Genomic DNA, 57,502 nt, shown 5'->3' with positions numbered 1-57,502 from the left:
CTCGGGCCCGGCGATGGGCTCTGCCCGGGAGGTCCGGCCCGCCGCGAAGCGGCCGTCCGACGCGGCACCGCCGGGATTCGGCCGGGGGTCCGGGGGTTGTCCCCCGGGAATCGGGGCCGGCGACGGACTGACAGCTATGCGACGAGGCTTTCGAGCGATACGTGCGGGTTCGCCAGCGCCTCCGTGTCCACCTGGGTCTTCGAGCGGATCAGCTGCTGGATCGGCTCCGTGACGTCCCACACGTTCACGTTCATCCCGGCCAGTACGACGCCCTCCTTCACCCAGAAGGCGATGAACTCGCGCTTCGCCGCGTCCCCGCGGATCACCACCTGGTCGTACGACCCCGCGGGCGCCCAGCCGGAGTACTCCATGCCCAGGTCGTACTGGTCGGTGAAGAAGTAGGGCACGCGGTCGTGGGCGAGGCCCCGGCCGAGCATCGCGCGGGCGGCCGCCGGGCCGCCGTTGAGGGCGTTGGCCCAGTGCTCCACGCGCAGGCTGGTGTCGAAGAGGGCGTGGTGGAAGGAGGCCACGTCACCGGCCGCGTGGATGTCGGGGTCGGAGGTGCGCAGGTTCGCGTCGACGACGATGCCGCCGCCGTGGGCGCGGTCGGCGATCTCCAGGCCCGCGGCCTGCGCCAGCGCGGTGCGCGGGGCGGCGCCGACCGCGGCGAGCACGTCGTGCGCGGGGTGCTCCTCGCCGTCGTCGGTGCGGGCGGCGAGGACCATGCCGTCCTGGCCGATGATCTCGGTCAGCTTCACGCCGAAACGGAAGCGGACGCCGTGCGCCTCGTGCAGCTCGGCGAAGACGGAGCCCAGCTCGGGGCCGAGGACGCCGTGCAGCGGGGTCGGTCCCGGCTCGACGACGGTGACCTCCGCCCCGTACTCGCGGGCCGCCGCCGCGACCTCCAGGCCGATCCAGCCGGCGCCGGCGATCACGAGGTGGCCGTTGTCCCGGCCGAGGGAGGCGAGGACGCCCTTGAGGCGCTCGGCGTGGGCGAGGCGGCGCAGGTGGTGGACGCCGGCGAGGCCGGTGCCGGGGACGTCGAGGCGGCGGGGCTCGGCGCCGGTCGCGATGAGCAGCTTGTCGTACCCGGCGCGGGTGCCGTCGTCGCCGTAGTGGACGGTCCTGGCGGCGCGGTCGATCGCGACGACGGTCTGGCCGAGGTGCAGCTCGATGTCGTGCTGCGCGTACCAGGCGGGCTCGTGCACGAAGACGCTGTCGCGCTCCTCCTTGCCGAGGAGGTAGCCCTTGGACAGCGGCGGGCGCTCGTAGGGGTGGTCGCGCTCGTCGCAGATGAGGATCACCCGGCCGGTGAAACCCTCCGTGCGGAGTGTCTCGGCCGCCTTCGCGCCCGCCAGGCCGCCTCCGACGATGACGAATGTCTGATCCGCGTCGACCACTTGTTTGCCTCCTCGTCAGGGTGCCGCCACATGCGAGCGTCCCGCACGTGGCGTGGTGCGGGAAGAGGGAGTGACCCGATCAGGCCACGGAGGCCCGTGTCCCGGGGGCCTGAGTGCCTGTCGGGTCACACCTGTCCCGTCAGTCTCATGGATGCCCCGTCAGGCGGGCGTGAAGCGAGCGGGCCGAGGCATCGGTGAGGGAGGCGATCTGGTCGACGATCACCCGTTTGCGGGCGCGGTCGTCGGCGGCCCCGTCGAACAGGGCGCGGAACTGGGGGTCGAGGCCGTCGGGGGCGCGGGCGGTGAGCGCCTCGGCCAGTTCGGCGACGACGACGCGCTGGTCGGCGCGGAGCCGCTCCTGCTCGGTGCGCTGCATGACGTAGCGCACGGCGACCGCCTTGAGGACGGCGCACTCCATGCGGGTCTCCCGGGGGACCACCAGTTCCGCCGTGTACCGGGTGAGCCGGCCGCCTCCGTACGCGGCCCGGGTGGCGGTCTCGGCGGCGAGGCAGAAGCGGCCGATGAGCTGGCTGGTGGCGTCCTTCAGCCTGGCCTGGGCGACGGCCGAGCCGTCGTAGCCGTGCGGCCACCAGTCCTGGGCGAGGAGGCGGTCCAGGGCGGCGGCGAGTTCGGCGTGGTCGGTGCCGGCCGGGACGTAGCGGCCGACGGCTACCTCGAAGACCGCCTCGCGCTCGGGGTCGGCGAGCAGGCAGTTCGGGTCGATGTGACCGGCGTGCAGGCCGTCCTCGACGTCGTGCACGGAGTACGCCACGTCGTCGGCCCAGTCCATGACCTGGGCCTCGAAGCAGGTGCGGGCGCCGGGGGCGTCCTTGCGGAGCCACTCGAAGACGGGCCGGTCGTCGTCGTACACGCCGAACTTGGGCGAGGCGGGGTCGGTGGGGTGGGCGCCTCGCGGCCAGGGGTACTTGGTGGCGGCGTCGAGGGTGGCGCGGGTGAGGTTGAGGCCGACGGAGCCGTCCTCGGTGAAGCGCTTGGGCTCGATGCGGGTGAGGAGGCGGAGGGACTGGGCGTTGCCCTCGAAGCCGCCGCAGTCCTCGGCGAAGGCGTTGAGCGCCTGTTCGCCGTTGTGGCCGAAGGGCGGGTGGCCCAGGTCGTGGGAGAGGCAGGCGGCCTCGACGAGGTCCGGGTCGCAGCCGAGGGCGGCGCCGAGTTCGCGGCCGACCTGGGCGCATTCGAGGGAGTGCGTGAGGCGGGTGCGGGGGCTGGCGTCCCAGACGGGGCTGCGCTCGCCCGGCGTGACGACCTGGGTCTTGCCGGCGAGGCGGCGCAGGGCCGAGGAGTGCAGGATGCGGGCGCGGTCGCGTTGGAAGGCGGTGCGGCCGGGGCGTTTGTCCGGTTCGGGGGCGTAGCGGGCGACTGACGTCGGGTCGTAGGGGGGTGTGGTGCCATCCATGGTGCGGTGCGGTGCCTCGCCTTCCATGTTCGTGTCCAGGGATTGAGCACCGGGGCCGCCCGTCCCCTCCGGGGCTGCCTTGTCATCGCGCCGCGCGACGTCTCAGGTCTTGCCCTTCAATGAGGACGTCACGGGTGGCAGTGTGTTCGCGGTCGGTCGTCCACGGTGTCGCCCTCTCTTGCGCTCACTGTCTCACGTGCAGGGTTTCCGACGTCCTCTCGCGCCGCAGTGGCCACTTCCACATGATCCGCCGACCGGGGGAGCAAGCGGCATCTTCTCCGAATCTTCCGCCCCGGGCCACTGATGCGCGCTGGCCAGGGCAAGCCACCGTGCTCGCGCGGGAGCGGCCGGCGGCAGACTGTGTTGCCGGCCTCCCTGGCGCTCCTACTTCTTGCTGTTGATGGTCGGCAGCATGGTGGAGAGCAGCCATGCCGAGCCATTCGCCTGTTCGCCGTCTCCGTGTGCAGCCTCAACCAGAGCGAGGAGCGCCGAAGCGGAAGTGCCGTCCAGGCGGTACACCAGCACGGTTCGGTCCTGCCTTTTTGGGATATCGAATGGCACGTGTCCGAAGCCACCAGCTCGAAGACCCGCTGAAATCTGCTGCACCACGTTGCTCTTTGCACGCTGAGCGCCGAAGGCGTTCCTGAGCGTCTTGACGGAGACGGCCGCGTAGCCGTTCCCATCCTCTACGGCCTTGCTGACAGCGGTCAGGTCCATGAGCCCCCCAAGCTTGTAGGCGATGGCGAGACACTAGCGACGACTGGAGCCGGAGGGCGGAATTCCGACAGATCGACTGTGGGTACCGTGGCATCAGCGATTGCGCGCAACTCAGCAGTCTGTCCACTTGTCCGCAATTTCCAGCAATCACCGGGCAGTCGACAGCCATCCGGCGCATCCTGGTCATCCGACCACATGTGACCGGAGGGCGACATGACACTACGGTTCATTGGCACCACCAGCGACGATGGAGACTGCCCCACCCTGTACGAGATCCCGGAGACCGAGGAAATCCTCGTCCAGGGCGACCGCGAGACCGACCCCGAGCACCTCGCCCAGCTCCGCGACGTCAAGCCGTCAGAGACGTTCGTACGCGTCCCCCGAGCACTCCTCACCCGCTACGCCCCCAGAACCGACACGCCCCCGCTACAGCCGTTCTCCGCGATCTCCCACCTGTTCCGCGACTTCCGGCACACCGCGTTTCGACTGGAGACCCGCCGCGGCTACGCCTCCGACCGCAATAGCCCCAAGTGGCAACGCTGGCTCAACGGGGAGGTCATCGCCGCCGAGCCGCCCAACCCGTGGCGCGAGAACGTCGCCGCCCAGACCGCCCAGGGCAAGAGGTTCGAACGCGTCCGCCTCGTCGACACCCCGCCCACGGAGGGGCAACGCTTCCTGCTCGCCAGCGCACCGGGCAACCTCGCCGCGGGCGAGGACATCCGCAACCTGCCCCGCACCGACGCCGATCGGCTGCGCCTGCCCGAATACGATTTCTGGCTGTTCGACTCCAAGGTCCTCGCCCGGTTCGCATTCGACGAGGACGACACCACACTTGGCGTCCACGTCACCGAGGACCCCGCCGACGTGCTCGCCGCCTGCCAGGCCCGCGACGCGGCATGGCACCACGCCACGCCTACCAGCGACTACGCCGAGCAGGTACGTTCCAGCGCGTGACCAGCGACTTTCAGACGGCCCGGGAAGCCCTCGGCGCGCGGCTGCGTGAGCTGCGCACCGAGGCCGGCCTCGACGGCAAAGACCTCGCCGCCAAACTCGGCTGGCAGACGTCGAAGGTCTCCCGGTTGCAGAACGGCAAGCAGACACCCACCCGCGCCGATCTCGCGGCGTGGGCGCAGGCCTGCGAGCGGGCCGACGCGGAGGGCGAGTTGCAGGGGCTGCGCGCCGGGCTGGAGATGAAGCAGCGCCACCGGTCATGGCGTCGCCAACTGGCCGGAGGTCACCGGGGCCGACAGGAGATCGCGGTACGCCAGACCGAACACACCGCGATGATCCGGGGCCTGGAAGTCTCCCGCATACCCGGTCTGTTCCAGACCCCGGAGTACGCCCGCGTCATCTTCGACACCAACGCAGAGTTCCGCGGTATCGCGCCGACGACCGAGGCCGCCGTCGCCGCCCGCATACGCCGCCAAGAGGCCCTGTACGACCCGGAGAAGAGTTTCCGCTTCCTGCTGTGCGAGGCAGCCCTGTACCACCGCTCATGCCCGGCCGACATCATGGCCGAGCAGCTCGACCGCCTGTACAACCTCGTCGGGCAACGCCGCGTAGAGATCGGCATCCTCCCGTTCGGCACCCAACTACGCCGCACCGCGCCGCACGGCTTCTGGATCTACGACCGCCGGTTGGTCATCGTCGAGACGATCAGCGAGGAACTGTGGCTGACCGGTGATGACGACCTGGCCCTGTACGAACGGGCGTGGGAGTGGCTCGCCCAGGCCGCCGAGTACGGACCACCGGCACGCCGCCTGATCGGCCGCGCTCGCGCCTCCCTCGACCCTCTGTAGGCAATCCGCGGCAGCCGCTGCCCCCACATGCGCAATCACCCACAATCCGCGCACGGGCACGCAATCGCAGTCCCTACCGTCCCGGCATGACCACACGGACCCCCGCCCTGAGCATTCAGCACATCCCCTGGTCACCGGCCGAAGCGGCCGCGTACCGCACCCTCGTCGACCACACCGGCGGCGCCGAGGCCACGCCCCCGTGCTCCGGCTGCAACAGCCCCGAACGCGACTGCGAGACCGGCGCCCGTCTGCGCCGCGCGCTCCGGGACGCCACCACCGCGAGGCGCGCAGGATGACCGCGCCCGCACTGCCTGTGCCGTACATCGCCGCATGGTCCGGCGAACAGGCCGCCGAGCGGCGCCTCGTGTGCCGTGCCGACGGCATCGCCTACGCCGACGAGCAGCCCGACGACCGCGACCAATACGGGGTCCTGTGGAACGGCCGCGCCCGCGCCCGCGGAGTCGGCCGCCCACGGTTCGGGGAGGTCCACCCGGTCAGGCAGCGCGAGGCCATGGCGCACCTGCTGTGTCAGGTGTGCGGGGCGCCGGCCGACCGCGACGAACGCGGGACCCTGTGGCTGTTGGAGGACAACCGGGCCGACTGGACCGGATGGCCCGATGGACTGATGACCGCGCACCCTCCGGTCTGCCTAACGTGCGCGCGGCAGGCCGCCGACCTCTGCCCGCACCTGCGCGGCCGGTACATCGCCGTACGCGTCCGCGAAAGCGACGCATGCGCCGTACTCGGCCGCCGGTGGGCGCCGACTGCGCTGGGCCCGCCGCAGCGGCTCGACAGGCACGTGATCCCTTACGGCAACCCTGCGGCCCGATGGGTGACGGCCGGACAGCTCATCCGATCACTGCACGGCTGCACGTTCCTCGATCTCGACGACACCCGGCAGCCGACGAGCCCCCGCCGCCCGGTAGCTCCACGCGCGCCGGCGGTGGGACGGGCGTCCGCAGAAGGGCCCGGCGATAAATTGACCGCTGCTTGCCGGAGCCCGGCGGAAATGAGGCGCTCCGTCTCAGGCGCCACAACGACGTGACCTCGGTTGTGCGAGCGACGTAGAGGAGGTCGGAGGTGTCCCTCGATCGTGGATGCTGCGGCCGGGTGTCGATCTTGTCGACCACGTGCAGGCCCCCTGCCTCAACGGCGGCCAGCAGCTCGCTGCGCGTTCTGAGCCCGAGACGCTCGGCCAAGTCCGAGAGGATGAGCCATCCTTCACCTTCCGGTTCGAGATGGGCGGCGAGTCCGTCGAGGAAGCTCCGGAGCATGCTACTGCCCGAGTCGTAGACGCCTTGCTCCACTGCGGAGGTGGGCCGGGCGGGAATCCAGGGCGGATTGCAGACAACGAGGTCCGCCCGCCCGTCGGGAAAGAGGTCGGGGCCCATGATGTCAATGCGCCCGGTGTAGTGCAGTCGGCGGACGTTGTCCCGTGCGCAGGCCAGGGCACGCGGACTGATGTCGGTCGCCACGACGTGGTCGATCCCCCGGCGGGCCAGGACGGCCGCGAGCACTCCGGTCCCCGTCCCGAGGTCGAATGCGGTGCGGCGATCCGCGCGACGGCCCGTCGGCGTGGGAAGCGGTGCATGCGCGACGAGGTCGACGTATTCACCCCTGACCGGGGAGAACACGCCGTAGTGCGGATGAATGCGAGCGCCGAGGGCAGGTACCTGCACGCCGTTCGTACGCCACTGATGCGCGCCGACCACGCCCAGAAGTTCTGTGAGCGAGACCGCCATCGGCTCGGACGACGGGCCGTACGCCTCCGTGCACGCCTGGCGCACATCGGGGGCTCTGCGCAGGTTCAGGCGAAAGTCGTCTTCCAACAGAACGAGAAGCCTGCCCAGCACACGGGCGCGATGGCTGCGTGCGCGGCGGTGCAGGTGGAAGGAGTTTGCTGGGCTGTCACCTTGCCGGGGAGGCTTCCGGTCTATGCGGCGACGCATGGCTTGCAGCAGTTGACGTGCGTTGTGGAAGTCGCCCAGCCACAGCAAGGCGGTGCCTTCGCAGGCCAGACGGTAAGCCGTGTCGGCCTTCATACGGTCGTCCGCACAGATGACCCGACTGGGAGGCGGCGTCGCGTTCTCAGAATGCCAGGGGGCGGAACGGGTGGTGCTTGTCTCGGTCCAACGGATGGTGGGCACCGTGTACTCCTCGTGATCGAACGTGCGGGGGCACGAAGAGCACTTCGACGAGGAGCAGGGAAAACGGCCCGTGCTGCCGCACGGGCACCCACGTCAGGGCAGGTAGAGCTACCGCTCCCGCGTCGAAGCGCGAGAGGAGAAGTCGCCGAGAACCATGCCGAGCGTCACGATCAGCCCTTTCGGAGAGATGACGTAAGAGGCTCGCACAGACCTCCTGTCGTCGGCAAACCAGTCCTGGGCGAAGGGGCGGGCCGAAGGAAGGGCGCCGCACGGCAGTGATGCCGCCGGGCCACCACACTCGTCGAGCCGGATGCCAAACACCCCACAATGACCTCACCGGCCTCTGCGGTGGGAACCGGTGCTCACCTCCTCGCCCTGTCGGCGCGGGTACGGCAAGCGGTGCATACACCTCCGCCGCCTGGCCGGACCAGCGGGGCCTGGTCGTCCGGGGCTGCGCACACGCACGATGATGCGGACCGGCACCGCGCCTACCGCATCGCCGATCGGCGCATCTGCCCTGCCCTGCAGCGAACTCCACGCACCCGCGGCGGCAGGCCGAACGCGTACCAGGCTGTTACCGGGGCGCCGGCTCAGGCCGACGCCATCGACATCACGTTCGACCTCCCCCGCGGATCACCCTCCGCTGCGTCGTCGTAGCGGTGCAGAAGCAGGCGAGCCATCGCCGGGTGGGTGCCCAGTGGGGGCGACGCGATCCACGGGGCCGCTGCCGCGCACTCCGTCGCGAAGCGGCCCGGGGCCGTGAAGTACGAGGCGATGGCGACGTTCCGGTAGCCCCGGGCCAACAGCGCGCGTACCGCCTCCGGCACCGTCGGAGCCGCCGCCGACGCGTACGCCGGGACCACCGGGGCGCCGGTGCGGGCGGACAGGAGGGCGGCCGTGCGGGCCGTGTCGGTCCTGGAGTCCGGGTCGCGGGAGCCCGCGGACGCGAGGACGACCGCGTGGTCCGGACCCGCGTGAACGGGCCAGCCGCCCTGCACGAGGCGGTCGTGGAGGGCGTCCACGAGCAGCGGGTGCGGGCCGAGGGGGGCTGCCACGCGGGTGCGGGCCGGGGAGGCCGCGGCCATCTCGGGGATGTCCCGTTTGACGTGGTGGCCGCGGCTGAGGAGGAGGGGGACGAGGACGGCCGCCCCGTCTCCCAGGGCGGCGAGCGTGTCGGGGAGCAGGGGCTCGTTCAGTTCGATGTGCCCGAGGTGCACCGGCAGGCCGGGGCGCAGGGCGCGGACCCGGTCGAGGAGGGCGCGTACGGTGCTCAGCGCGCGTGGGTCGCGGCTGCCGTGGGCGACGACGACCAGGGCGGGGGTGCCGCCGGGTGCCGCCGTGCTCGTCGTCCTGCCCATCAGTGTCATCGCCGTCATGCATCGAGGGTGACCGCCGGACGTTGCCTCCCCGTTGCGCGGAGGTCACAGGGATTTTCCGGCGGTTCACACGGCGCCGGGCGTCCCCTGTGAGCGGCCGGTGAACCGGACGGCGTGCCCGGGCGTCCCTGGGGTTGGGATCTGCTGGGCTTTGACTGTGTGTGAGTGTGTTGTGGCGTGGATGAGTGAGTGCGGGGGGGGGTCGGGTCCGGGTGGGAACGGGAGTCCGTGTGTCGAATGCGTGACCTTGTGCGGTGGTGGTCGTTGGGTGGGGTGTACGGGTCGGTCATGACCGGGGTGGGGGGTGCGGGGTGGGTGGTCTGCGCAGGCTTGCGGCGCCGTTCGTCGCGCTCGGCCCCGCCGGAGTGGCGGTGCGTACCCGGCCGAAACGGCTCACGCCCGAGGATGAGCAGGTCCTGACACTGGTGGGTGCGCACCTCGGCTCGCTGGCGTCGAAGGACCTCAAAGCGCGCTGCGTGGACGGCCTGGAGCACTCCAGTGAGTCATGGGCGGCCCGTAAACGGGACCTGACGGCCGAGTCGTCGTCCAGGTGGGCTGGGTCGATCACGAAGGCGTCGCACGACCAGTGGGCGCTGGCCCGGCGTTGCCAGCTCGTTCACATCCAGGGTCTTGAGGCCGGTATCCGCACGATCCGGCATCGGCTGGCCCTCCCCGTCGGGGCGAAGGGCACCAAAGGGGCGCCGGGTGGCTACCAGTCGAGGCGGGAGTGGTTCGCCAAGACGCGGCGCCTGCACGTCCTGGAGGACCGGCTGGCCCGCGAGCAGGCCGACCGGCAGGCGGGTGTCGTGCACGTGGTGCGGGGCGGCAAGCGCCTCGCCCGCAACCGTCACCACCTTGACACGGCGCAGCTCACCGAGGCCGCATGGCGCGAGCGGTGGGAAACGGCGCGCTGGTTCCTCCAGGCCGACGGTGAATCCGGCAAGAGGTTCGGCAACGAAACCATCCGCGTCAGCCCCGACGGCAAGATCAGCATCAAGCTCCCCGCCCCACTCGCCGGCTTGGCCAACGCAGCGCACGGCCGGTACGTCCTGACCGGCCGGGTGGCCTTCGCGCACCGCGGGCAGGACTGGGCCGACCGCGTGGCGGCCAACCGCGCCGTCGCCTACCGCATCCACTACGACACGGAGCGCGGGCGCTGGTACCTGACCGCCTCCTGGCAGATCCCACCCACCCCGACCATCCCCCTGGCCGCAGCTCTCGCCGACGGCGTGATCGGCGTCGACACCAACGCCGACCACCTCGCCGCCTGGCGCCTCGACACCCACGGCAACCCGATGGGTGCGCCGCGCCGCTTCTTCTACGACCTGTCCGGCACCGCCCAGCACCGCGACGCCCAGGTTCGGCACGCCCTCACCCGGCTGCTGCACTGGGCCCGCTCCTGCGGCGTCAAAGCGATCGCGGTCGAAGACCTCGACTTCGCCACCGAGAAGACCCGCGAGAAGCACGGCCGCAAGCGCCGCTTCAGGCAGCTCATCTCCGGCATGCCCACCGGCAGACTCCGCGCCCGGCTGACCTCCATGGCCGACGCCACCGGCATCACGATCATCGCCGTCGACCCGGCCTACACCTCACGCTGGGGCGCCCAGCACTGGCAGAAGCCGATGGCCACCCACACCCGCACGACCACCCGTCACGATGCCGCGAGCATCGCGATCGGACGACGCGCCCAGGGTTACCCGATCCGGCGACGGACGACACCGCCCCGTGCACACCAGAGCGATGTGCACGGACATCGGACCGTCCAGGCCGGACCGGAGGCTCTCGGGCGTGAGGGACCCCGCCCCCGCATCCCCGGACCACGGACACGATCCGTGCCACCGGACGCGGCGCGAACGCGGGCGACCAGGACATCCACAACCGTTCGGGATGCCCGCAGTGACCAGGAATGGGTACAACACTCACTCCTGCTCACTGAATAGGAACGGTCAGGAGACGATCAGGGAGGGGACCGACACCGATGCGCCGCTGGAGACCTCGCAGACCGCGCCTGCCGCGCACCCGCACGGGGCAGCGGCGGCTGATCCGGGCGGTGGTGGCCGGGTGCGTGCTGGGCCTGCTGCCGGCCACGTGGCTGCACCTGGTGACCGGTGACCGGCTGCGCACCACGGCCGACGTGCCCCGCACCGAGGTCGCCGTCGTCTTCGGCGCCGGGCTGTGGGAGGGCGAGCCGTCGCCGTACCTCGCGCACCGGCTGGACGCGGCGGCCGAGCTGTACCGCGCGGGCCGGATCGAGGTGGTCCTCGTCACCGGTGACAACAGCCGCGAGGAGTACGACGAGCCGGACGCGATGCGCGCGTACCTGGTCCGGCACGGGGTCCCCGACGGGCGGATCGTCAGCGACTACGCCGGTTTCGACACCTGGGACTCCTGCGTCCGCGCGAAGAAGGTCTTCGGGGTCGACCGGGCCGTGCTGATCAGCCAGGGTTTCCACATCCGGCGCGCGGTGGCGCTGTGCCAGGAGGCGGGGGTGGCCTCGTACGGCGTCGGGGTCGACGACGTACACGATGTGACCTGGTACTACGGGGGCGCTCGGGAGATCCTCGCGGCGGGGAAGGCGGCGCTGGACGCGGTCTTCGAGCCGGATCCCACGTTCCTCGGGCCGAAGGAGCCGGGGGTGGCGCAGGCCCTGGACCTGGCCGGTGAGCGGTGACGCGCCCCTCACCGCGGCCGGCGGGCGCCGGGGAGGTCGCCGTCCCGGCGGCGTAACAAACCGCCGCCCGGTCGCGTAACACGGGCGTCGCACGCTGGACGGCATGCAGAACACCGGCATGCGGAACACCGCCACGCAGCACACCGCCACGCCCACGCACTGCCCGTACTGCGCCCTGCAGTGCGGGATGAACCTGACGCCCGCCGCCGACGGGACCGTCGAGGTGTCCGAGCGCGCCGACTTCCCGGTGAACCGGGGCGCGCTGTGCGGCAAGGGGCGTACGGCGCCGGCGGTGCTGTCGTCCCGGGTGCGGCTGACCTCCCCCTTGGTGCGGTCCGGCGACGGGGCGCTGGTGCCGGCCTCGTGGGAGGAGGCGCTGGGGCGGATCGCCGGGAACCTGGCGCGCACGCGGGCGGAGCACGGCGCGGACGCGCTCGGGGTGTTCGGCGGGGGCGGGCTGACCAACGAGAAGGCGTACACGCTGGGGAAGTTCGCCCGGGTGGTGCTGGGCACCTCGCAGATCGACTACAACGGGCGGTTCTGCATGTCGTCGGCGGCGGCGGCCGGTGTGAAGGCGTTCGGCCTCGACCGGGGGCTGCCGTTCCCGCTGGAGGACATTCCGAAGACCGGGTGCGTGGTCCTCGTCGGGTCGAACCCGGCGGAGACGATGCCGCCGTCCCTGCGGTACTTCACCGAGCTGCGCGAGAACGGCGGCACGCTGATCGTCGTCGACCCGCGCCGCACGAAGACCGCCGAGCAGGCCGACCTGCACCTGGCGCCGAGGCCGGGCACCGACCTGGCCCTCGCGCTGGGCATGCTGCACCTGGTCGTCGCCGAGGGGCGGGTCGACGAGGGTTACGTCGAGGAGCGCACGGCCGGCTGGGAGGACGCGCGGGCGGCGGCGATGGGGCACTGGCCGGAGTACGTGGAGCGGATCACGGGGGTGTCCGTTCCCGAACTGCGGGAGGCGGTGCGGCTGTTCTGCGAGCCGGAGGCGGCGATGGTGCTCACCGCGCGCGGGCCCGAGCAGCAGGCCAAGGGGACGGACACGGTGGGCGCGTGGATCAACCTGTGCCTGGCGACCGGGCGGGCCGGGCGCCCCCTGTCGGGGTACGGCTGTCTGACCGGGCAGGGCAACGGGCAGGGCGGGCGCGAACACGGGCAGAAGGCCGACCAGTTGCCCGGCTACCGCAAGCTGACCGACCCGGCGGCGCGGCGGCACGTCGCCGAGGTGTGGGGGGTGGATCCGGACTCGCTGCCGGGGCCGGGGCGCAGCGCCTACGAGCTGCTGGACGCGCTGGGCACGGACATCAGGTCGCTGCTGCTGATGGGCTCCAACCCGGTGGTGTCGGCGCCCCGCGCGGCCCATGTCGAGGAGCGGCTGCGGTCGCTGGACTTCCTGGCCGTGTGCGACGTGGTGCTCTCCGAGACGGCGGCGCTGGCGGACGTGGTGCTGCCGGTGACGCAGTGGGCGGAGGAGTCGGGGACCACGACCAGCCTGGAGGGGCGGGTGCTGCTGCGGCGGCGCGCGATCAGTGCGCCGGACGGGGTCCGCAGCGACCTGGAGGTTCTGCACGAACTGGCCGCTCGGCTCGGCGTGGAGAAGGGCTTCCCGACCGAGCCCGAGGAGGTCTTCGAGGAACTGCGGCGGGCGAGCGCGGGCGGTCCGGCGGACTACTCCGGGATCGACTACCGGCGGCTGGCGGAGGAGAACGGGGTGTTCTGGCCGTGCCCGGCGCCGAACGGGACGGACAGGACGGGCAGGACGGACGGTTCGGACAGGACGGACGGGACCACCGAGGCCGCCGTCCGGCATCCCGGCACCCCTCGGCTCTTCCTCGACCGCTTCGCCACCGACGACGGGCGGGCCAGGTTCGTGCCCGTCTCGCACCGTCCGAGCGCCGAGGAGCCGGACGACGAGTATCCGGTGCTGCTGACCACCGGGCGGGTCGTGGCGCAGTACCAGTCGGGCGCGCAGACCCGGCGGGTGGACGAGCTGAACGCCGCCGCGCCCGGCCCCTTCGTGGAGTTGCACCCTCGGCTGGCGGCGCGGCTGGGGGCGGCCGAGGGCGATCCGGTGGCCGTCGTGTCGCGGCGCGGGCGGGCGGTGGCGCCGGCCCGCATCACCACCGGCATCCGGCCCGACACCGTGTTCATGCCGTTCCACTGGGCGGGCGAGGGGCGTGCCAACACCCTGACCAACCCGGCGCTCGACCCGACCTCGCGGATGCCGGAGTTCAAGGTGTGCGCGGTTCGGGTGGAAGCGGTGACGGAGGCGGCGGCGCCGGCGGGCACGCCGTAACGGTCAGCGCACGGGCCAGGTGCCGCCCTCGATCGGCGTGCCCCGGGCCCGCAGCCGTGCGGCGACGGCCGGGGCGGCGACGTACACCCAGGCGCGGACGGGCGCCCCGTCGGTGTCCCGTACGACCGTTCTGGCCACGCGGTCGTACAGGTTGCGCGGGTCGCCCGGCACGTACTCCTCCAGCAGGTCCAGGGCGGTGAGCAGGTCGTCGTACGCCTCCGGCCGGGCGGTGACGAGTTCCCCGGCGACCACTGCCCCGGGTCCCGGCGACGCCTCCACGGCGTACGGGTAGCCGGGGCCGGCGTAGAGCACGGCGCCGTGCAGGCGGGCCGGTTCCTCCGCGCGGAAGCGTCCGCGCAGGAAGCGGTCGTGGTGGGGGCCGCCGGGGCGGAGCGTGCCGTAGACGAAGAACGGGAGTCGCGCGGTTTCCACAGAGGGTCATTCTCTCCCCCCATGCCTCTCGTGATCTTCACGGGAGGGCTATGGACATGACATGCCGGGCTCCTTGAATCTGGGTCGACATCAGCGCCGTCCCCCTGCGCTCCCCACGCGCCCCGAAGCGCTCCTCCCCCCAAGGAGTTCGATGAGCCGCCGAATACGGCACGCCCGAGGTCCCCGCCCCGCCACGGCCGGCATCGCCGTCGCCGGCGCGGTCCTCCTGACGGCCACTCTGGTCCCCGCCGCCCGGGCGGACGACCGGCCGTCCCCCGCCGCCGCCCTCGACAACGCGGCGGCGGCCCTCGTGGACCACGCCACGCGGCTGGGCCTGACCCCGCAGCAGGACGCGTTGGTCCGCGACGTCGTCGTCGACGAGGACGGCACCCAGCACGTCCGCTACGACCGCACCTACCGCGAGATCCCCGTCCTGGGCGGCGACTTCGTCGTCCACCTCGACCCCGACGGCGACTACCGGGGCGCGAACCGCGCGACGAGTGCCCCGGTCTCCCTCCCCACCGTCACCCCGAGGCTGTCGGCCCCCAAGGCCGCCGACCTGGCCGCGAACACGCTGCGCGCCGCCAACCCGGGCGAGCTGCTGAAGAAGCTCACCGCCAAGCCGGAGCTGGTGGTCGACGCCCTGCACGGCGCCCCGAAGCTGGCCTGGCGCACGGATACGGCGGCGCTGGACTCCGTCGGCAACCCGGTCGCCCGCACGGTGCTGACCGACGCGCGTACGGGCGCCCGGATCGACGCCTGGGACTCCATCGAGACGGCGACGGGCGACGGCGAGTCGCTGTACGGCGGCACGGTGCCGCTCGAGACGACGCGGTCGGCATCGTCGTACCAGCTCAAGGATCCGACGCGCGGCGGCACGTACACCGGTGACGCGGGGAACCGGACCGACCTGTGCCTCCTCAGCGTCTGCCTGGTCCGGGCGCCCTCGACGGTGTTCACCGACGCCGACAACCACTGGGGCACCGGGACGGCGGCCGACCGCGCCTCGGCCGCGGTGGACGCGCAGTACGGCACGGACGTCACCTGGGACTACTACGAGGACGTCCACGGGCGCAGTGGCATCGCGGGCGACGGCAAGGGCTCGTACAACCGCGTGCACTACGGGAACGGGTACAACAACGCCTTCTGGGACGACGGTTGCTTCTGCATGACGTACGGCGACGGTGACGGGACGACCTTCGGCCCGCTGGTCTCCCTGGACGTCGCCGGGCACGAGATGTCGCACGGCGTGACGTCGTCGACGGCGGCGCTGACGTACTCGGGCGAGTCCGGCGGCCTGAACGAGGCGACCTCCGACATCTTCGGCACGCTGGTGGAGTGGCACGCGGGCAACTCCACCGACGCCGGGGACTACCTGATCGGCGAGAAGGTCGTCCGGGACGGTTTCGGCCGCGACGCGCTGCGCTACATGGACCGGCCCAGCAGGGACGGCAGTTCGGCCGACTGCTGGAGCACCGCGGTGGGCGACCTCGACGTCCACTACTCGTCCGGGATCGCCAACCACTTCGCCTACCTGCTGGCCGAGGGCAGCGGCACGAAGACCGTGGGCGGCGTGGCCTACGACTCCCCCACCTGCGACGGCTCCACGGTCTCCGGGATCGGCCGGGACAAGCTGGGCGACATCTGGTACCGGGCGCTGACGGTCTACATGACCTCGTCCACGGACTACGCGGGCGCCCGCACGGCCACCCTGAGCGCGGCCGAGGACCTGTACGGCGCCGACAGCGCGGAGTACGCCGCGGTGGGCGCGGCGTGGAGCGCGGTGAACGTGGGCTGACCACCAGGGACCTGACCGCTCCCGGCGCCGGCCGGCATCCTCGCCGTGAGGGTGCCGGCCGGCGCCGGGTCAGGCGTCGTACGGCCGCTTCTCCTTCGCCTCCCGCAGGGCGCGCCCCCACCACACCAGCTGGTCCAGCATCGTCTTCGCCGCCGCGTCCGGTCCCGACGGGTCCCTGAGCCCGCCCTCGTCGTCGAACGAGGCGCCCGCGTTGTGGAAGGAGACGGTGTCGCGGACGGTGACGGCGTGCAGCTCGGCGAAGACCTGGCGCAGGTGCTCCGAGGCGCGCAGGCCGCCGGCCAGACCGCCGTAGGAGACGAGGCCGACGGGCTTGGCCCGCCACTCGTCGAAGTGCCAGTCGATGACGTTCTTCAGGCCCGCCGGGAACGAGTGGTTGTACTCGGGGGTGAGCACGACGAACGCGTCGGCGCCCGCCAGTTTCGGGGTGATCTCCGCCAGCGCGGCGGTGGCCTCCGGGGTCGGGGCGAAGGTCGTGGGCAGGTCGGTCGCGGCGACGTCCACCACCTCCGGGACCAGGTCGTCGTGGGCCCGGAGGTGGCCCAGGAGCCAGTCGGCGACGACGGGGCCGAAGCGGCCGTGGCGGTTGCTGCCGACGAGCAGGGTCACATGGAGCGGAGCGGTCGTTGTGTTCATGTGCGACAGCCTGATACCTCGACTTTGCTTGAGGTCAAGTCGTGGCGTCGGCGGGTCCGTCCTCAAGGCACCGGTCACCCGTTCACACCCGCGCCGCGCGCCCTTCGGGATCTTTTCCGGCGCGCCCCCGCCGCACGCCGGTGACCTGCCGAAACGGCGTCCTCGGTGGGCCCGCCGGGGCCGGGCCCGACACCCGTTCATCCCATTCCCGGCGCCTCCTCGGGGAGCGGGGCGCGTCCGGTGCGACTTTCCTCGGTAGGGCAGGGGCCACCGAAGAGCTCAAGGAGCACCGATGCGACGTACCGCCCGCCTGCTGACCGGTACCGCGCTCGCCGTCGCGGCCGTCGGCCTCGCCGCCCCGGCGCCCGCGTACGCCGGGGAGGCCGCAGCGACCGGTGGTCTGGAGGTGTACCCGTCCTCGGTCGTGCCGGGCGAGCCGGCCAGGGTGACCACGTCGGCGTGCGGCGAGGGCGGTTCGGCGGCGGGTGACGCCAGCGCGGTGGGCGCCGGCGCGTTCCCGCTGGCGCCGGGCCCGGACGAGGGCGAGTCGGTGGGCCGCTTCGAGGTGCCGCCGAGCGCCCAGCCGGGGACGTACGAGATCGTCGCGACCTGCGGTGGAAGCGGCCTGCGGGTGACGGGCGACCTGGTGGTCACGCTGACCTCGGCCCGTGAGCAGGTGTATCCCAAAGGAAGCGTGAAGACGGGGGTCGGCGGCGCTCTTGGCCCCGACCCCGTGCAGACCGCGGCCGGTGTGGCGGCTCTGGCCGTCGCCGCCGCGGGCGGTACCTGGCTCCTGCATCGCCGGGCGAGAGGCGACGGGATCTGACGGGCACCCTCCGCTGCCCGTCCGCCGGTACCGCACTTCCCCACCCCCTCCGGGTCCGACGCCCCTCGCGGCCCGGAGGGGGCAGGGGGCCTACAGAGGGACCCGAGGGAGAGGGGACGTCATGCGCAGGGTCGGCAACACCGCGATAGCGGCCGTCACCGCGGTCGCCCTGTGCGCCGGGGCATGGCTGCTCGTCGGCGGCGCCCAGGCCGAGGCCCCGCCCCAGCCGTCGGCCGCGCAGGCCCGCACCGGGCAGACCGGCGAGGCCGCCGCGGCGCCCGCGCTGCCGCCCTCGCCGCCGGACCGCGTCCGCATCCCGGCGATCGGCGTGGACGCCCCGATGACGGGCCTCGGCCTGACGCCGTCCGGCAGCCTCGACGTGCCGCCCGCCGAGGAGGAGAACCTGGCCGGCTGGTACGAGGCCGGCACCACCCCGGGCGAGACGGGCACCGCGATCGTCGCCGGGCACGTCGACAACGCCGAGGGCCCCGCCGTCTTCTACCGCCTCGGCGCCCTGGAGAAGGGCGCCACGATCGAGGTCGACCGGCGCGACGGCGGCGTCGCGGTGTTCACGGTCGACGCGGTGGAGGTGTACGCCGCGAAGGACTTCCCCGACCAGAAGGTGTACGGCGCGGCGAACCGGCCCGAGCTGCGCGTCATCACCTGCGGCGGCGACTACTCACGCAGTACCGGATACCAGGGCAACGTGGTCGTCTTCGCGCACCTCACCGGCAGCCGGTGACGCGTTCAGCACGTTCGCCTTCCCCCACGCGCCGAGCGGCGCCAGCGCCTCGTTGAGGGCGACGCCCCGGGCGGTCAGCGAGTACTCGACGCGCGGCGGCACCTCGCAGTACTCCTCGCGGTGCACGATGCCGTCGGCCTCCATCTCCCGCAGCTGCGCGGCGAGCACCTTCTCCGTCACGCCCGGCAGCGCGCGGCGCAGCGCGCCGAACCGGTGCACCCCTTCGCCGAGCGCCCACAGGATCAGCACCTTCCACTTGCCGCCGATCACGTCCATCGCCGCGTCGACCCCGCAGACGTACGCCCCCGGCCGCCGTACCGTACCCGTACCCGTACCCATACCCGTCACCCCGTCCCACCCGCTGCCGCTTGCTTCCCCCGGAGTAACCACCCACTTCGAAGTACGTACTTGAGGGGTCGTCACTTCCGGCGGAGTCTGATCTCCATGACTGACAAGACTTCCACCGCCCGTATTCCGCTCACCGTCCTCGGCGCCGGCGCCATGGGCACCGCCCTGGTCCGCGCCTGGCTCGCCGCCGGACACCCCGTGACCGTCTGGAACCGCACCCCGGCCCGCGCCGAGGCCCTCGCCGCCGACGGCGCCACGGTCGCCGCGAGCGCGGCCGGGGCGGTGGCCGCGAGCCGCCTGGTGATCGCCTGCCTGCTCGACGACGCCTCGGTCGGCGAGGCCCTGGACGGGGTCGACCTGACCGGGCGGGACCTGGTGAACCTCACCACCGGAACGCCCGCCGAGGGCCGCGCCCGCGCCGCCTGGGCGAAGGAGCGCGGGGCCCGCTTCCTGGACGGCGGGATCATGGCCGTACCGCCGATGATCGGGGACGCCGGTTCCGGCGCGTACGTCTTCTACAGCGGCTCCGCCGAGTTGTTCGAGGAGCACCGGGAGGCCCTCGCCGTCCCGGCCGGCACGCGTTACGTCGGCGAGGACGCGGGGTTCGCCGCGCTGCACGACGTGGCGCTGCTGAGCGCGATGAGCGGCATGTTCGCGGGCATCGCGCACGCCTTCGCGCTGATCGGCCCCGAGGACATCGCCCCCAAGGACTTCGCGCCGCTGCTGGTGTCGTGGCTCGGCGCGATGACCGGCTCCGCCCACCTGGCCGCCGACCAGCTGGAGAGCGGCGACTACGGCAAGGACGTCGTCTCCAACCTCGCCATGCAGGTGGCGGGCAACGCGACGCTGCTGCGCACGGCCGAGGAGCAGGGGGTGAGCGCGGAGCTGCTGACGCCGTACATGGCGCTCATGGAGCGGTGGCTCGCCGAGGGGCACGGGGAGGAGGACACGACCGGGATGGTGGAGCTGCTGGATCTGCGGCGAGGCCCGGCGAAGGCCTAGGCCCTTGTGTCTAGTCCTTTTGTCTAGACCTATTGCCCTGCCGTGCTCCGCGGGCTACCTTTCCCGCTGTTCGCAGTACTGCACATTTCCTTCAATTCCCTTGGTGGGCAAGGCTGGAAGGAGCATGTCCGCATGCAGGACCGGAGTCTGTCCAGACGAACCGTTCTCGCCTCCGCGACCGTGGTCGCCGCGAGCGCGACGGGCGTCGTGGGTGTGACGGCCACCCCCGCGGTCGCGCACAAGCGCGACCACCGCCTCAAGAGGATCATCTCCAGGATGAGCGTCGAGGCGAAGGTCGGCCAGCTGTTCGTACCGTACTTCTACGGTACGTCGGCGACTTCTCCCAGCCAGTTCGACCAGGACCGCAATCTCAGGGAGCTCGGCGTCCGCACCGTGGCCGAGCTCATCGCCAAGTACCACATCGGCGGTGTCATCTACTTCTCCGGCTGGGCCAACAACATCCAGGACCCCCGCCAGGTCGCGGACCTGACGAACGGTGTGCAGCGGGCCTCGCTCTCGCTGCCCACCCCCATCCCCTCCCTGATCTCCATCGACCAGGAGCACGGGGCCAACGTGCGCATCGGCAGCGGCGCCACCCAGCTGCCGGGCGCGATGGCGCTCGGCGCGGGCCGCTCGCTCTCCGACGCGCGCACCGCCGGACGGATATCGGGCACCGAACTCGCCGCCCTGGGCATCCATCAGAACTTCGCCCCGGTCGCCGACGTCAACGTCAATCCGGCCAACCCCATCATCAACGTCCGCTCCTTCGGCGCCGACGCCCGCGAGGTCGGTCGCATGGTGGCGGCACAGGTCACGGGCTACCAGCGGGCCGGCGTCGTGGCCTGCGCCAAGCACTTCCCGGGCCACGGGGACACCGCGCAGGACAGCCACACCGGACTGCCCGTGATCACCCACACCCGCGAGGAGTGGGACCGCATCGACGCCCCGCCCTTCAAGGCCGCGATCGCCGCCGGTGTCGACTCGATCATGACCGCGCACCTCCAGGTCCCCGCGCTCGACCCCAGCAACGAACCGGCCACCCTGTCGCCCACGATCCTCCAGGGCGTGCTGCGCGACGAACTCGGCTTCGACGGCGTGATCGTCACCGACGCCCTCAACATGCAGGGGGTGCGCACCAAGTACGGCGACGACCGCGTGCCCGTCCTCGCCCTCAAGGCCGGCGCCGACCAACTGCTGTTCCCGCCCGACATCGACGTCGCCTACAACGGCGTCCTGGCCGCCGTCCGCGGCGGAGAGATCACCGAGGACCGGCTCGACGAATCGGTCCTGCGCATCCTGCGGATCAAGGACAAGGCCGGACTGCTCGACGGCAGCCCCTACGTCTCCCGAAGGGTGGTCGACCGGGTCGTCGGCGCCCGCTGGCACCGGCTCGCCGCCGCCCGGATCGCCGAGCGCACCACCACCCTGCTGGTCAACGAGGACGAGGCGCTCCCGCTGCGCCGCGGGCAGCGGAAGCTGCTCGTGGTCGGCGCCGGCCCGGCCTTCCCGACCGACGACACCCGCACCACGGTGCCCGAGCTGGCCAAGGCGTTCGACGAACTGGGCTACCGGACCACCCACCTCGCCACCGGCCGGGCGCCCGACGCGGCGAAGATCGACGAGGCCGTGGCCGCCGCGCGGGGACGGGACGCGGTGGTGGTCACCACCGACAACGTCGGCGCCACCAGCGCCCAGCGCACCCTGGTGTCCCGGCTGCTCGCGACGGGCGTCCCCGTCGTCCATCTCGCGGTGCGCAACCCCTACGACATCGCCCACCTCGGCGGCGTCCCGGCCTCACTGGTCTCCTACTGCTGGACCGAGGTCGAACTGCGCGCCGCGGCCCGGGTGATCGCCGGCCGGGTCGAGCCGCGCGGCAAGCTGCCCGTGCCCATCCAGCGGGCCGACGACCCGGCCGAGATCCTCTTCCGCTCCGGGCACGGGCTGTCGTACGGCCACGACGCCTCCTAGGCCACCCACTGCTCGTAGGCCAGGTTCGCCACCAGCGCGAAGACCACCGTCAGCAGGACGACGCGGACGAAGCCACTGCCCTTCTTGAGGGCGGTGTGCGCGCCGAACATGCCGCCGGCGAGGTTGAAGACGGCCATCAGGCCGGCCAGCTGCCACAGCACGGCGCCCTGCCAGGCGAAGGTGGCGAGGGCGCCCGCGTTGGTGCAGCAGTTGACGATCTTCGCGGTGGCGGAGGCGGTCACCAGGTCCAGGTGGAGGAGTGCGGTGAGGGCCAGGACCAGGAAGGTCCCCGTGCCCGGGCCGACGAGACCGTCGTAGAAGCCGATGCCGAGACCCGCGAGGCCGATCGCGGCGAAGATCTGGCGGCGGGTGGCCGGGCCGGTGGCGGGGGCGGTGCCGAAGGCGGGGCGGAGGATCACGAAGGCCGCGACCGCGAGCAGCACCACCATGATCACCGGCTTGAGCACCTCGGTGCTCATCCCGGCCGCCAGGAAGGCCCCGCCCGACGAGCCGGCCAGCGCCGCGAGGCCGATGCGGACGGCCATGCGGACGTCCACGGGCGCCTTGCGGGCGTAGGTCACCGCCGCTCCGGTGGTGCCGACGATGGCGACCGCCTTGTTGGTGCCCAGCGCGTGCGCGGCCGGGGTGCCGGCGGGCAGCCCGAGCAGCAGCGCCGGCAGCAGCAGGAGGCCGCCACCGCCGACCACGGCGTCGATCCAGCCGGCCGCGAGGGCCGCGAGGCAGAGCAGGACGACCGTGGTCAGCGATATGTCGGGCATGATCGCGAGCTTATGGACGGTATGGATGTGCCGTCCATCGAGATGAGGGTCTTCTGAGGTTGCCCGCCGGGTGCGAGGGGCCGTGCGAGGGCCTGACCGCGTCCCTCACACCCGCCCCCCGTCCCCGCTGAGGGCAGCGTTCCCCGCGGGAAACAGACGCGATGCCACCGGGTAACACCCGCACCGCACGCTCGTTGCCATGACCTCGAATACGCGTGTGGTGGTGATCGGCGCCGGACTCGCGGGCGTGACGCTCGCCCGGCTCCTCGGTGAGCTGGGCACGCCCGCGCTGCTGGTCGGCGACGAGGAGCACCGCCCGTACAACCGGGTGCTGCTCGCCGAGGTGCTGGCCGGCCGGTACAGCCCCGAGGTGATCGCCCTGCCGGCGCCCGCCGGGCTGCTGCGCGGCCGGGTCACCGGCGTCGACCGGGCCGGACGGACGGTCCGGTGCGCCGACGGCTCGGTGATCGCGTACGACACGCTGGTCATGGCCACCGGCTCCAACGCCGTACTGCCACCCCTGCGCGGCCTGTTCACCCCGGACCGCCAACTGCCCGAGGGCGTGCACGCGTTCCGGACGATGGACGACTGCCTGGGGCTGTCCAAGGCGGTACGGCCGGGGGTGCGGGCGGTCGTCATCGGCGGCGGGCTGCTCGGCGTCTCCGCCGCCCGCGCGCTGGCCGTGCGCGGCGCGCAGGTCGTCCTCGCCCAGCAGTCCGAGCGGCTCATGGAGCGCCAGCTCGACCCGGCCGCCTCCGCGCTCGTGCGGCGGCATCTGGAGGACCTCGGCGTCGAGGTGCACACCGAGTGCCGGGTACGGGACGTGCGCTCGGTCGGCGGGGCGGTGCGGTCGGTGGAGATGGCCGACGGGTACGCGCTCGGCGCCGACCTGGTCGTCCTCGCCTGCGGGGTCCGGCCGCGCGTCGGCCTCGCGCAGGCGGCGGGGCTGGAGGTCGCCAAGGGCGTGGTCGTCGACGACGAGCTGCGCACCTCCGACCCGCACATCCGCGCCGTCGGCGACTGCGCCCAGCACGCGGGGCGCGTGTACGGGCTGGCCGCGCCCGCCCTCGAACAGGCCGGCGCGCTCGCCGAGCTGCTCGCCGGGGACGACACGGCCGCCCGCTACACCGGCACCCGGTCCCTGACCCGGCTCACCCTCACCGGGCCCGGCAATCCCTTCGGGCCCGACAGCCCCTTCGACCTCGCCGCGTTCGGCGAGACCGACCCCCGCCCCGGCGACGACGTCGTGCAGCTCGCCGACGCCACCCGGGGCACCTACCGCAAGGTCGTCGTCCGCGACGACCGGCTGGTCGGCGGGGTCCTGGTCGGCGAACTCGGCACCGTCGGCGCGCTCGCGCGCGCCTGGGAGGGAGCAGAGCCGCTCCCGTCCGACGGCGGCCCCCTGCTCCACCTGCTCACCAATGACGGAGGCTCCTGATGACCGCCACCCCGGGGCCCACCCCCACCATCGTGCTCGTCGGCCACGGCATGGTCGGCCAGCGCTTCCTCGAAGCACTCGCCGAGCGCGGCCTGACCGCCACGCACCGCGTGGTCGTGCTGTGCGAGGAGCCGCGCCCCGCCTACGACCGCGTCCAGCTCACCTCGTACTTCTCGGGCAAGACCCCCGACGACCTGTCGATGACCGACCTGGCCTTCATCGACGAGCACGGCATCGAGCTGCGCGTCGGCGACCCCGCGGTGACCGTCGACCGGGACGCGCGCAAGGTGACCGCCCGCTCCGGGCTGGTCGTCGACTACGACGTCCTCGTGCTCGCCACCGGCTCCTACCCCTTCGTCCCGCCGGTCCCCGGCAAGGACGCCGAGGGCTGCTTCGTCTACCGGACGATCGAGGACCTGCTCGCCATCGAGGAGTACGCGAAGACCGCGACGACCGGCGCGGTGGTCGGCGGCGGGCTCCTCGGCCTGGAGGCGGCCGGCGCGCTCAAGGGCCTCGGGCTCACCTCGCACATCGTGGAGTTCGCGCCCCGCCTGATGCCGGTCCAGGTCGACGAGGGCGGCGGCGCGGCGCTGCTGCGCACTATCGAGGGCATGGGCCTGTCCGTCCACACGGGCGTCGGCACGCAGGAGATCCTGGTCGACGACGCGTCGGGCACCGTCACCGGCATGAAGCTGTCCGACGGTTCCGAACTCGCCACCGACCTGGTGGTCTTCAGCGCCGGTGTCCGCCCCCGCGATCAGCTGGCCCGCGACTGCGGACTGGCGGTCGGCGAGCGCGGCGGCATCAGCGTGGACGAGCGGTGCCGCACGGTCACCGACGAGCGCGTGTTCGCGATCGGCGAGTGCGCGCTGGCGTCCGACGGGCGGGTGTACGGGCTGGTGGCGCCCGGTTACGAGCAGGCCGAGACGGCCGCCGCGACCATCGCCGCCCAGGAGGCGTCCTTCACCGGCGCCGACCTGTCCACCAAGCTGAAGCTGCTCGGCGTGGACGTGGCGTCCTTCGGCGACGCGCACGGCACCGCCGAGGACTGCCTGGACGTCGTCTACTCCGACTCCCGCGCGGGCCTCTACAAGAAGCTGGTCGTCGGCCGCGACGGCACGCTGCTCGGCGGCATCCTGGTCGGCGACGCGGAGGCGTACGGCACGCTGCGCGCCTTCACCGGCTCCGTCCCGCCGGTCTCCCCCGAGTCCCTCGTACTGCCCGCCGGCGCCGGGGCCCCGGCCCAGCTGGGCCCGTCCGCGCTCCCCGACGACGCGGTGATCTGCTCCTGCCACAACGTCACCAAGGGCACGATCCGCGGCGCGGTGACGGAGCACTCCTGCACGACCGTGCCCGAGGTGAAGAAGTGCACCAAGGCCGGCACCGGCTGCGGCTCCTGCGTGAAGGTGCTCGGGCAGCTGGTCACCGCCGAGCTGGAGGCGAGCGGCGTCGAGGTCGACAAGGGCCTGTGCGGCTGCTTCGCGCAGACCCGCGAGGAGCTGTACGAGATCGTCCGCGCCCTGCGGATCACCTCCTACCGCGAGCTGCTGGACCGGCACGGCCGGGAGGGCGCGCGGGGCGGTGACGGCTGCGAGGTCTGCAAGCCGGCGGTCGGCTCGATCATCGCCTCCCTCGCCCCGGCGATCGGCGCCAGCGGCTACGTCCTGGAGGGCGAGCAGGCGGCCCTCCAGGACACCAACGACCATTTCCTGGCCAACCTCCAGCGCAACGGCTCGTACTCCGTCGTCCCGCGCATCCCCGGCGGCGAGATCGCCCCCGAGAAGCTGATCGTCATCGGCGAGATCGCCCGGGACTTCGGGCTCTACACGAAGATCACCGGCGGCCAGCGCATCGACATGTTCGGCGCCCGCGTCGAGCAGCTGCCGGTGATCTGGGCCCGGCTGGTGGACGCCGGCTTCGAGTCCGGGCACGCGTACGGCAAGTCGCTGCGCACGGTGAAGTCCTGCGTCGGGCAGACCTGGTGCCGTTACGGCGTCCAGGACTCGGTGCGCATGGCGATCGACCTGGAGCTGCGCTACCGGGGCCTGCGCTCCCCGCACAAGCTGAAGTCGGCGGTCTCCGGGTGCGCCCGCGAGTGCGCCGAGGCCCAGTCCAAGGACTTCGGCGTGATCGCCACGTCCAACGGCTGGAACCTCTACGTCGGCGGCAACGGCGGCGCCACCCCGCGCCACGCGGACCTGCTCGCGCAGGACCTCTCCGACGCCGAACTGGTCCGCCTGATCGACCGGTTCCTGATGTTCTACATCCGCACCGCCGACAAGCTGGAGCGCACCTCCACCTGGCTGGAGCGCATCCCCGGCGGCCTGGACCACGTACGGGACGTCGTCGTGCACGACTCGCTCGGCATCTGCGACGAGCTGGAGTCCCTGATGCGGGCCCACGTCTCGCACTACCGCGACGAGTGGGCCGAGACCATCAACGACCCCGAGAAGCTGGCCCGGTTCGTGTCCTTCGTGAACGCGCCCGACACCCCCGACCCGGTCGTGGGCTTCGTGCCCGAGCGCGACCAGATGAAGCCCGACCTGCCGCTGCTGAGCATCGGCCTGCGGCGCACCGAGGAAGACCTCGAGAACGACCTCCTGGAAGGAAGCACCCGGCGATGACCCTGGCACCCGAGACGACGGCACCCGAGACGACCGACCTGAAGGTACGCCTGCGCCTGACGGACGACTGGTTCACGGCCTGCGACCTCGGCGCCCTGCTCCCGGGCCGGGGCGTCGCGGCCCTGCTGCCGGACGGCGGCCAGGTGGCCCTGTTCCGCGACCGGGGCGGCGAGTTGTACGCCATCGACAACCGGGACCCGTTCACCGGGGCCGCGGTCCTCTCCCGCGGCCTGACCGGCACCCACCAGGGCCGCCCCTTCGTCGCCTCCCCGCTGCTCAAGCAGCGCTTCGACCTGGCGACCGGGGAGTGCCTGGACGACGAGGCGGTGCGGGTGGAGACGTACGAGGTGAAGGCGGCCTGAGAGCAGCATTCTTGACTGATCGTTTCAGATAGGTCTAGGCTGCGACGCGTGGCCAGGACCAAGGAGTTCGATCCGGACGCCGCGCTGCGGGCAGCCCTGGAGCTGTTCTGGCGGCGCGGCTACGAGGCGACGTCGATGTCCGACCTCGTCGAGCATCTCGGCATCGGGCGCGCCAGCATCTACGCGACCTTCGGCAACAAGCACGAGCTGTACCTGAAGGCGCTGGAACGCTACGAGCGGGGACTGCTCCCGGAACTGCTGGAGGAACTCGCCCGGCCGGGCCCGGCCCTGCCGGGCGTACGGTCCCTGGTGCGCCGCTACGCCGTCGAGGCGGCCGCCGAGGAACTGCGGGAACGCGGCTGCTTCGTCACGAACACCGCGGCCGAGCTGGCCCCGCACGACCCGGTCGCCGCGCGGCGGGTCGAGCGCAACTGGGACCAGCTCGAAACCGTGCTGCACTCGACGCTGGTCCGGGCCCGCGCCCAGGGCGAACTGCCCGCCGACCGCGACCCGCTGACCCTCGCCCGCATGCTGCTGGTACTGCTCCAGGGGCTGCGGGTGGTCGGGAAGGCGTCGCCGGACCCGGCCCGGGTGCGGGACGCGGCGGAACAGGCGCTCGCGCTGCTCGACTGAGACACCGACCCCCTCTCCGGAGGGGTGTTTCGCTGGCCTCATAATGAAACGATCGGTCAAGAAAAAAGGGGAGATTCATGACCACCCAGCGCTTCACCGACAGGACCGCCCTCGTCACCGGGGCGGGCTCCGGCATCGGACGGGCCGTCGCCCTGGCCCTCGCCGCCGAGGGCGCGCACGTCGTCGTCACCGGGCGCGGACGGAAGCCGCTCGACGAGACGGTGGCCCTGATCGAGGCGGCGGGCGGCAAGGCACTTGCCGTCACCGCCGACGTCTCCCGTGCCGCCGACGTACGGGGCGTCGTGGACGCCGCCGTCGATCACTTCGGCTCCCTCGACGTGGCCGTCAACAACGCGGGCGTCTTCCGCGGCGGAGTCGCCGTGGCCGATCTGCCCGAGGAGGACTGGCACACGCAACTCGACATCAACGTCACCGGCGTCTTCCTCGCCCTCCAGGCGCAGGTCCGCCGGATGCGCACCCAGCCGGGCGGCGGCGCGATCGTGAACATCGCCTCCACCTTCGGTGCGCACAAGCGCAGCCCGGGCGCCACCGCCTACGCGGCCACCAAGGCGGCCGTCTCGGCGCTCACGCGGGGCGCCGCCCTGGACCACATCGGTGAGGGGGTCCGTATCAACGCCGTCAGCCCGGGCGCCACGGCGACCTCCATGTCCCTGCAGCCCGGCGAGACGGAGGCGGGGCGGGCGGAGCGGATGCGGAGCGAGACGCCGCTCGGCCGGGTCTCGGCGGTCGCGGAGGTCGCGGCGGCGGTGCTGTACCTGGCGTCGGACGACGCGGCGTCGGTGGTGGGCACCGACCTGGTGGTGGACGGCGGGCAGACGGCCTGACGTTCCCTCCGGCCTCTCCCGGGGCGGCTGTCGGTTTCCCGCCAAACCCGGCCGGCGCCTCGAAATCGCCTCGGCCGTCGGCTTTCATCGAGTCCCACGCCCTTCTCCTACGGAGGCCCGCCATGACTCGTAACGCCCCCCGGCCGTCCCGGCGCGCGGTGCTCGGCGGTGCCGCCGGCGCCGCGTTGGCGGTGGCCGCCGGCACCGGCTCGGCCGAGGCCGCCGCCACCAGGGCCACCTGGCCGACCCGGTTCCCGCTGCCCGACGGCTGGCTGCCCGAGGGCATCACCATCGGGCGCGGGCCGTACGCCTACATGGGTTCGCGCGCCGACGGCGCCGTCTACCGCACCGACCTGCGCACCGGCGAGGGCCGCGTCGTCCACGAGGGCGGCACGGGCCTCGCCGCCATCGGCCTGAAGCTGGACCGCGACGGCCTGCTGTACATCGCGGGTGGCGGCGGCGGAACCGCGCGGATCGTCGACGCCCGCACCGGCAGGCTGCTGCGCACCCACCAACTCACGGAAACGAGCGGCCACTTCGTCAACGACGCGGTCCTGCTCGGTGACCGCGCCTGGTTCACCGATTCGTACGGGCCCGTCCTCCACGGCGTCCCGCGCGGCCGGCGCGGCGGCGTGCGCGCCCTCCCGCTGACCGGCGACTGGGAGCAGACGCCGGACGTCATCAACGCCAACGGCGTCGTCTCCACCCCCGACGGGCGCGGACTGATCGTCGTCAGGATGGCGGCGGGCGAGTTGCACCGCGTCAGCCTCCGGACCGGCCGCGCCACCCGGATCAGGCTGGTCGGCGCGGACGACGTCGTCCACGGCGACGGCCTGGTCCGGGTCGGCCACACGCTGTACGTCGTCCAGAACCGGCTCAATCTGGTCAGCGTGTGGGACCTGGACGCGCGCGCCGGTACGGCCACCCTGCGCCGGACGATCACCGATCCCCGCTTCGACGTCCCCGCCACCGCCGCCCGTTTCGGCGACCGCCTCTACCTCGTCAACGCGCGCTTCACCAGCCCGCAGACGCCCGAGACGACGTTCACGGCGGTGGCCGTGGACCGCTGAGAGGGCGCGCCGCCCAGCCGTCACGGATTGTCCATGGACTGTCAACCGAGCTGCCCTAGGGTCCGTAGCCGCACGCTCCCGCCGCCGTCCGGCGGCGGGGCCGGTCATGACCCCCGGAGGCAGCAGTGGAACGTCGTACCCTCCTGCGCACGGCCATCGTCGGCGGCTCGGCCGTCCTCGGCGGAACCCTGTGGCGCGGTGCCGCGTACGCCGCGCCAGCCCAGCCCGGCAGCGGCCCGTACGGGGCGCTCGGCGCGCCCGACGCCAACGGCATCAGGCTGCCCGCCGGCTTCACGAGCAAGGTGATCGCCCGCTCCGGCCAGAAGGTCGCGGGCACCTCGTACACCTGGCACAACGCGCCGGACGGCGGCGCCTGCTACGCGGACGGAGCCGGCTGGATCTACGTCTCCAACTCGGAGATCAACCCGTCCGGCGGCGCGAGCGCGGTGCGGTTCTCGTCCACCGGGGCGGTCACGTCGGCGTACCGCGTCCTGTCCGGCACCCGGCAGAACTGCGCGGGCGGCCGGACCCCGTGGAACACCTGGCTGTCCTGCGAGGAGGTGGACCGGGGCTACGTCTACGAGACCGACCCGTGGGGCGTGAAGGCCGCGGTGCGGCGGGACGCCATGGGCCGCTTCAAGCACGAGGCGGCGGCGGCCGACCCGGTGCGCGAGGTCGTGTACCTGACGGAGGACGTCAGCGACGGCTGCTTCTACCGCTTCCGCCCGACGACCTGGGGCGACCTGTCCTCCGGCACGCTGGAGGTGCTGGTCGCGGGCTCGTCCACCAGCGGACCGGTGACCTGGGCGAGGGTGCCCGACCCGTCCGGCGCCACGGCCACCCGCCGCCAGGTCTCCGGCGCCAAGCGGTTCAACGGCGGCGAGGGCTGCTACTACGCGGACGACACCTGCTGGTTCACCACCAAGGGCGACAACCGCGTCTGGCAGTACAACGCGGCCGCCCAGACCGTCGAACTGACTTACGACGACTCCCTGGTGACGTCCGGCACGGCACCGCTGACCGGCGTGGACAACGTCACCGGCAGCTCCTCCGGCGACCTGTTCGTGGCGGAGGACGGCGGCAACATGGAGATCTGCGTGATCACGCCGAGCGACGTGATCGCCCCCTTCCTGCGCATCGACGGCCAGTCCGGCTCGGAGATCACGGGCCCGGCGTTCTCGCCCGACGGGACGCGCCTGTACTTCTCCAGCCAGCGGGGCACGACCGGAAGCTCCTCCGGCGGGATCACGTACGAGGTGCGCGGGCCGTTCCGGTCGTAGCCCGCCGCGCGCACCCGGTCGCCGTCGCGGCGGCCGGGTGCGCGCGCTCAGGCCCCCAGCGTGTGCGCGCTCAGGCCCCCAGCGCCTCGTAGGTGACGCCCGTAAGCCGCTCGGAGGCGGCCCACAGCCGCTCCCCCATCGCGTCGTCGGTGGTCCAGGGCGCCCGCCAGGACGGTGCGGGCGTCCCGCGCCACATCGCGAAGGAGGGGCCGGTGAAGGAGTCGGAGGGGACGCCGGGCGCGGTCGCCGCGTACAGGACGGGCAGCGCCCCCGCCTCGGCGGGCTGGGCGACGACCCGGGTGGCGAGCACCCTCAGCCGCTCGGCGAGCCGGCGCCCCTCGGCCCGGGGACCGGCGGTATGGAGGTTGGTCTCCGCGTATCCCGGGTGGGCGGCGATCGCACGCACGTCCGAAGCGCCGTCCCGTGCCGCGAGCCGCCGCGCCAGTTCGTGGGTGAAGAGCAGGTTGGCGGACTTGGAACGGGCGTAGGCGGTCCAGCGCCCGTACCGCCGTACGTTGTTGAGGTCGCGCGGATCGATGTTGGCCAGCGCGTGCAGGAAGCTGGAGACGGTCACGATCCGCGCACCCGGCGTGGCGAGCAGGGTCGGCAGCAGCAGCCCGGTGAGGGCGAAGTGGCCCAGGTGGTTGACGCCGAACTGGGTCTCGAAGCCGTCCGTCGTCGTCCCGTAGGGCAGCGCCATCACCCCGGCGTTGTTGACGAGGAGATCGACCCGGTCGTACGGCAGCCCGTACGCGAACTCCCGGACCGAGGCCAGGTCCCCGAGGTCCAGCCGCGCCAGTTCCACGGCGGCGTCCGGCACCTCGCCGACGAGGCGCTCCACGGCCTCGCTCCCCCGCTGCTCGCTGCGGCAGGCGAGGACCACGCTCGCCCCCTTGCGCGCCAGTTCCCGGGCCACGACGTAGCCGAGGCCGCTGTTGGCGCCGGTGACGACGGCGACGCGCCCGTCCAGGCCGGGCATGTCGCCCACGTTCCAGCCGGTCATCCACGGCTCCTTCCCTGGTCGGACCGGACTCACCGTACGCGCCCCGCGGCCCGGAGCGGAGAGCTACCGTCCGGTCACGTCACGTTCGCATCACGAGTCCTTCATATCGCCACCACATCTACTGCACCTCAATACGTTCGTCACCTCATATCCACCCATCCACACCATTCCCGGGACTCTGATGAACCTGCTCCGCAAGCCCGTCGCCGTGGCCGTCGCCGCGCTCGCCCTCGCCGCCCTGCCGACCGCCGCCCAGGCGCACGAAGGCACCCACCCCTTCGAGAACTGCACCGAGGCGTACGACGCCGGTTACTCCAACATCAAGGAGGGTGACGAGCACTACGGCGCGCACCTGGACCGCGACAAGGACGGCGTCGGCTGCGACCAGCCGCCCGCCGACTTCGTGCCCGCCGGCGACAAGGACACCGACGACGGGGCCGGCTCCGGGGACTCCGGGAAGGACGAGAACTCCGGGAACGGCGACGCCGGCGCGGAGGAGGCCGCCGGGCAGCAGGGCACCGACCTGGCCGAGACCGGCGGCGACGACACCACGCCGTACATCGCGGCGGGCGGCGCGGCCGTCGTCCTCGCCGGCGGCGGACTGCTGCTGGCCGCGCGGCGGCGCCGGAGCGACGGCGCCGGCTGACGGCGCCCACGGCCGCCGGTGGCCCGTCCGCCGGTGTCCCCGCCCGCTCAGCGGCGGGGCGCCGGCGGCTTCAGGCTGAACGCGGCACTGCTCAGCCAGCGCCGTGCGGCCCGCGCCACGGGGCGCTCGACGAACCGCTGCACGACGTACGACAGCGCGACCAGGCCGGCCACCGTGAGCCCGACCACGACCCAGGGGTCGGCGCGGTCGCCGAAGCGGTGCAGGACGTTCACGCCGATGGCGTCGTGCAGCAGGTACAGCGGGAAGGTCAGCGTGCCCGCGACGGTCAGCCCGCGCCAGCGGATCCGGCTGGTCCAGCCGAGGGCGACGGCGGCGACCAGCAGGAAGAAGAACGTGATCACCAGGACCAGCCAGCCGCGCCCCGGCGCCCAGGAGTCCCAGTTGAGGCGGCCCCCGTCGGGCGTCAGCAGGTAGTGCAGCGCCACCAGCCACGACATGGCGACGATGCCCCAGAGCAGCGGCGTCGGCCGGTAGCGGTACATGAGGTAGAAGGCCATGCCCGCGATGAAGTACGGGGCGGACGGCGGGTTGACCAGCAGCGTCAGCAGCCGGATGTCGGCGCTGGGGGCCAGCACCGCGGCGACCGTCCACAGCCCGCAGTAGATCACCACGCGCTGGTAGGTCAGGCCCTTCCACACCACGACCGCGAAGGTGAGGTAGAAGCACAGCTCGGGCCAGAGCGTCCAGTAGACGGAGTCGAGGTGCTCCACACCGAGCGGCGTCTGCAGCATCGTGAGGTTGGCGAACAGCACGCGCGGGTGCGGGTGCCCGAACGGGTTGTCCGCGAAGTAGATCACGCACGCGGTGATCGCGATGGCCGCCCAGTACATCGGGTACAGCCGGGTGACCCGGGAGATGAAGAAGTCGCGCGGGGTGCGCCCCCACGCGCTCATGCAGATGACGAAACCGCTGATCAGGAAGAACAGTTCGACGCCGAGCCGACCGAAGGCGAAGTAGCCGTGGGCCTCGGGGAACACGTCACCGACGGGGCGGCCCCAGATGGTCTGCATCGTGGAGGGCGCCTGGCCGACGAAGTGGAAGAAGACCACGGCCAGGGCCGCCAGGAACCGCAGTCCGTCGAGCGCCGCGAGCCGGTCCCTGCGGACGGGGGCCCCGGCCTCGGGCACCTTCGCCTCGGCGGCGGCCCGGGGACTCGGCACTCCGGATGCCTGCTCGCCGCCGCGCGTGGCGGTCGTACCGGCGGTCTCCCTGTGATCCGTCGAGGTCATCCAACCACCGTTCCGGTGTGAGCCGCTGTCCGCTGCCAGGGCGCTCAAACTTCGCTGACAGCTTGCTGCTGCTCATCACACAGGAATTCACACCATCGAACACGTCACAAAGGCACGGCACGCAGGCACGGCACGCAGGCACGGCACGTCACAAAGGGCGGCACCCCCGCACAGGGTGCCGCCCTTTCCCGTGAACCGGAGCCGCCGCCGATCGGTGAGGGTGGTCGGGTGACAGACGGCGGCTCCGGGGCTCTGGGCCCCTCTCAGGGGCCTACCGGTGGTCGCTGCCCTTCGACTGCGACGCCGCGCGGCCGGCCTCCAGCCGGGCCACCGGGATCCGGAACGGGGAGCAGGAGACGTAGTCCAGGCCGACCTCGTGGAAGAAGTGGACCGACTCCGGGTCGCCGCCGTGCTCGCCGCAGACGCCGAGCTTCAGGTCGGGGCGGGTGGCGCGGCCGGCCTTCGCGGCGGCGGCGACCAGGGAGCCCACGCCGTCCTTGTCGATCGTCTCGAACGGGGAGACGCCGAAGATGCCCTTCTCCAGGTAGGCCGTGAAGAAGCTGGCCTCGACGTCGTCGCGGCTGAAGCCCCAGACGGTCTGGGTCAGGTCGTTGGTGCCGAAGGAGAAGAACTCGGCCGCCTCGGCGATCTGACCGGCCGTCAGCGCGGCGCGCGGCAGCTCGATCATCGTGCCGATCGACAGCTTGAGCCTCGCCCCCGTGGCGGCCTCGACCTCGGCGATGACCTGGTCGGCCTCGTCGCGGACGATCTCCAGCTCCTGGACGGTGCCGACCAGCGGGATCATGATCTCGGCGCGCGGGTCGCCCTTGGCCGCCTTGCGTTCGGCCGCGGCCTCGGCGATCGCGCGGACCTGCATGGTGAACAGGCCGGGGATGACCAGGCCCAGGCGGACGCCGCGCAGGCCCAGCATCGGGTTCTGCTCGTGCAGGCGGTGCACGGCCTGGAGCAGGCGCAGCTCGTTCTCGTGCGGCTCCTGGCGGGACTCGGCGAGCGCGACGCGCACCGACAGCTCGGTGATGTCCGGCAGGAACTCGTGCAGCGGCGGGTCGAGGAGGCGGACGGTGACGGGGAGGCCGTCCATCGACTCGAAGAGCTGGACGAAGTCCTGCTTCTGAAGCGGCAGCAGCTCCTTCAGGGACTCCTCGCGCACGGCCTCCGTGTCGGCCAGGATCAGCCGCTCCACCAGCTCGCGCCGGTCGCCGAGGAACATGTGCTCGGTGCGGCACAGGCCGATGCCCTGGGCGCCGAAGCGGCGGGCGCGCAGCGCGTCCTCGGCGTTGTCGGCGTTGGCGCGCACCCGCAGCCGGCGCTTGCGGTCGGCGAAGGCCATGATGCGGTGCACGGCCTCGACCAGCTCGTCGGCGTCCTCGGCGCCCGCGTGCATGCGGCCCTCGAAGTACTCGACGACCGGCGACGGCACGACCGGGACCTCGCCGAGGTACACCTTGCCGGAGGAGCCGTCGATGGAGATGACGTCGCCCTCCTCGACGACGTGCCCGCCCGGCACGGTCATCCGGCGACGCTTGGTGTCGACCTCCAGCTCCTCCGCGCCGCAGACACAGGTCTTGCCCATGCCGCGCGCGACCACGGCCGCGTGGGAGGTCTTGCCGCCGCGCGAGGTCAGGATGCCCTCGGCGGCGATCATGCCGTCCAGGTCGTCGGGGTTGGTCTCGCGGCGCACCAGGATGACCTTCTCGCCCGAGCGCGACCACTTGACGGCGGTGTACGAGTCGAAGACCGCCTTGCCGACCGCCGCGCCCGGCGAGGCCGCGATGCCCCGGCCGACCTTCTCGACCTTGGCGTCCTCGTCGAAGCGGGGGAACATCAGCTGCGCGAGCTGGGCGCCGTTGACCCGCTGGAGGGCCTCCGCCTCGTCGATCAGGCCCTGGTCGACGAGCTGGGTGGCGATGCGGAAGGCCGCGCCCGCCGTGCGCTTGCCGACGCGGGTCTGGAGCATCCACAGCTGGCCGCGCTCGATGGTGAACTCGATGTCGCAGAGGTCCAGGTAGTGGTTCTCCAGCGTCTCCATGATCTGCATCAGCTGGTCGTACGACTTCTTGTCGATCGACTCCAGCTCGGCGAGGGCGACGGTGTTGCGGATGCCCGCGACGACGTCCTCGCCCTGGGCGTTCTGGAGGTAGTCGCCGTAGACGCCCTGGTGGCCCGAGGCGGGGTCGCGGGTGAAGGCGACGCCGGTGCCGGAGTCGGGGCCCAGGTTGCCGAAGACCATGGAGCAGACGTTGACGGCGGTGCCGAGGTCGTGCGGGATGCGCTCCTGGCGGCGGTAGAGCTTGGCGCGCTCGCCGTTCCAGGAGTCGAAGACGGCCTTGATGGCGAGGTCCATCTGCTCGCGCGGGTCCTGCGGGAAGTCCCGGCCGGCCTCGGTCTTGACGATCTTCTTGAACTTGGTGACGAGCTTCTTGAGGTCGGCCGCCTCCAGCTCGGTGTCGACCGTGACCTTCTTGGCCGCCTTCGCCGCCTCCAGCGCCTCCTCGAAGAGGTCGCCGTCGACACCGAGGACGGTCTTGCCGAACATCTGGATCAGGCGCCGGTAGGAGTCCCAGGCGAAGCGGTCGTCGCCGGCCTGCTTGGCCAGGCCCTGCACCGACTTGTCGGAGAGGCCGATGTTGAGGACCGTGTCCATCATGCCGGGCATGGAGAACTTGGCTCCGGAGCGGACCGACACGAGGAGGGGGTTGTCGGCCTGGCCGAGCTTCTTGCCCATCTTCGCTTCGAGGGCGTCGAGGTGCGCGCTCACCTCGTCACGCAGTGCCGCCGGCTCCTCACCGCTGTCGAGGTAGGTCTTGCAGGCCTCGGTGGTGATGGTGAAGCCGGGAGGGACCGGAAGACCCAGGTTGGTCATCTCGGCGAGGTTGGCACCCTTGCCGCCGAGGAGGTCCTTGAGGTCCTTGTTGCCCTCGGTGAAGTCGTAAACGAACTTCGTCGCGTTCGCTACCTGGTGTTCTTTGTTTTCCGACACGGGTCTCGACTCCTCGAGGACGCGGTGGCTGCCCTGACGGCGAGGAATGTACCCAGATCAAAGGCACCTGGGTACGTCCACTTGCGCGTCATGCGCCTGTAACCACTCGTCCGCCAGCGGATCGAAAGTCAAGGCTTGGCAAGCGACCGACCAGTTGTGTTTTCACTTCTTGAACGAATGAACTCCCGGAAGTGCGGCTGAGCGCTCATCCGAGCGCTGTTCTCTACGTTTGAGTTCGATCGATGAACGATCAAGCCGTGGCACTCAGTGCCACACCTTGGAGAAGTGGAATCGCTCAAGATCCGCTCATCTGAGCGCTACCCCTATCAGAGGTGGCGAGAATCACGCTGCCACAGGCCGTCGGATTTCACCATGCGGACGTGATCGGGCCCGGGGTGAACACACCGCTCCCGGCGAACGTACGACAGGACGGCGGGCCCGGCCCCCTCGCCGGGCCCGTCGTCCACCGGGTTACGTACGGAAGGACCTTCGGGTGCCTGTCACCACGCATTTCCGCCGGCCACCGCAGACCGCCGACGACCCCGACACACCCGAACCCACCGCGCTCCCGCCCCTCAAGGCCCGCCTGGCCAACCTGGCCCGCTTGACCCGCCTGGCCCGCCCGGCCCGCTGGCGCGCCTGGCGCACCCGGTACCCGCGCGCCGCCCTCGCCGCCCGCCGGACCACGACCGTCCTCGCCGCCGTTCTCGTGCTCGGGGCACTGCTCCTGCCGAACACCCTCGTCGCCCTGGAGCCCAACCGGTTCGCCCGGATCCCGGCGGAGGCGGTCATCGGGGCGGTGCTGCTGCTCTGCCTGCCGCGGGTGCCGCGCCTGGTGCTGGCGGCGCTGTTCGGCGTCGGCCTCGGTGCGCTGACCGTGCTGAAGCTGCTCGACATGGGCTTCACCGAGTACCTGGGGCGGGGCTTCAACGTCGTCCTGGACTGGGGCCTGCTCGACGACGCCCGGTCGTACGTGGCGGACTCGATGGGCGGGGCGGCGGCGACCGGGGCCGCGGTGGGCGCGGTCGTGGGGGTCCTGGTCCTGCTGGTGCTCATGGCGCTGGCGGCGGTCCGGCTCGGCGAGCTGCTCGCCGCGCACCGGGAGCGGGCGGCCCGGGGCGCGCTGCTGGCGGCCACCGTGTGGATGACGTGCGTGGCGCTGGGCGTGCAGACCTTCGGCGTGCCGGTGGCCACCAGGAGCGCCTCCGGGGCGCTGGAGGCGCAGGCGCACCGGGTGGTGGACACGCTGCGGGACGAGGCGGCGTTCGCGAAGGAGGCGAAGGCCGACCGCTTCGGCGCCACGCCCGGCGCGCAACTGGTGCCGGACCTGCGCGGCAAGGACGTGATCTTCACGTTCATCGAGAGCTACGGCCGCAGCGCCATCGAGGACCCGGTCATGGCACCGGGTGTCGGCCGGACGCTGGACACCGGCACGAAGGCGCTGGCCGAGGCGGGCTACCGGGCGCGGAGCGGCTGGCTGACGTCGGCGACGTACGGGGGCAGCAGCTGGCTCGGCCACTCCACCTTCATGTCGGGCCTGTGGGTCGACAACCAGCAGCGCTACCGCACCGTCACCGCCGGCGACCACCTCACCCTCACCAAGGTGTTCGAGAAGACCGGCGAGTGGGACACGGTCGGCGTCATGCCGGGTGTGCAGAAGGCCTGGCCGGAGGCGGAGTGGTACGGGCTCGACAAGGTCTACGACGCGTTCGACGTCGGCTACGAGGGGCCGAAGTTCAGCTGGTCGACCATGCCGGACCAGTACGCGCTGGAGGCATTCCAGCGCCTGGAGCACGGCAGGGAGCGCGACCGGCCGCTGATGGCGGAGATCATCCTGACCTCCAGCCACCAGCCCTGGGCGCCGATCCCGGAGCTGGTCGGCTGGGACGAGATCGGCGACGGGTCGGTCTTCGACGGCATCGAGGAGTCGGGCGAGGAGGCGGCGGACGTCATCGCCGACTCCGCGCGGTCCAAGGAGGAGTACGGCAAGTCGGTCGAGTACTCGGTCACCAGCCTCACCCAGTGGCTGGAGCGCTACGGCACCGACGACACGGTCCTGGTCTTCCTCGGCGACCACGAGCCGATCACGCGCGTGACCGGCGACAAAACGAGCCGGGACGTCCCCGTCTCGATCGTCGCCAAGGACCCGAAGGTGCTCGACGCGATCGCCGACTGGAACTGGACGGAGGGCCTCAAGCCCGCCCAGGACGCCCCGGTGTGGAAGATGAGCTCCTTCCGCGACCGCTTCCTGACGGCCTACGGCTCCACCCCGCACCCGATCAAGAGCTGATCAGCCGCCGGAGGTGTCCAGCTCCGCCTCGTCGCCGACGCCCGCGCAGTCGTACGGGTCCTTGAGCCAGCCGTCCGGCAGGACCACCCGGTTGTTGCCGGACGTGCGGCCGCGGGGGCCGTCGGCGCCGGTGGGCCAGGGCTGGTCCAGGTCGAGTTCGTCGAGGCCGGCGCGCAGCGCCTCCAGGGAGGAGGTGATCGCGAGCCGCTTGCGCATCTCGGAGCCGACCGCGAAGCCCTTGAGGTACCAGGCGACGTGCTTGCGGAAGTCGATGACGCCGCGCGCCTCGTCGCCGATCCACTCGCCGAGCAGGGTGGCGTGCCGGACCATCACGTCGGCGACCTCGCGCAGGCTGGGCCGGGCGAAGGCGTCGGTACGCCCCTCGAAGGCGGCCACCAGGTCGGCGAAGAGCCACGGCCGCCCCAGGCATCCGCGTCCCACGACCACGCCGTCGCAGCCGGTCTCGCGGACCATCCGCAGCGCGTCCTCGGCCGACCAGATGTCGCCGTTCCCCAGGACCGGGATCTCCGGGACGTGCTCCTTCAGGCGGGCGATGGCGTCCCAGTCGGCGGTGCCGCCGTAGTGCTGGGCGGTGGTGCGGCCGTGCAGGGCGATGGAGGTGACACCCTCCTCCACGGCGATGCGGCCGGCGTCGAGATAGGTGAGATGGTCGTCGTCGATGCCCTTGCGCATCTTCATGGTGACGGGCAGGTCACCGGCGCCGCTCACGGCCTCGCGGACGATGGCCCGCAGCAGGTTCCGCTTGTACGGGAGGGCCGAGCCGCCGCCCTTGCGGGTCACCTTGGGTACGGGGCAGCCGAAGTTGAGGTCGATGTGGTCGGCGAGGCCCTCTTCCGCGATCATGCGGACGGCCTTGCCGACGGTCGCCGGGTCGACGCCGTACAGCTGGATCGAGCGCGGCGTCTCGGTCGCGTCGAAGTGGATCAGCTGCATGGTCTTCTCGTTGCGCTCGACCAGCGCCCGGGTGGTGATCATCTCGCTCACGAAGAGCCCCTTGCCACCACTGAACTCCCTGCACAGCGTGCGGAAGGGCGCGTTGGTGATCCCGGCCATCGGCGCCAGCACGACGGGCGGCGCGACGGTGTGCGGGCCGACCTGCAACGGCCGGACGGTGGTGCTGGGGGCGGGCGTGGTGGGCGTGGACATTCCTCCATTGTCACGTACGCGGGGCAGTGCTCGCCGTACCCCGGGGCCGAAGATCATGTATCGGTCATTAGTTAACCGCACTATCGAAACGGGCGTACGATGGCGGCCATGCCCGAGCTCACCCACCGCCGACGCCTGCTCGTGCTCGCCATCTGCTGCATGAGTCTGCTGATCGTGAGCATCGACAACACGATCCTCAACGTCGCCCTGCCCGCCATGCAGCGCGACTTCGACGCGAGCACGTCGGGCCTCCAGTGGGCGATCGACGCGTACACGCTGGTGCTGGCCGCGCTGCTGATGCTCGCCGGGTCCACGGCCGACCGGATCGGCCGCAAGCGGGTCTTCGTGACGGGCCTGGTCGTCTTCACCCTCGGCTCGCTGCTGTGCTCGCTGGCACCGGACCTGTCCTGGCTGGTCGTGTTCCGGATGATGCAGGCGGTGGGCGGTTCCATGCTCAACCCGGTCGCCATGTCGATCATCACCAACACCTTCACCGACCCCCGCGAGCGCGCCCGCGCGATCGGCGTGTGGGGCGCGGTCGTCGGCATATCGATGGCCGCCGGCCCGCTGGTCGGCGGCCTGCTCGTGGAGTCGGTCGGCTGGCGCTCGATCTTCTGGGTCAACCTGCCGGTGGGCCTCGTGGCGCTGGCGCTCACCCTGCGCTTCGTCCCCGAGTCCCGCGCACCGAAGGCCCGCCGCCCCGACCCGCTGGGCCAGCTGATGGTGATCGTGCTGTTCGGCTCCCTGACATACGCGATCATCGAGGCGCCGCACGCCGGGCCCGCGACGGTGCTGCCGTTCGCCGCGCTGGCCCTCGCCGCGCTGCTCGGCCTCCTCCGGTACGAACCCCGCCGCGCCGAACCCCTCATCGACCTGCGCTTCTTCCGCTCGGCACCGTTCAGCGGAGCCACCGTGATCGCGGTCAGCGCCTTCGCCGCGCTGGGCGGCTTCCTGTTCCTGTCCACGCTGTACCTGCAGAACGTGCGCGGGCTGAGCGCCCTGCACGCGGGTTTGTGGATGCTGCCGATGGCCGTGCCGACCTTCCTGTGCGCCCCGCTGTCCGGGCGGCTGGTCGGCACCCGGGGGCCGCGGCCGCCGCTGCTGATCGCGGGCGGCGCGCTGACCCTGAGCGGGGTCCTGTTCGCCGCCTTCGAGGCCGAGACGTCCGACGCCACCCTCTTCATCGGCTACGTCCTCTTCGGCGTCGGTTTCGGTTTCGTCAACGCGCCCATCACCAACACCGCCGTCTCGGGCATGCCCCGCGCCCAGGCCGGGGTCGCCGCGGCCGTCGCCTCCACCAGCCGCCAGCTGGGCCAGACCCTGGGCGTGGCGGTGGTCGGCGCGGTGCTGGCGGCGGGCGTGGGCGCGTCGTCGTACCGCGACACCTTCGTCTCCGCCGCCCGCCCCGGCTGGTGGATCCTGGCCGCCTGCGGCCTCGCGGTCCTGGTCCTCGGCGCCGTCACCAACGGCCGCTGGGCCCACCGCACGGCCGAGCGGACGGCCGAGCGCCTGGAGTCACCGGAGGCACGGGAGGCGGCCCGATCGGGCACGTGACGCCAAGCCCGTACGCACGGGCCGCGCCTGCTCTGCGACTCGCCGCACCTCCATACGCCGCCCCGCCGCACGCCCCCAGGAGCGCACCTCACCCATACACCGCCCCGCCGCACGCCCCAGGGGCGCGGGGAACTGCGCGACCGGCCCCACCCACCCGCAGCCGACACACGGCCCCGGCCCCGGCCCCCAGGGCCCGCGCTCACGCCATGACGCTCCGCGCGACCGCCGGCAGCCGCTCCGCCACCTTCGGCCAGTACTTCACCACCGCCTCCTCCACCTGCGGCAGCGCCCGCTGCCCCGCCAGCGCCAGGGCGATCGCCGCCGCCACGCCCGCCCAGGCGACCGGGCCCAGCGGCGTGCAGCCGAAGAGCTGGCTGGCGCCCGGGGTCTGGACCAGGACGACCAGCGCGGCCGCGGAACCGAGGGACGTGACCTGGACCAGGCGGCTGCCCCGGCGGTCGGCCAGGGTCTGGGCGAGCTGCGTGCCCACCACCGCGCACAGGGCCATCGTCGTCGAGCGGCGCCCCGTGCCCGGCGTGAAGCGGCCGAACAGCCAGGCCGCGGTGGCGCCGAGTGCCGTCGTCATCGCCCGGTGCCGGATCTGGCGGATCAGGGGCTCGCCCAGTACCGCCGTACCGAGCGGCGCGCCCGCGTCGGCGTCCTCCTGCTCGGGGTCCCCCGTCTCCGTCACCGCCACCGCCATCGCGGGGAACAGGTCGGTGAACAGGTTGACCAGCAGCATCTGACGGGTGGACAGCGGAGCGGAGCCGCCGAGGACGGTGCCGAGGATGCCGAAGCCGACCTCGCCCGCGTTGCCGCCGATCAGGATGGCGATGGCGTCGGCGACGCTGTGCCACAGCGCCCGTCCCTCCCGCACCGCCTCCACCAGGACCAGCAGGTCGTCGCCCGTGACGACCAGGTCCGCGGCGTTGCGGGCGGCGGCCGAGCCGCGGGCGCTGATGCCGACGCCGATGTCGGCGGCGCGGATGGCGGCGGCGTCGTTGGCGCCGTCGCCGACCATGCCGACGACCCGCCCGGCGTCCCGCATCGACTCGACGACCTGGAGCTTCTGCTCGGGCGCCACCCGGGCGACGACGTCCGCGTCACGCAGCATCCGGGAGCGTGCCGTGCGGTCCGCGGCGGCGATCTCGTCACCGGTGACCACGACCGCGTCCTCGGGCCAGCCCAGGTCGACGGCGATGGCGTGGGCGGTCTGCGGATGGTCGCCGGTCAGCACCACGGGCCGTACGCCCGCCTCGCGCAGCCCGCGCACCAGCGCCGGGGACGTCTCGCGGGCCACGTCGGCCAGCCCGAGCATCCCGGTGAACTCCAGCTTCTCCGGCGCCTGTTCGAGGACGTCGGCCGCCTTCTCCCCCTTGCGCAGGGGCCGGCTGGCCACCGCGATGATGCGCAGTCCGTCGCGGGCCAGGCCGTGCGCCACCTCGGTGGCGTGCGAGGGCAGGTCGGCGCAGGCCGGCAGCACGGTCTCCGGGGCGCCCTTGACCACCAGCACCGGCGCTCCGTCCCCGTCCCGTCCGACGGCGGCGGCGTAGCCGCGCGAGGTCTCGAAGGGCAGGCCCTCCTCCTGCTCCCACTCCGGGTCGTCCCCGGCGGCGTCCAGGACGGCCTCGTCGGTGGCGTGGGTGGGCCGGGCGCCGTCGCCGTTCAGGCGGGGGCAGGCGCGCGCGGCGACCCGTACGGCGTCGGCGGCGTCCGGGTCGGCCGCCTTGCGGACCGTGCCGTCGGCGCCCGCCACCCGCGACACCCGCAGCTTGTTCTCGGTGAGCGTGCCGGTCTTGTCGAAGCAGATGGTGTCCATGCGGCCCAGCGCCTCCAGCGTGCGCGGGGTGCGCACGAGGACGCCGCGGCGGCTGAGCCGGCGGGCCGCCGCCAGCTGGGCCACCGTCGCCACCAGCGGCAGCCCCTCGGGCACGGCGGCCACCGCCACCGACACACCACCGGCGACGGCCTGCCGGATCGGCGTGCCGCGCAGCAGCGAGAGGCCGGTCACCGCGGCCCCGCCCGCCAGCGTCAGCGGCAGCGCCTTGCGGGTCAGCTCCTGGAGCCTGGCCTGCACTCCGGCCGCCGAGGGCGTACGGGCGGCCAGTGACACCGCCCGCGCGGCCTCGGTGTGCTCCCCCGTGTCCACGACGACCGCCTGGGCGCGGCCGGCCACCACCGTCGTGCCCTCGAAGACCATGCAGTGCCGTTCGGCCACGGGGGCGTTCACCACCGGGTCCACGCACTTGTCCACCGGCAGCGACTCGCCGGTGAGCGCGGACTCGTCGACCTCCAGGCCGTCCTCCCACAGCAGCCGGGCGTCGGCGGGCACGACGTCGTCCGCCTTGAGGTCGACGATGTGGCCCGGATGCAGCTTGGCGGCGTCCATGACGAGCGGCTCGGCCGACGGGTCGTGGGTCTCCTCCTCGGCGACCCGCGCCTTCTGCTTCTGCTGGGCGAGCAGCCCGGACAGCGCCCGCTCGGCCCGCAGCCGCTGGAAGCCGCCGACCAGCGCGTTCAGGTCGAGCGCGCCGACGACCAGGAGCGCGTCCATGACGGAGCCGAGGATCGCCTCGGCCGCCGAGCCGACCGCCAGCACCGGGGTGAGCGGATCGTCCAGCTCGCCCCGCACGGCCTGTCCCAGTTGCCAGGTCCACTTCACCGGGACGAGAACGGGGACGCGGCCCGCCCGGTCGGCCACCGCGCGCGTCCTGGCCGCCAGTTGCTCGGCGAGGGACGGCTCCGGCTCCTTCTCCCGCTCCAGGCGCTCCCGTACGCCCGTGGGGTCCAGCGTGTGCCACGCCACCCGCGCCCGGGGGTGCGGGGCGCGGGCCATCGCCACGCCGAACGCGGCACGCGTGCCGGACAGCAGGGCCGCCGCCGCGCTGACGTCGACGGGCGCGTGCCGCAGCCCGGGCAGCGCCGAATAGCCGCCCTTGCCACCGTTCTTGCCCTTGCCGCGCGCCTCGCCGACCGCCACCAGCAGCCCGGACAGCGCGGCCCCGGACCGGGCCAGCGTCTGCGACCGGCGCCCGATCGCGCGGGCCGCCGGCACCGACCGCAGCAGCCGCCACACGTCGGCGAGTCCTTGCGGGGCGAGCACGTCCGCGCCCCACGCCACCGGGGCGTCCGCGTCGGCCAGCGCGACGGCCACGTCCCCGCCGAGCAGCCCGGCCCGCACCGTCTCGTCGTCGCCCGGCCGGGGCCGTACGACGGTGATCACGCCGCCCTCGGCGCGCAGTTCGTCCACGACGTCCCTGAGCGGGCGCTCGGCGCTGACGACCTGGTCGGCGAGACCGGTGAAGTCGGCCAGCGCCGGGTCCTCCACCATCACCACGCGCAGCCCCGCGCGCCGCGCCGCGTCCAGTACGTCCTCGGTCCACGGGTCCGCGCCCGCCTCCGGCGCCCGCAAGGCGCTCGGATGCAGGACGACGGTGGCCGCCATCTCCAGCTGCCGCAGCCGTTCGGGGTCGCGCACGAGCACACCGGTGCGCGACAGCGCGGCGCTCAGTACGGCGTGGAAGGCGGCGGGCCCGTAGCGCGCGGCCTTGGGCGAGCCGGCCAGTACCGCCTCGGCGGCCTCGGCCACGTCGTGCTTGACCAGCAGGGTCGCCACCGCGCCCGCCACACTGCCGGTGGAGGCGTGGGCGGCGTAGTCCTGCGCCGGGGTGCTCTGCAGCGGCGGACGCAGGGCGGGGTCGGCGGGCAGGCTGACCCGGTCCGGGGCGCACAGCTGGTCGTGCACGACCTCGAAGGTCGCCGTCCGGGCCACCGCCTCCGTCAGCTGGCAGACGCGCAGCGCCCCGTCGAGCACCAGGGAGGTGTAGCTCTGGCCGGCGCCGTGCACGGCCGCGTTGGCGGCGGCCATCGCCACGTCCATGCCGTGGGCGCCGAGGCGTTCGCGCAGCCAGGCGCGGAAGGTCGGGTTCTCGCGCAGCAGCGTCGCCACGGCCGTCACCAGGCGGGGCGAGGGCGGCAACCGCAGGCGCGCGCCGGTCACGGCGGCGGCGATGCCCAGCATGTCGGCCCCGAGGGCCGTGGCGGCGACCCGCACGGAGGCCGGATCGCCGGGGTGGGCCAGTTCCTCCACCGGATCGCCCGGGCCCCGCTGGTCCACCCGGGTCAGTCCGTGCTGTTCGGCCAGTTCGGTGGCCCGGTCCACCACCCGGTCGGTGAGTGCTTCCTCGGTCGCGGTCACCACCAACCGGGCGAGACCGGTGTCCCAGTAGGCGAGCACCACGTCCGGGTGCTCGGCGAGTGCCGCCGCCACCCGTCGCGCCACGCGTTCCGTGCCGCCCGCCCGGCGCACCTTCTCCGTCGCGGCCGACCGGAGTTCGAGGTGTGCCCGGTTCCCGGCCCGCCAGTCCCGGGTGCCGCCCGGCAGCGCGGCGCGGGCGACCCGTGCCGCGCGCGCCGCGAAGTCGGCGCCGCGCACACCGGCCCGTGCGGTGCCCGCCACGGCGCCGGCCGCGGCACCCACCGCGGGCGCGGTGCCGCGCGCGAGGAGCCGGGGCCCGGCCAGCACAATTCCGGTGACGGCGCCCTGGGAACGCGTCAGAAGTCCACCGACCATCGTTGTCTCTCAGCCCGCCTTTCGGGTGGATGCGGCCGTCTTCTTGCCCCGGCCGCGGGAGGACGCACCGCGCGAAGGACCGGACGTGGCCTTCTTCGCGGTGCTCTTCTTCGCGGTGCTCTTCTTAGCGGTGCTGGCGGGACTCTTCTTGGCCGCGCTCTTCTTCGCGGTGCTCGTCGCCGCTGTGCTCTTCTCTGCGGTGCTCTTGGCGGCGGCCTTCTTGGCGGTGCTCTTCGCCGCGCTGCTCGTAGCCGCTGTGCTCTTCGCCGCGGTCTTCTTGGCGGTGCCCGTCTTCGCGGTGCCCTTCGCCGCCGGGCTCTTCCGGGTGGCGGTCTGGGTCGCGGTCTTCTTGGCGGGACTCCGCCGCGCGGGGCTCTTCTTCGCCGTACTCGTCCCGGCCGTACGCGTTCCCGCCGTACTCGTCCCAGCCGTACCGGCCTCCCCCGAGCCGCCTTCCACACCGCCGCCGGAGGCCTTCGCCCCGTTCTGCAGCACCCGCGCGGCCTCCGCCTCCGGCGACTCCTGCGGCCGTGGCCGCGTCAGCCACGCCACCGCCGCACCGGTGGCCGCCACCGGCCACTCCACCAACCCGGCGATGCCCAGCACCCCGGCCCCCGTGTAGACGACTGCACGCCGCCCGCGCGGCGACACGGCCCCGATCCTGTCCAGCGCGCCCTCGGCGACCCTGCCGACCGTCTCCGCGCCCGGAACCCTCCGCAGCGCCGACGCGGCCGCGTGCAACGGCCTCGGGAGCGTCTGCGCCGATTTCGTCTGCGCCGATTTCTGCTCAGCCATGACTGTTCGTCCTCGCCTGTGCAAGCTTGTGCAAGCTGTGGAAACCCTGGGAACCTCACCTTCCGCATTTCTCCGGGTTCCCGCACTTCGGGCGCTCACCCCGGGAGACTTTCCGGTCCAGACCTCTTGACGAAAGGTCTGGACCAACACCACTGTCATGTCTACGACACCTCACCGACCCCCACCGGGAGGCCCGGCATGATCCGCCGCAAGCTCCGCCTGCTCGCCGCCGCGCTCGCGGCCACCGTCCTCGCCCCACCGGGGGTCGCCACCGCGTCCGCCGCTCCCGCAGCCGCCGCCGACACCTGCGCCGTGAAGTCGAAGCCCGCCGGCAAGGTGCTCCAGGGCTACTGGGAGAACTGGGACGGTGCCGCCAACGGCGTCCACCCGCCGTTCGGCTGGACGCCCATCACCGACTCCCGCATCGGCGCCCACGGTTACAACGTGATCAACGCGGCCTTCCCGGTCATCCGTTCCGACGGAACGGCCCTGTGGGAGGACGGCATGGACCGGGACGTGAAGGTGGCGACCCCGGCCGAGATGTGCGCGGCCAAGGCGTCCGGGCAGACGCTGCTGCTCTCCATCGGCGGCGCGACGGCCGGCATCGACCTCGGCTCGGCCGCCGTCGCCGACCGCTTCGTCGAGACGATCGTGCCGATCCTCCAGAAGTACAACTTCGACGGCATCGACATAGACATCGAGACCGGGCTGGTCGGCAGCGGCGACATCAGCCGGCTCTCCACGTCCCAGGCCAACCTGATCCGCATCATCGACGGCGTCCTGGCCCGCATGCCGTCCGGCTTCGGCCTCACCATGGCCCCGGAGACCGCCTACGTCACCGGCGGCAGCGTGGTCTACGGGTCGATCTGGGGAGCGTACCTGCCGATCATCAAGAAGTACGCGGACAACGGCCGCCTGTGGTGGCTCAACATGCAGTACTACAACGGCAGCATGTACGGCTGCTCCGGCGACTCCTACCAGGCGGGCACCGTGCAGGGCTTCACCGCCCAGACCGACTGCCTGGACAGGGGCCTGGTCATCCAGGGCACGACGATCCGCGTCCCCTACGACAAGCAGGTCCCGGGTCTGCCCGCGCAGCCCGGCGCGGGCGGCGGCCACCTGGCGCCGTCCCAGGTCGCCCAGGCGTGGAACCACTACAACGGCGCCCTCAAGGGCCTGATGACCTGGTCGATCAACTGGGACGGCTCGAAGAACTGGACCTTCGGCGACAACGTCAAGGCTCTCCAGGGCCGCTGACGCCCCCTCACCGGGCCGTGAACGCCAGCTTCGCCCCCAGCGCCACGAACGACCCCGCGAAGCTCCGCCGCAGCCACGCCATCACCCTCGGCCGGGAGATGACGTGGCTGCGCACGGACGCGGCCAGGACGCCGTACCCGGCGAACACGACGAAGGTCACCAGCATGAACACGCCGCCCAGCACCAGCATGCGCGGCAGGGCGCCGGCCTGCCCCGGGTCCACGAACTGCGGCAGGAAGGCGAAGAAGAACAGCGTCAGCTTCGGGTTCAGGATGTTGATCAGCACGCCCCGCAGGATCACCCGCCCCGCCGGAACGGGCCCGCCCCGGTCCTCCCCCACCGTGAGCGCCTCCTTGTCCCGGAGGGTGGCCCACGCCATGTACAGCAGGTAGGCGACACCGGCGTACTTGAGGACCTGGAAGGCCGTGGCACTGGCGTGCAGCACCGCCGCGACCCCGGTGACGGTGGCCAGCAGGTGCGGCACGATGCCGAGCGCACACCCGAAGGCGGCGACGACGCTGGCGCGGCGCCCGCGGGAGAGGGCGGCGGCGAGGGTGTAGACGACCCCGGTGCCGGGGGTCGCGACGACCACGAGGGTGGTCAGCAGAAAGGCGATACTCATGGCTCACCACCCTGACGACACGACGGCCCCCGACACAGGACCACTGTGGGTCCCGTATCGAGGGCCAATCACGGGCGGCCGATGACGAGGGCCGCTCCGCTCCCCGGCCGAGACGCCCACCCCTCTCCCGACCGAGTCGGGTGGTGGGTGGGCACAGGCCCGGGGGTCCAGGGGGCAGAGCCCCCTGGTACCTCAACCGGAACGGACGTTCAGCAACCCACGAGCCGAGAAGCGAGGTACCCCTCGATCTGGTCCAGCGACACGCGTTCCTGCTTCATCGTGTCCCGCTCCCGCACGGTCACCGCGTTGTCGTCCAGCGTGTCGAAGTCGACCGTCACGCAGTACGGCGTACCGATCTCGTCCTGACGCCGGTAACGGCGCCCGATCGCACCGGCGTCGTCGAAGTCGATGTTCCAGTTCTGCCGCAGCGCCTGGGCGAGACCCTTGGCCTTGGGCGACAGCTCCGGGTTCCGGGACAGCGGCAGGACGGCGACCTTCACCGGCGCGAGGCGCGGGTCGAGCCGCAGCACGGTCCGCTTCTCCAGCTTGCCCTTGGCGTTGGGGGCCTCGTCCTCGACGTACGCGTCGAGCAGGAAGGCGAGCATGGCACGCCCGACACCGGCCGCCGGCTCGATGACGTACGGCGTCCAGCGCTCGCCGGCCTCCTGGTCGAAGTAGGAGAGGTCCTGGCCGGAGGCCTTGGCGTGCGAGGAGAGGTCGTAGTCCGTCCGGTTGGCGACACCCTCCAGCTCGCCCCACTCGCTGCCGCCGAAGGAGAAGCGGTACTCGATGTCGGCGGTGCGCTTGGAGTAGTGGGAGAGCTTCTCGGCCGGGTGCTCGAACCAGCGCATGTTCTCCTCACGGAGACCGAGGCCGGTGTACCAGTTCCAGCGCTGCTCCATCCAGTACTCCTGCCACTTCTCGTCCTCGCCCGGCTTGACGAAGAACTCCATCTCCATCTGCTCGAACTCGCGGGTCCGGAAGATGAAGTTGCCGGGCGTGATCTCGTTGCGGAAGGACTTGCCCATCTGGGCGATACCGAACGGCGGCTTGCGGCGCGACGTGGTCTGCACCTGGGCGAAGTTGGTGAAGATGCCCTGCGCCGTCTCGGGCCGCAGGTAGGCGACGGAGCCGCTGTCCTGGGTCGGGCCGAGGTGGGTGGAGAGCAGACCCGAGAACTGCTTGGGCTCGGTGAAGGTGCCCTTGTTGCCGCAGTTGGGGCAGTTGAGGTCGGCGAGCCCGTTCTCCGGGGCGCGGCCCTTCTTCTCCTCGTAGGCCTCTTCCAGGTGGTCCGCGCGGAACCGCTTGTGGCAGGAGGTGCACTCGGTCAGCGGGTCCGTGAAGGTGGCGACGTGGCCGGAGGCCACCCAGACGTCGGGGGCCAGGATCACGGACGAGTCGAGACCGACGACGTCCTCGCGCGAGGTGACCATGTAGCGCCACCACTGGCGCTTGAGGTTCTCCTTGAGCTCGACACCCAGCGGACCGTAGTCCCAGGCGGCGCGCTGACCGCCGTAGATCTCACTGCACGGGAATACGAAGCCACGGCGCTTGCTCAGGCTGACGATGGTGTCGATCTTGTCGGCGGCCACGGTGCTCTCTTCATTACGACGACGGGCGACGAAGCGAGATGCTTCCAGAGAATGCTTCAGGTTACCGGCGTGGACTGCCCCCCGACCAAATCGGGGGGCTCCCCGCCTCGCGACCGGTCGTGACCGGGCATTGTTGACAACGGTTTCCATATTTGTTGAAAATGAATGCCATGAACGTACGACGACGCCACATATCCGGCATAGCAGTCACCGCGGCCGCCGCACTCGGCCTGGGGACCCTCTCCGCCTGCTCCAGCGACAGCGCGGCGGCGGGCAACACGGACAAGTTCGACGTCGTCGCGTCGTTCTACCCGATGCAGTACCTCGCCCAGCAGATCGGCGGGGAGCACGTGAACGTCACCACCCTCACCGAGCCCGGCCAGGAGCCGCACGACCTGGAGCTGAGCGCCAAGCAGACCGCCGAGATGGGCGAGGCGGACGCGGTGCTCTACCTGAAGTCCCTCCAGCCCGCCGTGGACGAGGCCATCACCCAGTCCGACGTGCAGACCAAGATCGACGCGGCGACGCTGACGACGCTCGAGGACCACGGGAGCGTCGAGCACGACCACGCGGGCGGGGAGCACGCCGAGGAGGAGCACGCCGAGGAGAAGCACTCCGAGGAGGAGGAGCACGCCCTCGACCCGCACGTCTGGCTGGACCCGGTGAAGTACGCCGAGATCGCCGAAGGCGTCGCCAAGGCCTTCGAGAAGGCCGACCCGGACCACGCCGCCGACTACCGGAAGAACGCCGACGCGCTGGCGAAGAAGCTGGCCGGTCTGAACACGGCGTACAAGGAGGGCCTGGCGAACACCGACACCAAGGTCTTCTTCACCAACCACGCCGCCTTCGGCTACCTCGCCGAGCGCTACGGACTCACCCAGGAGGCCATCAACGGCCTCGACCCGGAGAGCGAGCCCAGCCCCGCCCGGATCAAGGAGCTCCAGGAGGAGGCCAAGGCCGACGGCGTGACCACCGTCTTCTACGAGACACTGGTGTCCGACAAGACCGCGAAGACCCTCGCCAAGGACGCCGGCCTGAAGACCGATGTCCTGGACCCGCTGGAGGGCATCACCGACAAGTCCAAGGGCGACGACTACCTCGCGGTCATGGAGTCCAACCTCAAGGCGCTCGAGGCCGCCCTCGGCGCCAAGTGAGCGTTCCGATCGTTTGGAGGGCCTCGTGAGCGACGAGACCGTCATATCCCTGCGCGGCGTCCGCGCCGAGCTCGGCTCACGCCCCGTCCTGCGCGGCATCGACCTCACCGTGCGCGGCGGCGAGGTCGTGGCCCTGCTCGGCGCCAACGGCTCGGGCAAGTCCACGGCCGTGCGCACGGTCATCGGCCAGGTGCCGGTGACGGCCGGCGAGGTCGAGCTGTTCGGCACCCCGCGGCGCCGCTTCCGCGACTGGGCGCGCGTGGGCTACGTCCCGCAGCGCACCACGGCCGCGGGCGGCGTCCCCGCCACGGTGACCGAGGTCGTCTCCTCCGGCCGCCTCTCCCGCGCCCGCTTCGGCGTCCTGCGCAAGGCCGACCACGAGGCCGTGCGCCGCGCCCTCGACCTGGTCGGCATGGCGGACCGCGCCAAGGACTCCGTGAACGCCCTCTCCGGCGGCCAGCACCAGCGGGTACTGATCGCCCGCGCCCTCGCCGCCGAACCCGAGCTGCTGATCATGGACGAGCCGATGGCGGGCGTCGACCTGGCCAGCCAGGAGGTGCTGGCCGAGACGCTCAGGAAGCAGGTCGCGGCCGGCACCACCGTCCTGCTGGTGCTGCACGAACTCGGCCCCCTGGAGCCCCTGATCGACCGGGCGGTGGTGCTCCGCGACGGCTGCGTCACGCACGACGGTCCGCCTCCCGAGGCGGTCGGCCAGCACGCGCTGCCCGGCCACGACCACGTACACCCGCACGCACCGGCGGGCGCCGAACCGATCCGCACGGGACTGCTGAGCTGATGGAAATCCTGAACTACGCCTTCATGCAGCGGGCGCTGCTGGCGGCCGTCCTGGTCGGCATCACCGCCCCCGCCGTCGGCATCTACCTGGTCCAGCGCCGCCAGGCCCTCATGGGCGACGGCATCGGCCACGTGGCGATGACCGGCGTCGGCCTCGGCTTCCTGCTCTCCTGGTCCCCGGTGTGGATGGCCACCCTGATCTCCGTGCTCGGCGCGGTCCTCATGGAGCTGATCCGCTGGTACGGCAAGACCCGCGGCGACATCGCCCTCGCCATGCTCTTCTACGGCGGCATGGCCGGCGGCGTGATGTTCATCAACCTCGCGCCGACGGGCTCCAACGCCAACCTCACCTCGTACCTCTTCGGCTCGCTGTCGACGGTCTCCGAGTCCGACGTGACCGCGATCTGCCTGCTGGCCGCCTTCGTGGTCGTCGTCACCCTCGGCCTGCGCCGCCAGCTGTTCGCGGTCAGCCAGGACGAGGAGTTCGCCCGGGTCACCGGCCTGCCGGTGCGCGCGCTGAACCTGCTGACGGCCGTCACGGCGGCGGTGACGGTGACCGTCGCGATGCGCGTCGTCGGGCTGCTGCTGGTGTCGGCGCTGATGGTGGTCCCGGTCGCCGCCGCCCAGCAGCTCACCCGCAGCTTCGCCGCCACCTTCGCGGTCGCCGTCGCCATCGGCGTCAGCGTGACCATCGGCGGCACGGTCACGTCGTACTACCAGGACGTGCCGCCCGGCGCGACCATCGTGCTGCTCACCATCGGCGCGTTCGTCCTGCTCACCGTGCTGGCGGCACCACTGGCCCGGCGACGCGCGCGGGCGGTCACCGCGGCGCAGGCCGCCGCGGATCCGGCGGAGTGCAAGATTCCGGCCACCCGGGGGGCCACCGACGAGGTCGGCGTCTGACTGCCGGGCGGCCGGGCTGGCACAATGGCCCGGCAAGCCCCAGACGGCAGACGTGAGGAGGAGTACCGGTGACGACCGCTGGACCGCCCGTGAAGGGCCGCGCCACCCGGCAGCGGGCCGCCGTGTCGGCGGCCCTCCAGGAGGTCGAGGAGTTCCGCAGCGCACAGGAGCTCCACGACATGCTCAAGCACAAGGGCGACTCGGTCGGGCTCACCACGGTCTACCGCACCCTGCAGTCCCTCGCCGACGCCGGCGAGGTCGACGTCCTGCGCACCGCCGAGGGCGAGTCCGTCTACCGCCGCTGCTCCAGCGACGACCACCACCACCACCTCGTCTGCCGCGCCTGCGGCAAGGCGGTCGAGGTCGAGGGTCCCGCGGTCGAGAAGTGGGCGGAGGCCATCGCCGCCGAGCACGGCTACGTCAACGTCGCGCACACGGTCGAGATCTTCGGCACGTGCGCGGACTGCGCGGGTGCCTCCGGCGGCTGAGCCGGTGGGGCCCGGGGCTGCGCCCCGGGCCCCTTTTTTTCGGCCTGAACGGCCTCGTCCTCAAACGCCGGACGGGCTGGATTTCCCCTCCATGGCCAGCAGCTCCTCGTTGGGGATCGCGCCGCCGAAGCGGCGGTCCCGGGAGGCGAACTCCAGGCACGCCCGCCACAGGTCACGGCGGTCGAAGTCGGGCCACAGCACGTCCTGGAAGACCATCTCGGCGTACGCGCTCTGCCAGAGCAGGTAGTTGGACGTCCGCTGCTCGCCGCTCGGCCGCAGGAACAGGTCCACGTCCGGCATGTCCGGGTAGTACAGGTACTTCGCGAGCGTCTTCTCGTTCACCTTCGACGGGTCGAGCCGCCCGGCCCGCACGTCCTCGGCGAGGGCCTGCGCCGCGTCGGCGATCTCGGCGCGCCCGCCGTAGTTCATGCAGAAGTACAGCGTCAGCCGGTCGTTGTCCTTGGTCTGCTCCTGGGCGATCTGCAGCTCCTTGGCGACCGACTTCCACAGCTTGGGCATCCGCCCCACCCAGCGCACGCGGATCCCCAGCTCGTCGAGCTGGTCGCGGGTCTTGCGGATGAAGTCCCGGTTGAAGTTCATCAGGAAGCGCACCTCGTCCGGCGACCGCTTCCAGTTCTCGGTGGAGAAGGCGTACAGGGAGATGTTCTTCACGCCCATCTCGATCGCGCCCTGGAGCACGTCCAGCACCCGCTCGGCACCGACCTTGTGCCCCTCGGTGCGCGGCAGCCCGCGCTCCTTGGCCCAGCGCCCGTTGCCGTCCATGACGATCGCCACATGCTCCGGAACCAGCTCGCCGAGCCTCGGAGGCCGCGCGCCGGACGGGTGCGGCTCCGGCGTCCTGTAGTCCCGGCGCTGACGCCCCAGGATCCCGCGTACGGCCATGTGTCTCTCGTCTCCTTCAGGGTTTCTCTACGTATCGCAGGGAGCGCAGGCCGCGCTCCAGGTGCCAGTGCAGGTACGCGGACACCAGCCCGCTGCCCTCCCGGACGTACCGCGGCTCGCACGCGTCCGCGGTCCCCCAGTCTCCCGTGAGCAGCGCCCCGAGCAGCTCCAGGGCCTGCGGCGAGGGTACGACGCTGCCGGGCACCCGGCAGTCGGCGCAGACGGAGCCGCCCGAGCCGACCGAGAAGAACCGGTTCGGACCGGGCATGCCGCACTTCGCGCAGTCCCCGAAGGTCGGGGCGTACCCGTTCACGGCGAGGGAGCGCAGCAGGAACGCGTCGAGGACGAGGTTCGGCGCGTGCTCGCCCCGGGCGAGGGTCCGCAGCGCGCCGACCAGCAGCAGGTACTGCTGCACCGCCGGCTCGCCCTCGTGGTCGGTGAACCGCTCGGCCGTCTCCAGCATGGCTGTCCCGGCGGTGTACCGCGCGTAGTCGGTGACGATCCCACCACCGTACGGCGCGATGGTCTCGCTCTGCGTGCACAGGGGCAGGCCGCGCCCGACCAGCTCGCTGTTCTTCGAGAAGAACTGCACGTCGACGTGCGAGAACGGCTCCAGCCGCGCCCCGAACTTCGACTTCGTCCGCCGCACCCCGCGCGCCACGGCGCGTACGCGTCCGTGACCGCGCGTGAGCAAGGTGATGATCCGGTCCGCCTCACCCAGCTTCTGGGTGCGCAGCACGATGCCGTCGTCGCGGAACAGACTCATGGCGCCCATTCTCGCGCATGTGTCAGGGCACCTCGCCCCGGCTTCTGGCGTTCGTGTACGCCGTCGCCGCGCTGAGGCGCTCCGCCGGGGTGGCGTGGCGTACGTCACCCGGCTCGGCGTCCCACTCCCGCCCGCCGCCGTACGGCCGCATCTGCACGTACGGCCCCTCGTGGCCCATGACGAGGCCGACGCGTCCGGTGCGGGTGTCGAGGGCGTAGGCACCGACGGGCGGGTACGGGTATGTCATCGCAGCGCCGCCGCGAGCCGCTGCGCGGTCTCGACGGAACACCGCCCCAATTCGATGAGTGGACAGGGTGCCTCCCGCGCAAGACTCACCGGGTCGAGCCCGAGGGAGGGAAGAGTAATTCCTGCCTCCGCGAGTGCTGCGCGCAATTCTTTCACCGCTACCTCCGCTTCTTCGACGCAGAGCGCCGAGTGTCGTGCCTCCACCGTGTTCCCCTTCCCTTTACGGTTTCACTCTTCGTGTCCCCAGAATGCCGCTCCACATCTACACTCGGCAGGAGTATGCGCACTACAAGTGCGGGTCAGCACTAGGGGGTTGGCTATGGCCAATGGTTCGCGGCAGGCGGCGTGGGAGTTCTTCGGAACGGAACTCAAACGCCGGCGGGAGGACGCCGGAATCACCCAAGTCGAGCTGGGGGCACGGGTATTCGTCTCCGGGGGTTACATCGGCCAGTTCGAACAGGCAATTCGCAAGCCTCAGCTGGATGTGGCCCAGCGGATTGACGAGGCGCTACAAACCGACGGTATTTTCGAGCGGCTGTGCCGGAAGCTGATTGATGATCCGCGGTACGCGGATTACTTCGCCCACGTGGTGGAGCTGGAGCGGCTGGCCACACGGATCTGCGAGTTCGCGCCGACGGTTGTTCCGGGCCTGCTCCAGACCAAGGCCTACGCACGCGCGGTCACGATCGCCGCCAACCCGTTCAAATCCGACGCCTACGTCGACGAGATCGTCAGCGCCCGCCTGGAGCGGTCGCTGATCCTCGACGACGCTACACGGCCCGAGTATTGGGTGGCGTTGCACGAGAACGTGCTGCGCATGCCGGTGGGTGGCCCGCAGGTGATGGCGGCGCAACTGGAGCACATCGCGCGGCTGATGCGGGAGCGCACGGCGGTGGTGACGGTGCTGGCGTACGAGGCGGGGGCGCATGCGGCCATGGGCGGGATGCTGAAACTCATGAACTTCGAAGACGCCCCTCCGGTCGCCTATACAGAGACGGAGTATTCGGGGACTCTCATCGATGCTCCAGCCGTGGTGGTGCACGCCCAGCGCACATACGATCTGCTCAGGGTCGCCGCGCTGTCGCCGGAGGCGTCCCTGGCCCTGGTCGAGTCGGCGGCGGAGGACTTCAGACGATGCGCGAGTACGACCTGAGCAACGCCCGCTGGACAAAGAGCAGCTACAGCAACGGCCAAGGCGGCGACTGCGTCGAGGTCGCCGATGGAGTTCCCGGCGTCGTGCCCGTCCGGGACAGCAAGGTGGCTGCCGGGCCGGTGGTCGTCGTGGGGTCGGTGGCCTGGACGGAGTTCGTACGTACCGTGGGGGCCACTCGCTTCCTTGCCAGTGTCGTGCCTCCGCGACCCGAGTAAAGGGCGCTACGCGTCGCCTTCGGCGATCGGCCTACGGCCGACCCTTGACTCGGCTCGCTCCACCACGGGTCAGAAGCGAGCGAGCGGCCCGGAAAAACGGGTGGCCGGGCCGGGTTCACGATCAACCGTCAGCTGCGTACGCCCTCGGCGTCAGCGGTGCGCGCTCGCGCCTCGCCAGCACGCCGGGCCGGCTCAGCGGCTCGCGGCCGGTGGGCGGTGCGGCGGCGCGCCCCGGACCACCCCCCGAAAATGGATGACACTTCACCCCGAAGTGTCATCCATTTCCCGACCCCCCTCCGCACCCCGCCCGCAATCCACTCCTCACCACCCACCACCGCAAGCCGCTGAGCCCGCCCGGCGTGCTGGCGAGACGCGGACGCGCCCCCACACGCCGGACGCCTGCGCAGCCGACGGAAGGGACCGGCGGGCCCGGGCCATCCGCTCTCCCCGGGCCGCCCGCACGCTTCTCACCCGTGCTGGAGCGAGCCGAGTCAAGGGTGAC

The 57,502-nt window shown here is 72.2% G+C and carries 48 protein-coding genes and 1 pseudogene; 29 read left to right on the top strand and 20 right to left on the bottom strand.

The genetic code is table 11. From position 1 onward, the window contains the following. Positions 1-134 precede the first annotated feature (134 nt). From RI578_RS27160 to RI578_RS27150, 3 genes are all read right to left on the bottom strand, one after another. Positions 135-1,400 (bottom strand): FAD-dependent oxidoreductase, encoded by a 1,266-nt coding sequence (locus RI578_RS27160; RefSeq protein WP_310873518.1) that lies wholly within the window; start codon positions 1,398-1,400, stop codon positions 135-137. A 145-nt stretch (positions 1,401-1,545) separates the two neighbouring features. Then, positions 1,546-2,814, bottom strand: a complete 1,269-nt coding sequence (locus tag RI578_RS27155; protein WP_310875872.1) for a deoxyguanosinetriphosphate triphosphohydrolase — start codon at positions 2,812-2,814, stop codon at positions 1,546-1,548. Between the two features lie 384 nt (positions 2,815-3,198). Continuing rightward, complete coding sequence (locus tag RI578_RS27150) at positions 3,199-3,531, bottom strand: hypothetical protein (RefSeq protein WP_310873517.1); 333 nt, start codon at positions 3,529-3,531, stop codon at positions 3,199-3,201. A 213-nt stretch (positions 3,532-3,744) separates the two neighbouring features. Here RI578_RS27150 and RI578_RS27145 point away from each other — a divergent pair, with 213 nt between their 5' ends. From RI578_RS27145 to RI578_RS27135, 3 genes are all read left to right on the top strand, one after another. After that, complete coding sequence (locus RI578_RS27145; RefSeq protein ID WP_310873516.1) at positions 3,745-4,485, top strand: DUF6879 family protein; 741 nt, start codon at positions 3,745-3,747, stop codon at positions 4,483-4,485. Continuing rightward, entirely contained in the window at positions 4,482-5,330 is an 849-nt protein-coding gene (locus RI578_RS27140) for a helix-turn-helix transcriptional regulator (protein ID WP_310873515.1), read from the top strand. Before RI578_RS27145 ends, RI578_RS27140 begins: the two co-directional genes overlap by 4 nt. A gap of 86 nt (positions 5,331-5,416) precedes the next feature. After that, a complete protein-coding gene (locus tag RI578_RS27135) occupies positions 5,417-5,626 on the top strand; it encodes a hypothetical protein (RefSeq protein WP_310873514.1) in 210 nt (69 codons plus the stop codon). A gap of 729 nt (positions 5,627-6,355) precedes the next feature. On the opposite strand, the pseudogene RI578_RS27130 reads toward RI578_RS27135, so the two are convergent. Then, positions 6,356-7,477, bottom strand: a pseudogene (locus tag RI578_RS27130) (methyltransferase); the annotation flags it as partial. 590 nt (positions 7,478-8,067) lie between these two features. After that, positions 8,068-8,853 carry a sirohydrochlorin chelatase gene (locus RI578_RS27125; RefSeq protein WP_399061529.1) on the bottom strand — a complete coding sequence of 262 codons (786 nt, stop codon included), beginning with the start codon at positions 8,851-8,853 and terminating at the stop codon, positions 8,068-8,070. Positions 8,854-9,164: 311 nt separating this feature from the next. Here RI578_RS27125 and RI578_RS27120 point away from each other — a divergent pair, with 311 nt between their 5' ends. From RI578_RS27120 to RI578_RS27110, 3 genes are all read left to right on the top strand, one after another. Further along, positions 9,165-10,793, top strand: a complete 1,629-nt coding sequence (locus RI578_RS27120; RefSeq protein ID WP_310873513.1) for a transposase — start codon at positions 9,165-9,167, stop codon at positions 10,791-10,793. A gap of 38 nt (positions 10,794-10,831) precedes the next feature. Then, the gene (locus RI578_RS27115) at positions 10,832-11,524 is read left to right on the top strand and encodes an ElyC/SanA/YdcF family protein (RefSeq protein ID WP_310873512.1); all 693 of its coding nucleotides are present in this window, start codon (positions 10,832-10,834) and stop codon (positions 11,522-11,524) included. Between the two features lie 103 nt (positions 11,525-11,627). Then, complete coding sequence (locus RI578_RS27110; RefSeq protein WP_310873511.1) at positions 11,628-13,826, top strand: molybdopterin oxidoreductase family protein; 2,199 nt, start codon at positions 11,628-11,630, stop codon at positions 13,824-13,826. A 3-nt stretch (positions 13,827-13,829) separates the two neighbouring features. On the opposite strand, the gene RI578_RS27105 is transcribed toward RI578_RS27110, so the two are convergent. Beyond that, positions 13,830-14,258 (bottom strand): gamma-glutamylcyclotransferase family protein, encoded by a 429-nt coding sequence (locus tag RI578_RS27105; protein ID WP_310873510.1) that lies wholly within the window; start codon positions 14,256-14,258, stop codon positions 13,830-13,832. Positions 14,259-14,409: 151 nt separating this feature from the next. Here RI578_RS27105 and RI578_RS27100 point away from each other — a divergent pair, with 151 nt between their 5' ends. Then, positions 14,410-16,056 carry a M4 family metallopeptidase gene (locus RI578_RS27100; RefSeq protein WP_310873509.1) on the top strand — a complete coding sequence of 549 codons (1,647 nt, stop codon included), beginning with the start codon at positions 14,410-14,412 and terminating at the stop codon, positions 16,054-16,056. A 69-nt stretch (positions 16,057-16,125) separates the two neighbouring features. Here the strand turns inward: RI578_RS27100 and RI578_RS27095 are convergent, their stop codons facing one another. Beyond that, positions 16,126-16,710: an NAD(P)H-dependent oxidoreductase gene (locus RI578_RS27095; RefSeq protein ID WP_310873508.1), complete on the bottom strand. Its 585-nt coding sequence runs from the start codon at positions 16,708-16,710 to the stop codon at positions 16,126-16,128. A 292-nt stretch (positions 16,711-17,002) separates the two neighbouring features. Here RI578_RS27095 and RI578_RS27090 point away from each other — a divergent pair, with 292 nt between their 5' ends. Both RI578_RS27090 and RI578_RS27085 read left to right on the top strand, forming a co-directional pair. Next, positions 17,003-17,536 (top strand): hypothetical protein, encoded by a 534-nt coding sequence (locus RI578_RS27090; protein ID WP_310873507.1) that lies wholly within the window; start codon positions 17,003-17,005, stop codon positions 17,534-17,536. A gap of 121 nt (positions 17,537-17,657) precedes the next feature. Further along, positions 17,658-18,278, top strand: coding sequence for a class F sortase (locus RI578_RS27085; protein ID WP_310873506.1), 621 nt, complete (start codon positions 17,658-17,660; stop codon positions 18,276-18,278). Here RI578_RS27085 and RI578_RS27080 read toward each other — a convergent pair. Next, positions 18,216-18,617: a helix-turn-helix domain-containing protein gene (locus RI578_RS27080; RefSeq protein WP_310873505.1), complete on the bottom strand. Its 402-nt coding sequence runs from the start codon at positions 18,615-18,617 to the stop codon at positions 18,216-18,218. The two genes, RI578_RS27085 and RI578_RS27080, sit on opposite strands and share 63 nt — an antisense overlap. Positions 18,618-18,722: 105 nt before the next feature. On the opposite strand from RI578_RS27080, the gene RI578_RS27075 reads away from it, so the two are divergent. Together RI578_RS27075 and RI578_RS27070 are read left to right on the top strand one after the other, a co-directional pair. Then, the gene (locus tag RI578_RS27075) at positions 18,723-19,628 is read left to right on the top strand and encodes an NAD(P)-binding domain-containing protein (RefSeq protein WP_310873504.1); all 906 of its coding nucleotides are present in this window, start codon (positions 18,723-18,725) and stop codon (positions 19,626-19,628) included. 132 nt (positions 19,629-19,760) lie between these two features. Next, positions 19,761-21,596 (top strand): glycoside hydrolase family 3 protein, encoded by a 1,836-nt coding sequence (locus RI578_RS27070; protein WP_310873503.1) that lies wholly within the window; start codon positions 19,761-19,763, stop codon positions 21,594-21,596. Here RI578_RS27070 and RI578_RS27065 read toward each other — a convergent pair. Then, the gene (locus RI578_RS27065; RefSeq protein ID WP_310873502.1) at positions 21,593-22,375 is read right to left on the bottom strand and encodes a TSUP family transporter; all 783 of its coding nucleotides are present in this window, start codon (positions 22,373-22,375) and stop codon (positions 21,593-21,595) included. The genes RI578_RS27070 and RI578_RS27065 overlap by 4 nt on opposite strands. A gap of 199 nt (positions 22,376-22,574) precedes the next feature. Between RI578_RS27065 and RI578_RS27060 the strand changes: the two genes are divergently transcribed. The 7 genes from RI578_RS27060 (at position 22,575) to RI578_RS27030 (ending at position 30,627) form a co-directional block, all read left to right on the top strand. After that, a complete protein-coding gene (locus RI578_RS27060; RefSeq protein ID WP_310873501.1) occupies positions 22,575-23,813 on the top strand; it encodes an FAD-dependent oxidoreductase in 1,239 nt (412 codons plus the stop codon). Continuing rightward, a complete protein-coding gene (gene nirB / locus RI578_RS27055) occupies positions 23,813-26,437 on the top strand; it encodes a nitrite reductase large subunit NirB (RefSeq protein ID WP_310873500.1) in 2,625 nt (874 codons plus the stop codon). The genes RI578_RS27060 and nirB overlap by 1 nt, the downstream gene beginning before the upstream one ends. Next, positions 26,434-26,799, top strand: a complete 366-nt coding sequence (gene nirD / locus RI578_RS27050) for a nitrite reductase small subunit NirD (RefSeq protein ID WP_310873499.1) — start codon at positions 26,434-26,436, stop codon at positions 26,797-26,799. Before nirB ends, nirD begins: the two co-directional genes overlap by 4 nt. 48 nt (positions 26,800-26,847) lie before the next feature. Further along, on the top strand, positions 26,848-27,432 hold the full coding sequence (locus RI578_RS27045; protein WP_310873498.1) for a TetR/AcrR family transcriptional regulator: 585 nt from the start codon (positions 26,848-26,850) through the stop codon (positions 27,430-27,432). Between the two features lie 77 nt (positions 27,433-27,509). Beyond that, positions 27,510-28,277, top strand: a complete 768-nt coding sequence (locus RI578_RS27040; RefSeq protein WP_310873497.1) for a glucose 1-dehydrogenase — start codon at positions 27,510-27,512, stop codon at positions 28,275-28,277. A gap of 122 nt (positions 28,278-28,399) precedes the next feature. After that, positions 28,400-29,347 (top strand): superoxide dismutase, encoded by a 948-nt coding sequence (locus tag RI578_RS27035; RefSeq protein ID WP_310873496.1) that lies wholly within the window; start codon positions 28,400-28,402, stop codon positions 29,345-29,347. 125 nt (positions 29,348-29,472) lie between these two features. Continuing rightward, on the top strand, positions 29,473-30,627 hold the full coding sequence (locus RI578_RS27030; RefSeq protein WP_310873495.1) for an alkaline phosphatase PhoX: 1,155 nt from the start codon (positions 29,473-29,475) through the stop codon (positions 30,625-30,627). Positions 30,628-30,697: 70 nt separating this feature from the next. Here RI578_RS27030 and RI578_RS27025 read toward each other — a convergent pair whose 3' ends face one another. Beyond that, a complete protein-coding gene (locus RI578_RS27025; RefSeq protein WP_310873494.1) occupies positions 30,698-31,630 on the bottom strand; it encodes an oxidoreductase in 933 nt (310 codons plus the stop codon). 181 nt (positions 31,631-31,811) lie between these two features. On the opposite strand from RI578_RS27025, the gene RI578_RS27020 reads away from it, so the two are divergent. After that, entirely contained in the window at positions 31,812-32,276 is a 465-nt protein-coding gene (locus tag RI578_RS27020) for an excalibur calcium-binding domain-containing protein (protein ID WP_310873493.1), read from the top strand. 47 nt (positions 32,277-32,323) lie between these two features. Here RI578_RS27020 and RI578_RS27015 read toward each other — a convergent pair whose 3' ends face one another. Then, positions 32,324-33,526, bottom strand: a complete 1,203-nt coding sequence (locus tag RI578_RS27015) for an acyltransferase (RefSeq protein ID WP_310873492.1) — start codon at positions 33,524-33,526, stop codon at positions 32,324-32,326. 271 nt (positions 33,527-33,797) lie between these two features. Next, positions 33,798-36,527 carry a pyruvate, phosphate dikinase gene (gene ppdK / locus RI578_RS27010; RefSeq protein ID WP_310873491.1) on the bottom strand — a complete coding sequence of 910 codons (2,730 nt, stop codon included), beginning with the start codon at positions 36,525-36,527 and terminating at the stop codon, positions 33,798-33,800. Positions 36,528-37,020: 493 nt separating this feature from the next. Between ppdK and RI578_RS27005 the strand changes: the two genes are divergently transcribed. Continuing rightward, positions 37,021-38,817: a CDP-alcohol phosphatidyltransferase gene (locus tag RI578_RS27005; RefSeq protein ID WP_310873490.1), complete on the top strand. Its 1,797-nt coding sequence runs from the start codon at positions 37,021-37,023 to the stop codon at positions 38,815-38,817. Here the strand turns inward: RI578_RS27005 and dusB are convergent, their stop codons facing one another. Further along, positions 38,818-39,984, bottom strand: a complete 1,167-nt coding sequence (gene dusB / locus RI578_RS27000) for a tRNA dihydrouridine synthase DusB (protein WP_310873489.1) — start codon at positions 39,982-39,984, stop codon at positions 38,818-38,820. A 108-nt stretch (positions 39,985-40,092) separates the two neighbouring features. On the opposite strand from dusB, the gene RI578_RS26995 reads away from it, so the two are divergent. Then, positions 40,093-41,538 (top strand): MFS transporter, encoded by a 1,446-nt coding sequence (locus tag RI578_RS26995; protein ID WP_310873488.1) that lies wholly within the window; start codon positions 40,093-40,095, stop codon positions 41,536-41,538. A 199-nt stretch (positions 41,539-41,737) separates the two neighbouring features. On the opposite strand, the gene RI578_RS26990 is transcribed toward RI578_RS26995, so the two are convergent. After that, positions 41,738-46,111, bottom strand: coding sequence for a cation-translocating P-type ATPase (locus tag RI578_RS26990; RefSeq protein WP_310873487.1), 4,374 nt, complete (start codon positions 46,109-46,111; stop codon positions 41,738-41,740). A gap of 85 nt (positions 46,112-46,196) precedes the next feature. Here RI578_RS26990 and RI578_RS26985 point away from each other — a divergent pair, with 85 nt between their 5' ends. After that, complete coding sequence (locus RI578_RS26985) at positions 46,197-46,733, top strand: hypothetical protein (RefSeq protein WP_310873486.1); 537 nt, start codon at positions 46,197-46,199, stop codon at positions 46,731-46,733. A gap of 371 nt (positions 46,734-47,104) precedes the next feature. Beyond that, positions 47,105-48,163 (top strand): chitinase, encoded by a 1,059-nt coding sequence (locus RI578_RS26980; RefSeq protein ID WP_310873485.1) that lies wholly within the window; start codon positions 47,105-47,107, stop codon positions 48,161-48,163. Between the two features lie 7 nt (positions 48,164-48,170). Here the strand turns inward: RI578_RS26980 and RI578_RS26975 are convergent, their stop codons facing one another. Together RI578_RS26975 and RI578_RS26970 are read right to left on the bottom strand one after the other, a co-directional pair. After that, positions 48,171-48,785 carry a LysE family translocator gene (locus RI578_RS26975; RefSeq protein WP_310873484.1) on the bottom strand — a complete coding sequence of 205 codons (615 nt, stop codon included), beginning with the start codon at positions 48,783-48,785 and terminating at the stop codon, positions 48,171-48,173. Positions 48,786-48,994: 209 nt separating this feature from the next. Continuing rightward, positions 48,995-50,377, bottom strand: coding sequence for a glycine--tRNA ligase (locus RI578_RS26970; RefSeq protein WP_210962490.1), 1,383 nt, complete (start codon positions 50,375-50,377; stop codon positions 48,995-48,997). 170 nt (positions 50,378-50,547) lie between these two features. On the opposite strand from RI578_RS26970, the gene RI578_RS26965 reads away from it, so the two are divergent. From RI578_RS26965 to RI578_RS26950, 4 genes are all read left to right on the top strand, one after another. Continuing rightward, positions 50,548-51,531 carry a zinc ABC transporter substrate-binding protein gene (locus RI578_RS26965; protein ID WP_310873483.1) on the top strand — a complete coding sequence of 328 codons (984 nt, stop codon included), beginning with the start codon at positions 50,548-50,550 and terminating at the stop codon, positions 51,529-51,531. A gap of 25 nt (positions 51,532-51,556) precedes the next feature. Next, positions 51,557-52,327, top strand: a complete 771-nt coding sequence (locus RI578_RS26960) for a metal ABC transporter ATP-binding protein (protein WP_310873482.1) — start codon at positions 51,557-51,559, stop codon at positions 52,325-52,327. After that, positions 52,327-53,229, top strand: coding sequence for a metal ABC transporter permease (locus tag RI578_RS26955; RefSeq protein WP_310873481.1), 903 nt, complete (start codon positions 52,327-52,329; stop codon positions 53,227-53,229). Before RI578_RS26960 ends, RI578_RS26955 begins: the two co-directional genes overlap by 1 nt. Before the next feature lie 68 nt (positions 53,230-53,297). Beyond that, positions 53,298-53,717: a Fur family transcriptional regulator gene (locus RI578_RS26950; protein WP_121746930.1), complete on the top strand. Its 420-nt coding sequence runs from the start codon at positions 53,298-53,300 to the stop codon at positions 53,715-53,717. Positions 53,718-53,777: 60 nt separating this feature from the next. Here RI578_RS26950 and RI578_RS26945 read toward each other — a convergent pair whose 3' ends face one another. Genes RI578_RS26945 through RI578_RS26930 form a run of 4 tightly spaced genes read right to left on the bottom strand, consistent with a single transcriptional unit; the run spans position 53,778 to position 55,836 of the window. Beyond that, the gene (locus tag RI578_RS26945) at positions 53,778-54,620 is read right to left on the bottom strand and encodes an isoprenyl transferase (RefSeq protein ID WP_310873480.1); all 843 of its coding nucleotides are present in this window, start codon (positions 54,618-54,620) and stop codon (positions 53,778-53,780) included. Between the two features lie 16 nt (positions 54,621-54,636). Beyond that, a complete protein-coding gene (gene recO, locus RI578_RS26940; protein ID WP_310873479.1) occupies positions 54,637-55,386 on the bottom strand; it encodes a DNA repair protein RecO in 750 nt (249 codons plus the stop codon). Positions 55,387-55,408: 22 nt separating this feature from the next. Beyond that, entirely contained in the window at positions 55,409-55,633 is a 225-nt protein-coding gene (locus RI578_RS26935) for a hypothetical protein (protein ID WP_310873478.1), read from the bottom strand. Continuing rightward, entirely contained in the window at positions 55,630-55,836 is a 207-nt protein-coding gene (locus RI578_RS26930) for a hypothetical protein (RefSeq protein WP_307852187.1), read from the bottom strand. The genes RI578_RS26935 and RI578_RS26930 overlap by 4 nt, the downstream gene beginning before the upstream one ends. Before the next feature lie 115 nt (positions 55,837-55,951). On the opposite strand from RI578_RS26930, the gene RI578_RS26925 reads away from it, so the two are divergent. Continuing rightward, complete coding sequence (locus tag RI578_RS26925) at positions 55,952-56,785, top strand: helix-turn-helix transcriptional regulator (protein WP_310873477.1); 834 nt, start codon at positions 55,952-55,954, stop codon at positions 56,783-56,785. Next, the gene (locus RI578_RS26920) at positions 56,767-57,000 is read left to right on the top strand and encodes a DUF397 domain-containing protein (protein ID WP_310873476.1); all 234 of its coding nucleotides are present in this window, start codon (positions 56,767-56,769) and stop codon (positions 56,998-57,000) included. The genes RI578_RS26925 and RI578_RS26920 overlap by 19 nt, the downstream gene beginning before the upstream one ends. Positions 57,001-57,502 lie beyond the last annotated feature (502 nt).

Origin of the sequence: Streptomyces sp. BB1-1-1 (assembly GCF_031597775.1) — a bacterium.
Taxonomy (GTDB): Bacteria; Actinomycetota; Actinomycetes; order Streptomycetales; family Streptomycetaceae; genus Streptomyces; species Streptomyces thinghirensis.
This window is presented reverse-complemented; position numbering and strand designations above follow the sequence as displayed.

Bases quoted from the DNA above. Each gene is read 5' to 3' on its own strand.
- RI578_RS27155 (WP_310875872.1), bottom strand. From the start codon at position 2,814: ATGGATGGCACCACACCCCCCTACGACCCGACGTCAGTCGCCCGCTAC.
- RI578_RS27150 (WP_310873517.1), bottom strand. From the start codon at position 3,531: ATGGACCTGACCGCTGTCAGCAAGGCCGTAGAGGATGGGAACGGCTAC.
- RI578_RS27145 (WP_310873516.1), top strand. From the start codon at position 3,745: ATGACACTACGGTTCATTGGCACCACCAGCGACGATGGAGACTGCCCC.
- RI578_RS27135 (WP_310873514.1), top strand. From the start codon at position 5,417: ATGACCACACGGACCCCCGCCCTGAGCATTCAGCACATCCCCTGGTCA.
- RI578_RS27125 (WP_399061529.1), bottom strand. From the start codon at position 8,853: ATGACGGCGATGACACTGATGGGCAGGACGACGAGCACGGCGGCACCC.
- RI578_RS27115 (WP_310873512.1), top strand. From the start codon at position 10,832: ATGCGCCGCTGGAGACCTCGCAGACCGCGCCTGCCGCGCACCCGCACG.
- RI578_RS27110 (WP_310873511.1), top strand. From the start codon at position 11,628: ATGCAGAACACCGGCATGCGGAACACCGCCACGCAGCACACCGCCACG.
- RI578_RS27100 (WP_310873509.1), top strand. From the start codon at position 14,410: ATGAGCCGCCGAATACGGCACGCCCGAGGTCCCCGCCCCGCCACGGCC.
- RI578_RS27095 (WP_310873508.1), bottom strand. From the start codon at position 16,710: ATGAACACAACGACCGCTCCGCTCCATGTGACCCTGCTCGTCGGCAGC.
- RI578_RS27090 (WP_310873507.1), top strand. From the start codon at position 17,003: ATGCGACGTACCGCCCGCCTGCTGACCGGTACCGCGCTCGCCGTCGCG.
- RI578_RS27085 (WP_310873506.1), top strand. From the start codon at position 17,658: ATGCGCAGGGTCGGCAACACCGCGATAGCGGCCGTCACCGCGGTCGCC.
- RI578_RS27080 (WP_310873505.1), bottom strand. From the start codon at position 18,617: ATGGGTACGGGTACGGGTACGGTACGGCGGCCGGGGGCGTACGTCTGC.
- RI578_RS27075 (WP_310873504.1), top strand. From the start codon at position 18,723: ATGACTGACAAGACTTCCACCGCCCGTATTCCGCTCACCGTCCTCGGC.
- RI578_RS27070 (WP_310873503.1), top strand. From the start codon at position 19,761: ATGCAGGACCGGAGTCTGTCCAGACGAACCGTTCTCGCCTCCGCGACC.
- RI578_RS27065 (WP_310873502.1), bottom strand. From the start codon at position 22,375: ATGCCCGACATATCGCTGACCACGGTCGTCCTGCTCTGCCTCGCGGCC.
- RI578_RS27060 (WP_310873501.1), top strand. From the start codon at position 22,575: ATGACCTCGAATACGCGTGTGGTGGTGATCGGCGCCGGACTCGCGGGC.
- nirB (WP_310873500.1), top strand. From the start codon at position 23,813: ATGACCGCCACCCCGGGGCCCACCCCCACCATCGTGCTCGTCGGCCAC.
- nirD (WP_310873499.1), top strand. From the start codon at position 26,434: ATGACCCTGGCACCCGAGACGACGGCACCCGAGACGACCGACCTGAAG.
- RI578_RS27040 (WP_310873497.1), top strand. From the start codon at position 27,510: ATGACCACCCAGCGCTTCACCGACAGGACCGCCCTCGTCACCGGGGCG.
- RI578_RS27035 (WP_310873496.1), top strand. From the start codon at position 28,400: ATGACTCGTAACGCCCCCCGGCCGTCCCGGCGCGCGGTGCTCGGCGGT.
- RI578_RS27025 (WP_310873494.1), bottom strand. From the start codon at position 31,630: ATGACCGGCTGGAACGTGGGCGACATGCCCGGCCTGGACGGGCGCGTC.
- RI578_RS27020 (WP_310873493.1), top strand. From the start codon at position 31,812: ATGAACCTGCTCCGCAAGCCCGTCGCCGTGGCCGTCGCCGCGCTCGCC.
- RI578_RS27015 (WP_310873492.1), bottom strand. From the start codon at position 33,526: ATGACCTCGACGGATCACAGGGAGACCGCCGGTACGACCGCCACGCGC.
- dusB (WP_310873489.1), bottom strand. From the start codon at position 39,984: ATGTCCACGCCCACCACGCCCGCCCCCAGCACCACCGTCCGGCCGTTG.
- RI578_RS26995 (WP_310873488.1), top strand. From the start codon at position 40,093: ATGCCCGAGCTCACCCACCGCCGACGCCTGCTCGTGCTCGCCATCTGC.
- RI578_RS26990 (WP_310873487.1), bottom strand. From the start codon at position 46,111: ATGGTCGGTGGACTTCTGACGCGTTCCCAGGGCGCCGTCACCGGAATT.
- RI578_RS26980 (WP_310873485.1), top strand. From the start codon at position 47,105: ATGATCCGCCGCAAGCTCCGCCTGCTCGCCGCCGCGCTCGCGGCCACC.
- RI578_RS26975 (WP_310873484.1), bottom strand. From the start codon at position 48,785: ATGAGTATCGCCTTTCTGCTGACCACCCTCGTGGTCGTCGCGACCCCC.
- RI578_RS26965 (WP_310873483.1), top strand. From the start codon at position 50,548: ATGAACGTACGACGACGCCACATATCCGGCATAGCAGTCACCGCGGCC.
- RI578_RS26955 (WP_310873481.1), top strand. From the start codon at position 52,327: ATGGAAATCCTGAACTACGCCTTCATGCAGCGGGCGCTGCTGGCGGCC.
- RI578_RS26945 (WP_310873480.1), bottom strand. From the start codon at position 54,620: ATGGCCGTACGCGGGATCCTGGGGCGTCAGCGCCGGGACTACAGGACG.
- recO (WP_310873479.1), bottom strand. From the start codon at position 55,386: ATGAGTCTGTTCCGCGACGACGGCATCGTGCTGCGCACCCAGAAGCTG.
- RI578_RS26935 (WP_310873478.1), bottom strand. From the start codon at position 55,633: ATGACATACCCGTACCCGCCCGTCGGTGCCTACGCCCTCGACACCCGC.
- RI578_RS26925 (WP_310873477.1), top strand. From the start codon at position 55,952: ATGGCCAATGGTTCGCGGCAGGCGGCGTGGGAGTTCTTCGGAACGGAA.
- RI578_RS26920 (WP_310873476.1), top strand. From the start codon at position 56,767: ATGCGCGAGTACGACCTGAGCAACGCCCGCTGGACAAAGAGCAGCTAC.